59 protein-coding genes (1 of these 59 only partly in view) are annotated in these 55,323 nt (G+C 62.5%); 24 read left to right on the top strand and 35 right to left on the bottom strand.

All coding sequences use genetic code 11. The annotated features are described in order from the left end of the window. The 7 genes from AAC014_RS14905 to AAC014_RS14875 form a co-directional block, all read right to left on the bottom strand. Positions 1-992, bottom strand: the 5' portion of a protein-coding gene (locus AAC014_RS14905; RefSeq protein WP_339709939.1) for an acyl-CoA dehydrogenase family protein. It extends 163 nt beyond the left edge of the window; only the first 992 of its 1,155 coding nucleotides appear in the window; it begins with the start codon at positions 990-992; its stop codon lies beyond the left edge, outside the window. 66 nt (positions 993-1,058) lie between these two features. Further along, positions 1,059-1,859 carry a MaoC family dehydratase N-terminal domain-containing protein gene (locus AAC014_RS14900; protein WP_339709937.1) on the bottom strand — a complete coding sequence of 267 codons (801 nt, stop codon included), beginning with the start codon at positions 1,857-1,859 and terminating at the stop codon, positions 1,059-1,061. Then, complete coding sequence (locus tag AAC014_RS14895) at positions 1,856-3,064, bottom strand: CoA transferase (protein WP_339709934.1); 1,209 nt, start codon at positions 3,062-3,064, stop codon at positions 1,856-1,858. Before AAC014_RS14895 ends, AAC014_RS14900 begins: the two co-directional genes overlap by 4 nt. 15 nt (positions 3,065-3,079) lie before the next feature. Further along, positions 3,080-4,093: an NADP-dependent oxidoreductase gene (locus tag AAC014_RS14890; protein ID WP_339709932.1), complete on the bottom strand. Its 1,014-nt coding sequence runs from the start codon at positions 4,091-4,093 to the stop codon at positions 3,080-3,082. Positions 4,094-4,113: 20 nt separating this feature from the next. Next, positions 4,114-5,229 (bottom strand): acyl-CoA dehydrogenase family protein, encoded by a 1,116-nt coding sequence (locus AAC014_RS14885; protein WP_339709929.1) that lies wholly within the window; start codon positions 5,227-5,229, stop codon positions 4,114-4,116. Positions 5,230-5,264: 35 nt separating this feature from the next. Beyond that, entirely contained in the window at positions 5,265-6,449 is a 1,185-nt protein-coding gene (locus AAC014_RS14880; protein ID WP_339710048.1) for an acyl-CoA dehydrogenase family protein, read from the bottom strand. A gap of 150 nt (positions 6,450-6,599) precedes the next feature. Next, positions 6,600-7,187, bottom strand: coding sequence for a TetR family transcriptional regulator C-terminal domain-containing protein (locus AAC014_RS14875; RefSeq protein ID WP_339709926.1), 588 nt, complete (start codon positions 7,185-7,187; stop codon positions 6,600-6,602). 130 nt (positions 7,188-7,317) lie between these two features. On the opposite strand from AAC014_RS14875, the gene AAC014_RS14870 reads away from it, so the two are divergent. The 3 genes from AAC014_RS14870 to AAC014_RS14860 are packed head-to-tail and all read left to right on the top strand — an operon-like array spanning position 7,318 to position 9,075. Then, positions 7,318-8,547, top strand: a complete 1,230-nt coding sequence (locus AAC014_RS14870; RefSeq protein ID WP_339709923.1) for a cytochrome P450 — start codon at positions 7,318-7,320, stop codon at positions 8,545-8,547. A 13-nt stretch (positions 8,548-8,560) separates the two neighbouring features. Next, positions 8,561-8,755 (top strand): ferredoxin, encoded by a 195-nt coding sequence (locus AAC014_RS14865; RefSeq protein WP_339709921.1) that lies wholly within the window; start codon positions 8,561-8,563, stop codon positions 8,753-8,755. Beyond that, positions 8,755-9,075, top strand: coding sequence for a 2Fe-2S iron-sulfur cluster-binding protein (locus AAC014_RS14860; protein WP_339709919.1), 321 nt, complete (start codon positions 8,755-8,757; stop codon positions 9,073-9,075). The genes AAC014_RS14865 and AAC014_RS14860 overlap by 1 nt, the downstream gene beginning before the upstream one ends. Before the next feature lie 431 nt (positions 9,076-9,506). Here the strand turns inward: AAC014_RS14860 and AAC014_RS14855 are convergent, their stop codons facing one another. Both AAC014_RS14855 and AAC014_RS14850 read right to left on the bottom strand, forming a co-directional pair. Continuing rightward, complete coding sequence (locus AAC014_RS14855; RefSeq protein ID WP_339710046.1) at positions 9,507-9,830, bottom strand: hypothetical protein; 324 nt, start codon at positions 9,828-9,830, stop codon at positions 9,507-9,509. Between the two features lie 63 nt (positions 9,831-9,893). Further along, positions 9,894-10,067, bottom strand: a complete 174-nt coding sequence (locus tag AAC014_RS14850) for a hypothetical protein (protein ID WP_339709917.1) — start codon at positions 10,065-10,067, stop codon at positions 9,894-9,896. A 246-nt stretch (positions 10,068-10,313) separates the two neighbouring features. Here AAC014_RS14850 and AAC014_RS14845 point away from each other — a divergent pair, with 246 nt between their 5' ends. Then, complete coding sequence (locus AAC014_RS14845) at positions 10,314-11,228, top strand: LysR family transcriptional regulator (RefSeq protein WP_339709915.1); 915 nt, start codon at positions 10,314-10,316, stop codon at positions 11,226-11,228. Between the two features lie 56 nt (positions 11,229-11,284). Here the strand turns inward: AAC014_RS14845 and AAC014_RS14840 are convergent, their stop codons facing one another. After that, the gene (locus tag AAC014_RS14840) at positions 11,285-11,620 is read right to left on the bottom strand and encodes a hypothetical protein (protein WP_339709913.1); all 336 of its coding nucleotides are present in this window, start codon (positions 11,618-11,620) and stop codon (positions 11,285-11,287) included. A 278-nt stretch (positions 11,621-11,898) separates the two neighbouring features. On the opposite strand from AAC014_RS14840, the gene AAC014_RS14835 reads away from it, so the two are divergent. From AAC014_RS14835 to AAC014_RS14825, 3 genes are all read left to right on the top strand, one after another. Beyond that, positions 11,899-12,174 (top strand): HU family DNA-binding protein, encoded by a 276-nt coding sequence (locus tag AAC014_RS14835; protein WP_339709911.1) that lies wholly within the window; start codon positions 11,899-11,901, stop codon positions 12,172-12,174. A gap of 198 nt (positions 12,175-12,372) precedes the next feature. Beyond that, positions 12,373-13,299 (top strand): tyrosine-type recombinase/integrase, encoded by a 927-nt coding sequence (locus tag AAC014_RS14830; RefSeq protein WP_339709908.1) that lies wholly within the window; start codon positions 12,373-12,375, stop codon positions 13,297-13,299. Then, positions 13,296-14,297 carry a tyrosine-type recombinase/integrase gene (locus AAC014_RS14825; protein ID WP_339709906.1) on the top strand — a complete coding sequence of 334 codons (1,002 nt, stop codon included), beginning with the start codon at positions 13,296-13,298 and terminating at the stop codon, positions 14,295-14,297. Before AAC014_RS14830 ends, AAC014_RS14825 begins: the two co-directional genes overlap by 4 nt. An 18-nt stretch (positions 14,298-14,315) precedes the next feature. On the opposite strand, the gene AAC014_RS14820 is transcribed toward AAC014_RS14825, so the two are convergent. The 3 genes from AAC014_RS14820 to AAC014_RS14810 form a co-directional block, all read right to left on the bottom strand. Beyond that, the gene (locus AAC014_RS14820; RefSeq protein ID WP_339709904.1) at positions 14,316-15,236 is read right to left on the bottom strand and encodes a HEPN domain-containing protein; all 921 of its coding nucleotides are present in this window, start codon (positions 15,234-15,236) and stop codon (positions 14,316-14,318) included. 86 nt (positions 15,237-15,322) lie between these two features. Beyond that, positions 15,323-16,222, bottom strand: a complete 900-nt coding sequence (locus AAC014_RS14815; RefSeq protein ID WP_339709901.1) for a HEPN domain-containing protein — start codon at positions 16,220-16,222, stop codon at positions 15,323-15,325. Between the two features lie 16 nt (positions 16,223-16,238). Continuing rightward, entirely contained in the window at positions 16,239-16,559 is a 321-nt protein-coding gene (locus AAC014_RS14810; protein WP_339709899.1) for a sigma-70 region 4 domain-containing protein, read from the bottom strand. 357 nt (positions 16,560-16,916) lie between these two features. On the opposite strand from AAC014_RS14810, the gene AAC014_RS14805 reads away from it, so the two are divergent. The 5 genes from AAC014_RS14805 (at position 16,917) to AAC014_RS14785 (ending at position 21,721) form a co-directional block, all read left to right on the top strand. Continuing rightward, entirely contained in the window at positions 16,917-18,662 is a 1,746-nt protein-coding gene (locus AAC014_RS14805; RefSeq protein WP_339710043.1) for a ParB/RepB/Spo0J family partition protein, read from the top strand. A 215-nt stretch (positions 18,663-18,877) separates the two neighbouring features. After that, positions 18,878-19,168: a type II toxin-antitoxin system RelE/ParE family toxin gene (locus AAC014_RS14800; RefSeq protein ID WP_339709897.1), complete on the top strand. Its 291-nt coding sequence runs from the start codon at positions 18,878-18,880 to the stop codon at positions 19,166-19,168. Beyond that, positions 19,158-19,460: a HigA family addiction module antitoxin gene (locus AAC014_RS14795; RefSeq protein ID WP_339709894.1), complete on the top strand. Its 303-nt coding sequence runs from the start codon at positions 19,158-19,160 to the stop codon at positions 19,458-19,460. The genes AAC014_RS14800 and AAC014_RS14795 overlap by 11 nt, the downstream gene beginning before the upstream one ends. Before the next feature lie 427 nt (positions 19,461-19,887). Further along, the gene (locus AAC014_RS14790) at positions 19,888-20,550 is read left to right on the top strand and encodes an HPP family protein (protein WP_339709892.1); all 663 of its coding nucleotides are present in this window, start codon (positions 19,888-19,890) and stop codon (positions 20,548-20,550) included. A 172-nt stretch (positions 20,551-20,722) separates the two neighbouring features. Continuing rightward, positions 20,723-21,721 carry a rod shape-determining protein gene (locus AAC014_RS14785; RefSeq protein ID WP_339709889.1) on the top strand — a complete coding sequence of 333 codons (999 nt, stop codon included), beginning with the start codon at positions 20,723-20,725 and terminating at the stop codon, positions 21,719-21,721. Positions 21,722-21,763: 42 nt separating this feature from the next. Here AAC014_RS14785 and AAC014_RS14780 read toward each other — a convergent pair whose 3' ends face one another. Next, positions 21,764-22,210, bottom strand: coding sequence for an Lrp/AsnC family transcriptional regulator (locus tag AAC014_RS14780; RefSeq protein WP_339709886.1), 447 nt, complete (start codon positions 22,208-22,210; stop codon positions 21,764-21,766). A 117-nt stretch (positions 22,211-22,327) separates the two neighbouring features. Between AAC014_RS14780 and alr the strand changes: the two genes are divergently transcribed. The 3 genes from alr to AAC014_RS14765 are packed head-to-tail and all read left to right on the top strand — an operon-like array spanning position 22,328 to position 25,090. Continuing rightward, a complete protein-coding gene (gene alr / locus AAC014_RS14775) occupies positions 22,328-23,467 on the top strand; it encodes an alanine racemase (RefSeq protein ID WP_339709883.1) in 1,140 nt (379 codons plus the stop codon). Further along, positions 23,464-24,720, top strand: coding sequence for a D-amino acid dehydrogenase (locus AAC014_RS14770; RefSeq protein ID WP_339709880.1), 1,257 nt, complete (start codon positions 23,464-23,466; stop codon positions 24,718-24,720). Before alr ends, AAC014_RS14770 begins: the two co-directional genes overlap by 4 nt. A 25-nt stretch (positions 24,721-24,745) precedes the next feature. After that, entirely contained in the window at positions 24,746-25,090 is a 345-nt protein-coding gene (locus AAC014_RS14765; protein ID WP_339709878.1) for a RidA family protein, read from the top strand. A 153-nt stretch (positions 25,091-25,243) separates the two neighbouring features. Here AAC014_RS14765 and AAC014_RS14760 read toward each other — a convergent pair whose 3' ends face one another. Further along, positions 25,244-25,717 (bottom strand): hypothetical protein, encoded by a 474-nt coding sequence (locus AAC014_RS14760; protein ID WP_339709875.1) that lies wholly within the window; start codon positions 25,715-25,717, stop codon positions 25,244-25,246. A gap of 61 nt (positions 25,718-25,778) precedes the next feature. Between AAC014_RS14760 and AAC014_RS14755 the strand changes: the two genes are divergently transcribed. Next, positions 25,779-25,952, top strand: a complete 174-nt coding sequence (locus AAC014_RS14755) for a DUF1328 domain-containing protein (RefSeq protein ID WP_271256721.1) — start codon at positions 25,779-25,781, stop codon at positions 25,950-25,952. A gap of 62 nt (positions 25,953-26,014) precedes the next feature. Here AAC014_RS14755 and AAC014_RS14750 read toward each other — a convergent pair whose 3' ends face one another. Next, entirely contained in the window at positions 26,015-26,224 is a 210-nt protein-coding gene (locus AAC014_RS14750) for a hypothetical protein (protein WP_339709871.1), read from the bottom strand. 120 nt (positions 26,225-26,344) lie between these two features. Continuing rightward, the gene (locus tag AAC014_RS14745; RefSeq protein ID WP_339709868.1) at positions 26,345-26,527 is read right to left on the bottom strand and encodes a DUF465 domain-containing protein; all 183 of its coding nucleotides are present in this window, start codon (positions 26,525-26,527) and stop codon (positions 26,345-26,347) included. 151 nt (positions 26,528-26,678) lie between these two features. On the opposite strand from AAC014_RS14745, the gene AAC014_RS14740 reads away from it, so the two are divergent. From AAC014_RS14740 to AAC014_RS14715, 6 genes are all read left to right on the top strand, one after another. Continuing rightward, positions 26,679-26,936, top strand: a complete 258-nt coding sequence (locus AAC014_RS14740; protein ID WP_339709865.1) for a hypothetical protein — start codon at positions 26,679-26,681, stop codon at positions 26,934-26,936. 319 nt (positions 26,937-27,255) lie between these two features. Beyond that, entirely contained in the window at positions 27,256-27,789 is a 534-nt protein-coding gene (locus tag AAC014_RS14735; protein ID WP_339709862.1) for an SOS response-associated peptidase family protein, read from the top strand. A gap of 61 nt (positions 27,790-27,850) precedes the next feature. Next, the gene (locus AAC014_RS14730) at positions 27,851-28,432 is read left to right on the top strand and encodes a DUF305 domain-containing protein (protein ID WP_339709859.1); all 582 of its coding nucleotides are present in this window, start codon (positions 27,851-27,853) and stop codon (positions 28,430-28,432) included. A gap of 58 nt (positions 28,433-28,490) precedes the next feature. After that, the gene (locus AAC014_RS14725) at positions 28,491-29,135 is read left to right on the top strand and encodes an SOS response-associated peptidase family protein (RefSeq protein WP_339709856.1); all 645 of its coding nucleotides are present in this window, start codon (positions 28,491-28,493) and stop codon (positions 29,133-29,135) included. Positions 29,136-29,320: 185 nt separating this feature from the next. After that, a complete protein-coding gene (locus AAC014_RS14720; RefSeq protein ID WP_339709853.1) occupies positions 29,321-30,238 on the top strand; it encodes a tyrosine-type recombinase/integrase in 918 nt (305 codons plus the stop codon). A 28-nt stretch (positions 30,239-30,266) separates the two neighbouring features. Then, positions 30,267-31,433, top strand: a complete 1,167-nt coding sequence (locus AAC014_RS14715) for an IS91 family transposase (protein WP_339710040.1) — start codon at positions 30,267-30,269, stop codon at positions 31,431-31,433. Positions 31,434-31,982: 549 nt separating this feature from the next. Here AAC014_RS14715 and AAC014_RS14710 read toward each other — a convergent pair. Genes AAC014_RS14710 through AAC014_RS14695 form a run of 4 tightly spaced genes read right to left on the bottom strand, consistent with a single transcriptional unit; the run spans position 31,983 to position 36,111 of the window. Further along, the gene (locus AAC014_RS14710) at positions 31,983-32,621 is read right to left on the bottom strand and encodes a hypothetical protein (protein WP_339709850.1); all 639 of its coding nucleotides are present in this window, start codon (positions 32,619-32,621) and stop codon (positions 31,983-31,985) included. Continuing rightward, positions 32,618-33,319, bottom strand: coding sequence for a hypothetical protein (locus tag AAC014_RS14705; RefSeq protein ID WP_339709847.1), 702 nt, complete (start codon positions 33,317-33,319; stop codon positions 32,618-32,620). The genes AAC014_RS14710 and AAC014_RS14705 overlap by 4 nt, the downstream gene beginning before the upstream one ends. Further along, positions 33,319-33,861, bottom strand: coding sequence for a hypothetical protein (locus AAC014_RS14700; protein WP_339709844.1), 543 nt, complete (start codon positions 33,859-33,861; stop codon positions 33,319-33,321). The genes AAC014_RS14705 and AAC014_RS14700 overlap by 1 nt, the downstream gene beginning before the upstream one ends. A 9-nt stretch (positions 33,862-33,870) precedes the next feature. Then, positions 33,871-36,111 (bottom strand): TonB-dependent receptor, encoded by a 2,241-nt coding sequence (locus tag AAC014_RS14695; protein WP_339709841.1) that lies wholly within the window; start codon positions 36,109-36,111, stop codon positions 33,871-33,873. A gap of 176 nt (positions 36,112-36,287) precedes the next feature. Here AAC014_RS14695 and AAC014_RS14690 point away from each other — a divergent pair, with 176 nt between their 5' ends. Further along, positions 36,288-37,583 (top strand): LuxR C-terminal-related transcriptional regulator, encoded by a 1,296-nt coding sequence (locus AAC014_RS14690; protein ID WP_339710037.1) that lies wholly within the window; start codon positions 36,288-36,290, stop codon positions 37,581-37,583. Positions 37,584-37,771: 188 nt separating this feature from the next. Here the strand turns inward: AAC014_RS14690 and AAC014_RS14685 are convergent, their stop codons facing one another. The 11 genes from AAC014_RS14685 to AAC014_RS14635 form a co-directional block, all read right to left on the bottom strand. Next, positions 37,772-38,959: a prolyl oligopeptidase family serine peptidase gene (locus AAC014_RS14685; RefSeq protein ID WP_339709838.1), complete on the bottom strand. Its 1,188-nt coding sequence runs from the start codon at positions 38,957-38,959 to the stop codon at positions 37,772-37,774. A gap of 663 nt (positions 38,960-39,622) precedes the next feature. Further along, positions 39,623-39,841: a hypothetical protein gene (locus AAC014_RS14680; protein WP_339709836.1), complete on the bottom strand. Its 219-nt coding sequence runs from the start codon at positions 39,839-39,841 to the stop codon at positions 39,623-39,625. A gap of 311 nt (positions 39,842-40,152) precedes the next feature. Then, the gene (locus AAC014_RS14675) at positions 40,153-44,205 is read right to left on the bottom strand and encodes a hypothetical protein (RefSeq protein ID WP_339709834.1); all 4,053 of its coding nucleotides are present in this window, start codon (positions 44,203-44,205) and stop codon (positions 40,153-40,155) included. Between the two features lie 92 nt (positions 44,206-44,297). Next, positions 44,298-44,507: a hypothetical protein gene (locus tag AAC014_RS14670; protein ID WP_339709831.1), complete on the bottom strand. Its 210-nt coding sequence runs from the start codon at positions 44,505-44,507 to the stop codon at positions 44,298-44,300. A 22-nt stretch (positions 44,508-44,529) separates the two neighbouring features. Further along, complete coding sequence (locus AAC014_RS14665) at positions 44,530-46,209, bottom strand: UvrD-helicase domain-containing protein (protein WP_339709828.1); 1,680 nt, start codon at positions 46,207-46,209, stop codon at positions 44,530-44,532. Positions 46,210-46,219: 10 nt separating this feature from the next. Next, positions 46,220-48,166, bottom strand: a complete 1,947-nt coding sequence (locus tag AAC014_RS14660) for an AAA family ATPase (RefSeq protein WP_339709825.1) — start codon at positions 48,164-48,166, stop codon at positions 46,220-46,222. Between the two features lie 101 nt (positions 48,167-48,267). After that, positions 48,268-48,468, bottom strand: coding sequence for a helix-turn-helix domain-containing protein (locus AAC014_RS14655; RefSeq protein WP_339709823.1), 201 nt, complete (start codon positions 48,466-48,468; stop codon positions 48,268-48,270). Next, positions 48,465-48,863: a CopG family transcriptional regulator gene (locus tag AAC014_RS14650; protein WP_339709821.1), complete on the bottom strand. Its 399-nt coding sequence runs from the start codon at positions 48,861-48,863 to the stop codon at positions 48,465-48,467. Before AAC014_RS14650 ends, AAC014_RS14655 begins: the two co-directional genes overlap by 4 nt. A 77-nt stretch (positions 48,864-48,940) precedes the next feature. Beyond that, complete coding sequence (locus tag AAC014_RS14645; protein ID WP_339709818.1) at positions 48,941-49,114, bottom strand: DUF3363 domain-containing protein; 174 nt, start codon at positions 49,112-49,114, stop codon at positions 48,941-48,943. Next, positions 49,111-49,809 (bottom strand): nucleotidyltransferase domain-containing protein, encoded by a 699-nt coding sequence (locus AAC014_RS14640; protein ID WP_339710035.1) that lies wholly within the window; start codon positions 49,807-49,809, stop codon positions 49,111-49,113. Before AAC014_RS14640 ends, AAC014_RS14645 begins: the two co-directional genes overlap by 4 nt. A 103-nt stretch (positions 49,810-49,912) precedes the next feature. Then, entirely contained in the window at positions 49,913-50,152 is a 240-nt protein-coding gene (locus AAC014_RS14635; protein WP_339709815.1) for a sigma-70 region 4 domain-containing protein, read from the bottom strand. A gap of 470 nt (positions 50,153-50,622) precedes the next feature. Between AAC014_RS14635 and AAC014_RS14630 the strand changes: the two genes are divergently transcribed. Then, a complete protein-coding gene (locus AAC014_RS14630; RefSeq protein ID WP_339709812.1) occupies positions 50,623-51,549 on the top strand; it encodes a winged helix-turn-helix domain-containing protein in 927 nt (308 codons plus the stop codon). Here AAC014_RS14630 and AAC014_RS14625 read toward each other — a convergent pair. From AAC014_RS14625 to AAC014_RS14615, 3 genes are read right to left on the bottom strand one after another with little or no spacing between them, the layout of a single operon-like run. Further along, positions 51,546-53,420 carry a hypothetical protein gene (locus AAC014_RS14625; RefSeq protein WP_339709809.1) on the bottom strand — a complete coding sequence of 625 codons (1,875 nt, stop codon included), beginning with the start codon at positions 53,418-53,420 and terminating at the stop codon, positions 51,546-51,548. The genes AAC014_RS14630 and AAC014_RS14625 overlap by 4 nt on opposite strands. A gap of 1 nt (position 53,421) precedes the next feature. Beyond that, positions 53,422-53,970, bottom strand: a complete 549-nt coding sequence (locus AAC014_RS14620) for an AAA family ATPase (RefSeq protein WP_339709806.1) — start codon at positions 53,968-53,970, stop codon at positions 53,422-53,424. Beyond that, complete coding sequence (locus AAC014_RS14615; RefSeq protein ID WP_339709803.1) at positions 53,967-54,848, bottom strand: HD domain-containing protein; 882 nt, start codon at positions 54,846-54,848, stop codon at positions 53,967-53,969. The genes AAC014_RS14620 and AAC014_RS14615 overlap by 4 nt, the downstream gene beginning before the upstream one ends. Positions 54,849-55,323: the final 475 nt, after the last annotated feature.

Here is a 55,323-nt window from a genome sequence, read left to right as displayed (position 1 = left end):
TCGGCGATGCGGCCGACGGCTTCCGAAGCGTGGAGCTTCAGCGCCGAACATTCGAGGCTGACCGCCTCGCCCGCATCGAACTTCGCGGCGACCGACTGCATCAGGGCTTCGGTCGTCAGCATATCCACCTTCATGTCGGCGAGCATCGCCTGCACGAGCTGGAAGTTCGCGATGCGCTCGCCAAACTGCTTGCGATCCATCGCGTAGGCGAGGCTCATCTCAATGAGTCGCTCGCACATGCCGAGCGCGACGGCAGCGATATGGATGCGGCCGCGGTCCAGCACCTTCATCGCGGTCTTGAAGCCGCGCCCGGGAACGCCGCCGATGATGTTCGCGGCAGGCACGACGACATCGTCGAGGATCACGTCGGTCGTGACCGAGCCCTTCTGGCCCATCTTCTTGTCGGGCTTGCCGAGCGTGATGCCGGGCGTGTCGGCGGGCAGGATAAACGCGGAAATGCCGCCCGCGCCTTTCACGTCCGCCTCCGTGCGCGCCATCAGCGTGAAGACGTTCGCGCGCGGCGCGTTGGTGATGTAGCGTTTGGTGCCGGTGATGCGGTAGGTGTCGCCGTCGCGCACCGCGACGGTGCGCAGCGAGGCTGCGTCGGAGCCCGCTTCGGGCTCGGTGAGGCCGAAGCTGGCGATGGCCTCTCCGGTCGCGAACTTCGGCAGCCATTCCTGCTTCTGCGCCTCCGTACCGTCCATCACGATGCCCTGGCTGCCGATGCCCACGGTGGTGCCTATCACCGACCGGAACACCACGGACGCGCGCGTCAATTCCCGGATGATCGCCGCCTCTTCGGACATGGTGCAGCCGAGCCCGCCGTAAGCCTCCGGCACGGAAATGCCGAACAGGCCCATCTCGCGCATCTCGTTCACGATCGAATCGGGAACGGCGTCGGCCTCCTCGACCGCGTCTTCAGCCGGGATCAGGCGTTCATTGACGAAACGGCGGATGGTCGAACGAAACAGTCCGAACGTCTCTGCATCCATTGCGATCTCTCCTCCAGACCCAGCGTCCTTGCTGTGTTCTTGCGCCAAGTCAATTCGAATATTGCACTATAGACTATATTTTGCCTGCATCGCGATCGCGCCGTCGCAGCGCGCGGCTTCTACACCGTCCGTTGCATGGCGCAGCATGATCGGCTGGCCGCAGAACATCGGTGCCATCGCGCGAAATGAAAACGCCGAAAGCGCGCCCTTGCGGCGAGCATGACCGAAGAGCCGCGCCGCCGTGAATGGGCCATGGACCACGAGGCCCGGATAGCCTTCTTCCGCGGTGGCATAGGGCAGATCATAGTGGATGCGGTGACTGTTGGAGGTCGCGGCGGAGAAACGGAACAGGTCCACCGTGTTCGGCGTCCACATCACATCTCCCTGCTGCGCGGGATCAGATGCGATCACGGGCGGGGTCGGCGCTCCGGCATCGCGGTAGACGATGGTCTGACGCTCGACAACCTTTTCAGCCCCATCCTGCGCGATGCGATGCTCGACCAACACCAGAACGAGGTCGCCGCTCTTGCCCGACTTCAGCGCGACATCGGTGATCGCGGACGTGCGCGTCGCGCGCGCGCCGAGCGTCAACGCTCCGCTGAAGGTCATGTCGGCAGCTGCGAACATGCGGCGCGGCAGTGTGACCGGCGGCAGGAAACCGCCGCGCTTGGGGTGCCCATCCTCGCCGATGCCCTCCGTCGCCGTCACCGGCAGGAAGAACGCCCAGTGCGCGAGTGAGGGCTGCGTGCGCTCGACGTCGATGTCCTCGCCGATCGCGGCGGCGAAGCGGCTGAGGCTGCCGGGATCGAGAACCTCCGTGCGGGTTTCGGTCTTGCCGATCCAACGCTTCCAGTCGTCGATGCTCATGCGACGATCCCCTTGTCGTGGAGCGCGCCGATGGCGCCGCTGTCGAGGTTGAGCACGGCGGCAAGCACCTCGTCGGTATGTTCACCAAGGCGGGGCGCGCGGCGGAGGTCGCCCCGCGCCTCGCCTGCGAGCGTCGCTGCCGGGCCGGCCGCCGGATAAGTGAGCCCGCTCGGGTGATCGAGCGTCTGGAACTGCGGATTGCCGACGAACAGGCGCTCGTCGTGCGCGACGGCATCGGCGAGGCTCTGGTAGCCGCCCCAGGTGACGCCGCCGGCATCGAACGCGGGTTGCAGATCGGCAACCGTGCGCTTTGCGATCGCCGCCTCGAACAGCGGGAACAGGCGGGCACGGTGGCGGAAGCGGGCGCCTTCGTCTGCCGCGAAGCGCACGCCGAGTTCAGCCTCGATCGCCGCGACGGGTTCGGCGAGGCCGAGCACCTCAACCAGCCCCTTCCACTGGCGCGGGGTTATCGCCACGACGATGATGCGCTTGCCGTCCGCGCAGAGGAAATCGCGGCCGAACGCGCCGAACAGGTCGTTGCCCATACGCGGGCGATCACCGCCGGTCAGCACCTCGGCGACCTGCCCCAGATGGCCGAGGCTGGTGGCGGCAAGGTCCGACAGCGGCACGCGGATCTCCGCGCCCTCGCCGGTCGCGCGGCGGCGGAGCAGCGCCGAGACGAGCACGAAGGCGGCATAGGCGCCGCCGAGCAAGTCCCACGCGGGAAGCACGTGGTTCACGGGGCGATCGTCGTCCGCAGGCCCGGTCATCATCGGCACGCCGACGGCGGCGTTCACCGTGTAATCGACCGCGGGCGACCCGTCCGCCCAGCCCATCACGCGGCCGGTGATGATATCCGGCCTCAGCGCCTTCAGCGCCTCGTGCGAGAGGAAACCGCGCACGGGATAGTTGGTGAGGAACAGCCCCGCGTTTTCCCCCGGCGCAGCGGCGAGCGAGACCGCGAGTTCGCGACCTTCGGGCGAGGACAGGTTGATCGCGACCGATTTCTTGCCCTTGTTCAGCCCCTCCCAATAGAGGCTGGAACCGTCCGGCGCGAGCGGCCAGCGGCGGAAATCCGGGCCGCCGCCGATCTGGTCGAAGCGGATCACTTCGGCGCCCATCTGCGCCATGTGCAGGCCGCACGACGGCCCGGCAATGAACGCCGCACCTTCGACGACGCGGAACCCCTTGAGCAGCCCGTACATCCGCTTCCTTCCCGCCTAGCCCAGCTTCACCAGCATACGGCCAAGGTTCGCGCCGCTGAACAGCCCGAAAAAGGCGTCGAGCGCATGGTCGATGCCTTCATGCACGGTTTCCGTCGCGGTGAGCAGCCCCGCCTTGTGCCAGGCGATCATGTCCGCAAGGAAATGCGGCTCCATCTCCATCTGATTGAGCGCGATGAAGCCTTCCATGCGGATGCTCTTCACCATGATGAGCGTGAGGTTGCGCGGCACGGTGGGCGCTTCCGTCACGTTGTACTGCGAGATCATTCCGCAGATCGCGAAGCGCGCGAACGGATTGGCAAGCGCAAGCGCCGCCTGCAGGTGCTCGCCGCCGACGTTGTCGAAATAGACGTCGATGCCGGTCGCGCCGATCGCCTTCACTGCGCGGGCGAGCGCCTTGGTGAGATTTTCCTCGGCCTTGTAATCGATGACGGCATCGACGCCGAGCACATCTTTCAGGTAAGCGATCTTCCGCGCGCCGCCTGCCGCCGCGATCACCTTGTGCCCCTTGATCTTCGCGATCTGACAGACGATCGACCCGACCCCGCCCGCCGCGCCCGACACGAACACCACGTCGCCGGGCTTCAAGGCCGCGACTTTCAGCAGACCCGCGTACGCCGTGAGGCCCGTGACGCCCGCGAAGCCGAGCCAGGCCTGCGGCGGCAGCCCGACATCCGGCCGCAGCCGGAGCGCGCTTGCCGGCGCGTTGAACGCCTCGCGCCATCCGAGCCGCGACGACACGATGTCACCGGGCGCGAAGCCGGGATCGCGCGAGGCGACCACCGTACCGACGGCGGGCCCTTCCATCGGCGCATCGAGCGCGAACGGCGGAATATAGCTCTTGGCGTCGTTCATGCGCCCGCGCATCGCCGGGTCCACCGCCATCCACGAATTGCGGACCTGCACCTCGCCTTCGGCAAGCGCAGGCAGCGTGGTGACGACCGCCTCGAAATCCTCGGGAACCGGCATACCCACCGGACGCCGCTTCAAATATATGTCTCGCGATTGCATGCGATCCTCCTCAGGGCCGCCTAATATCCGCTGAGACGCCCCCAGCGCTCCCGGTGATAGGCGGCGTTGCCATAGGACTGATCGGCGACCCGCGCCGACTTCAGGTAGAGACCGGCGTCGTGCTCATGCGTCATGCCGATGCCGCCGTGCATCTGCACCATCTCGTTCGAGATGCGGTGGAGCGTGTCGCCCGCGAGCGCCTTCGCGAGCGAGGCGAGCTTCGGCAGGTCGGGATCATCGGCATCGATGGCGGCCAGCGCGGCCTCGACGGCCGAGCGCGTGAGTTGCAATTCGCCGAACATTTCCGATGCGCGGTGCTGCAGCGCCTGAAACGAGCCAATGATCTGGCCGAATTGTACACGTGTTTTCAGATAGTCGAGCGTCGTTTCGAACGCCTGCGTCGCCATGCCGAGCATCTCGGCGGCGACACCGGCGCGCACGCGGTCAAGGATGGCATCGAGAAGCGCCGCGCCCTCGCCTGCCGTACCCAGCACGGCGTCTTCGCCCACGACGATGTCGAACGTGATCATCGCCGGGCGGCGGGCATCGATCTGATCGAGAGCGCGCCGCGTTACGCCTTCGGCGGCGAGATCAACGGCGAACAGCATGGTGCCGCCGGCGGAGGCCGCGGCGACGATCGCGACGTCGGCGGCCATGCCGTCCGGCACCGGGCGCTTCTCGCCCTGAATGCGCCAGCCGCGGGGCACGGCTTCCGCCCTGACACCGAGCGTGGCAGGCGCATGGCGCACACCTTCATCGACGGCAAGGGCACCGATCACCGAACCGTCTGCAATGCCCCGGAGCCAGCGATCGCGCTGCGCATCCGTGCCGCCGAGACGGAGCGCGCTCGCGGCGGCGAGCGCGGAACTCACGAACGGCAAGGCGACAAGAGTCCGCCCCAGTTCCTCAATCACGAGGCCCAGGCTGAGATAACCGAAATCGAGCCCGCCCCATGCCTCGGGTACGACGATGCCCGTCCACCCCATTTCCGCCATTTCGGCATAGACGGCGGGGTCGTAACCGCGATCGAAATGACCTTCGAAGACGGCGCGACGCGCGGACACGGGCTGACGGTCGCGAACCCACGCCGCTGCCATGTCCCTCAGCATGATCTGGTCTTCGCTCAGAACGGCCATGACGCTCTCTCCCCAATCCTTTCCATCAGCATCGGTCAGCCAGGGAGGCCCAGTGTCCGCTTGGCGGTGATATTGTTCTGCACTTCGTAGCTGCCGCCGTAGATCGAGAAGCACTTGCTGTGCAGCCAGGCCCGCGTCGCTTCGAGCGCTTCGGGCGCATAGGCGTCGCCCGACCAGCCGAGCCCGCCGTGGCCGAGAATCTCGACCAGCAGTTCCGCGCGCACCTGCGCGACGCCCGAGCCCAGATTCTTGAGCGCGGACACCCCGTCGTGAACGCCGTTCCCGGCCTTTGCCTCAGCAGCGATGCGCTGAACCGTGCGCGTGTAGGCATCCGCGCGCATCGCGTTGGTGATCAGGCGCACGCGAAGATCGGAATCGGAAATTCGCCCCTCGGCATCGACACCGACATGCGTCTGCGCCAGCGGCAAAAGGCTGGGCGCTTCGCCGCGCCCTTCGGAAAGGCTGTCGCGTTCGAACTGGAGCAGCCGCTTCGCGATCGACCAGCCTTCGTTGACGGCGCCGACCAGATTTTCCTTCGGCACCTTCACATCATTGAAGAACACTTCGCAGAAATGCGTCGAACCGCTGATGAGAACGATCGGGCGCGCCTCGATCCCCGGCGTCTTCATGTCGATCAGCAGGAAACTGATGCCGCGATGCTTGTTCGACGTATCGGTCCGCACGAGGCAGAAGCACCAGTCGGCGTGATCGGCGCCCGACGTCCATATCTTCTGGCCGTTCACGAGGAAATGATCGCCCATGTCGACGCACTTGGTTTGCAGCGAAGCGAGGTCCGAGCCCGCGCCCGGCTCCGAAAAGCCCTGACACCAGCGCTCGCTGTGATCGGAAATGCCGGGCAGGTGACGTCGTTTCTGCTCCTCGGTGCCATATTCAAGAAGCGTGGGACCCAGCATCATCGTGCCGTTGCTGCGCATCGGATTGAACGCTCCGATACGCGCCATTTCCTGTGAAATAATACGCGCCTCGGCAGCGCTGAGGTCTGCACCGCCGTACATCTTCGGCCATGTCGGAACGCCCCAACCCTTTTCAGCGACGCGCTTGCGCCAAAGCTGAAATGTGTCGTCCCCGGCGGCTACACCGGCATCATTCAGGTAGATGAGCGCGTTGCAATACGCGAGCGGCTCCGGAAAATTGTCCCGCAGCCAGGAGCGCACTTCCAGCCGGAATGCCTCATCACCTTCGTACCCGGTCTCGACCATCCCCAACGCGTCCCGCTCGATATCGTCCGCAGCTTCTTCGATTGCCTGAAACGACGATCCGTTCGCAAGCACTTTTTGCACTGTAGTATATTTTTAGAGAGCGTGACAAGCGGCACGTCGAGGACACGCCCCACCCTGCTGGATGCAAGCTCAACCCGCGGTATGCGGCAAGGCCGCGATCCGGACGGCCGCACGCCGATAGGCGGCACGCTGACGTTCCGGAGACCAGTAGGCGGGATCGAACAGCGCCTGCACCGCGATGCCGAAGATCGCCTGCGCGAGATCCTCAGCCGCCCGCTCGGCGCGCTCAGCGGGCTCTCCCTCCGCAAGGAAGTGCCGGCGCAGGCGTTCCCGCGTGCCGGCAAGACCGCGCCGGTGCTCTTCCAGAAGCGTCTTGTCGAACAGGGCCGCTGTCCAGAAGCAGAGCCACACAGTCCAGATGCGCCGCTGCGTATCCGCGACCGGCAACACCTCTTCCAGCACACGAACGGGCGAGGCATTCTGCCCAGCGAGCACCTGTTCGCGGTGCATCACAGCCTCTGCAACGACATGCTGGTAAGTTGCGCGCAGCACATCGGTCTTGTCGCGGAAATAGTGGCTGATCACGGTGGTGCTGAAGCCGAGCCGAGCCGCGATATTGCGAAACGTCACCGCATTCAGCCCGCCCTCGACGATGAGTTCCGCCGCTGCGGAAACCACCGCCGTCCGCCGCTCGTCGCTATCCACCACCACGGGCATCTTGTCGTTCCATTTCCAGAGGCTGATTGCATCGCTAGTTATAAAACATATGTTGTACAACATTCGTTGTATGATATACGCGCCGATGCCGCAAGACGCATTCCGTCACCGGCATCGAGGGGAGATCATTATGGCGACCAGGGCAGCAGACACGATTGTTCCCGACCACGTGTCGCCAGCGCTCGTTCGGGATTTCAGCTATTTCCGCGGCCCGGAGATGGAGCCGACGCCCTGCGGCCGTCCACAGGCGGCGCTCAGTTTCGTGCACCGCGAGGGTCCGGCGATCTTCTATGCGCCGAACAACACCTATGACGGGCGCGGCACGTGGGTGTTCACGACGGCGGAAGACCAGCGCGCCGTTCTCAACAATACCGAGGTGTTTTCCAGCAACCGCGGCATCTTCAAGGCGGCGCTCGGCGAGGATCTGCCGATGATCCCGCTCGAGGTCGATCCGCCCAACCACATGAAGTTCCGTGCGCTGCTCAATCCCCTGCTCTCGCCAAAGCGCGTGGACGCGATGGAGGCGGGTGCGCGCGAGCGGGCGGTGCGCCTTATCGAGAGTTTCAAGGCCAAGGGCACATGCGAGGTGATGAACGATTTCGCCTTCCCCTTCGCGGTCGGCGTGTTCCTGCAGTTCCTCGGCGTTTCCGATGATCGGCGCGACGAGTTCCTGGGCTGGGCGAACGAACAGTTCCACGGCACGCTGGAGCAGCGGCTGAACGCAATGCGCACCGTCGTCGATTTCATGAAATCGCTGATCGCGCTTCGCAGGCGCGAACCCACCGACGATTTCGTGAGCTTCCTGCTCGCCGCCGAGGTCGAGGGACGCCCGCTGACGGACAAGGAGATCCTGGGAATCGCGGTGCTGCTGTTCGAAGCGGGCCTCGATACGGTTGCAGCCGCTGTAGGCTTTGATCTCTATCACCTCGCGACGCACCCGGAGGACCAGCAGCGCCTGCGCGACGACAAGGCTCTGATCAAACCCGCCGTGGAGGAACTGTTCCGCGCCTACTCGACGATCCAGATGCTGCGCACGGCCGTGCGGGATTTCGAATACAAGGGCATCGCCATCAAGGCGGGCGACCTTATTTCCTGCCCCACGATGATCGCCAATCGCGATCCGGCCGAGTTCCCGAATCCTGACACGATCGACATCGCGCGCGACAATAATCGGCACACGGCATTCGCATACGGACCGCATCGCTGCCTCGGCTCGCACCTCGCACGGCGCGAGTTGATCGTCGGGCTCGAAGAGTTCCTCGCCCGGATTCCAACGTTCCGCCTGAAGCCCGGATCGGCACCGATCACGTATGGCGGCCATGTTTTCGGGATCGAAAATCTCGATCTCTCGTGGGCCTGAGGAGGGAAGCGCCATGAAAATCAAGGTTCATCACAGCATGTGCCAGGGCCACGCACGCTGCTATTCGCTCGCGCCCGATATCTTCCAGCTCGATGATGCGGGGTACATCCTTCCCGGGGACATCACCGTGCCTGCGGGTCAGGAAGCCCTGGCGCAGCGCGGCGTTCGCGCGTGCCCGGAACGCGCGCTCGAAGTTGCGGAAGACTGATGCCTTCGGTTCGCTTCATCAGCCACCGGGGCGAAGAATCCGTCGTGGATGTTCCAGAGGGCTGGAGCCTGATGGAAGGCGCGGTCAAGAACGGTGTTTCCGGCATTCTCGCCGACTGCGGCGGGGCATGTACCTGCGCGACCTGCCACGTGTATGTCGGGGAGGATTGGCTCGCCGCCCTGCCCCCGCGCGAAGACATGGAGACGGACATGCTTGAATTCGCCATCGATGTGCGTGAGAGCAGCCGTCTGTCATGCCAAATCAAAATGACCGAGGAGCTTGATGGCCTTTTTGTAATCCTTCCAGAAAGCCAGATATAAAAATCGCACTTTGGGTTACATTCAATTTCGCGCGGGTTCACGAATTGTTGGGAACGACGAAACCCAACCTCACACCTGCCCGGGGGTTCATGACGCCCCCAGGATTTGCTTCATCGGCCAGCGTTAGCAAAGCCGATGAAGCGCCGGATATTTCGTTCTGCCCGGAGCAAGTCCGGGGTTAGCGTCCGCTCAATTCCTCACAGACAGCGTGATCCCTATCGTGCGAGGGCGGAACGTGCCGGAATGGTAGAATGTCGAATCCGGTGTCTCATGGAACAGGCTGACCTGCGGCATACTGTTGGTCACGTTATTGACGAAAAAGCGGAGGTCGAACTCATTCCCCGATGACACCTCGAACCGGCCGCCAAAGCGGAGGTCCAGCTGAGATGTGGAAGGCGGGCGCGGCAGAGTTGGATCCACCAGCGGCGAGTTCACATCGACCGGCTTTTTGATCCGGCTGCTGTAGCTGAAATCTCCTCGCCCATAGACCTCAACGCCGCCGATCTGGTGAATATATTCGCCGTTGAGCTGTACCGTCCAAGGGACAACCAGCGGGATATGATCTTCTTCTTTTCCGGTTTGCCGCGCAGATTGTTGTAGACCCAGCTCAGCTTGAGCTGGGTTTCGTTGGCATCGCTGCCCGAAGCGCCAAAGAACACGCGCGACATGGGCACCGGCGCCCTGGCCAACAGCGCTTCCGAGCATTCAGCGACAACATCGCTGCTCATCCCGTTGAAGGTGTGGAAAAACGACAGCCGCTGGGACTGCTGCGCGATGGCATCGCAGATTTCCTGGCGACCATAGCCGAGGTTGACACACTAGAGCCCCGCCACCCCGTCCAGATATTCCTTGCCGTTGACATCGCGGACCCGAACGCCCGATCCTGAGGCCATGACAGTCGGCCCGTCCGCTTTGAGATCGTTGATCGAAGTGAAAGGGTGAAATTGACTGCGCTGGTCCTGTTGCGCGACGTGCGAAAGCTGGGTGGCCATGTGGAAACTCCCTTCTCGTCATCGACCGAATCGAGACATGCATATCTTTTCGCCATACGTCGTCGCCAAAGGTCAATGAAAACACAACAGTGTAGATGATTATAAGATAATTTTTGCATATTCGCAACTATGAGGAACAAGAGCCGATCGCATCTGGAGGGTATGGCGGGGGTCATTCGCATTGACACGCCAGCGGCAGTAAAACACGGAGTACACATGGAAGACAGATCTGACCTGGGAAATGTAATGGCAATGATGTCGTTCGCCGCAGTCGTTAGCAGTGGGGGCTTTTCAAATGCCGCCAAGCTGCTCGGCTACTCCAAGGCTGCGGTCAGCCGCCAGATCGCGAAGCTGGAGCAGAGTATTGGTGTACGCCTGCTTGATCGCACGACACGCTCGGTCACGCTGACCCCCGCAGGGCGCGAAATGTATGCGCGCTGCGCCCGCATTGTCGATGACGTGAACGAAGCAAACCAGATCATCACCGGCATGATTTCCAAGCCCCGCGGCGAACTTAAGGTCAACGCCCCCGTTGTTTCCTCGCTCTTTGAACTGACCGCGATCATTCCCCGGTTTCTGAAGGCCTATCCTGACGTGCGCCTGTTCCTCAACCTGTCCGACAGCAAGGTTGATATGCTCAAAGGCCGTTTCGATGTCGCGTTCTGGATGGGCGACCCGTTCGATGCGAGCCTGGAGTCGGTGCAATTGCGTAATTATCCCATGGTCCTGGTCGCAGCGCCGGACTATCTCGCCCGCGCAGGATGGCCCTCCACGCCTCACGACCTGAAGGAACACACGTGCATTGTGGAAACGCACCTTTCCAAGGTTGGCGAATGGCGTCTGTCCGATGATGTTACCGTTGCAGTGAACCGCGGACCGCTCACCAGCAACTCGGTACGCATGGCGCGCGAAGCCACGCTTGAGGGGCTAGGCATAAGCTACCTTCCCCGCTTTCTGGTCGAGCACGATATCAACGCCAAACGGCTTGAGCCTCTGCTCGAAGACATCGTGAACGAAAGCATAGCGTTGCACATCATCTTCCCGCGAGGGAACTTCGCGCTTTCCAAGGTCCGGGCCTTTGTCGATTTCGTCCGCAACGAAATGCAACACCATGCCGGCGCGGGTCGGGAATCGAATTTGAGCCTCGCCTCGGCAATCTGAAACGGGTCCACACACAAGACTGCCGCCGCCCGAAGCCCCCGATCAGATTCCCGGCATCAAAGGTCCAGACAATCGTTCTCGAACCCGAAGGCCATGCCGCCCAGATTACGTGCATAGGGAAAAGGGTTGTTGGCCACGTGGGCGCGCGTGCAATGAATGTCCAGAGATGCCCTCTGAACGACATTGCCCAAGTAAATCGCCTTCCCGCCGGAAAACAGCATCAGCTTGTCGATCGCCTCGACACAGCGAGTAACCATCGAGGTTGTGTGATGACCCAGCTGTGCGCGCCGCTCGATCGACCAGTCTCCACTGAGTGCACGGCTCTCTAACTCGGCTAAGTCGCTGGCCAGCCGCAATTCAAGGTCGGTGAGCGTCAGCGTTACATCAGCCACAGCTTCCTGCTTGCAATCCCCCCAAAACCGGTGCCACACTCCTACCCTCGACCGCTCCCGCACCCTCATGGACGCCTGCGGACGGCACCATCAGCGCCCCGCCCGCAAGCGCCGGGTTCGGGATAACTGCTGCGCAGTATGGGTGCGGCGGGAACCCTTCAGAACGCCGATTCCATCGGGCTTTCTTGCACATCGGGCCGCGTTAAGGACGTGTTCGTTCGACAGCGATTTCGCACGGCGTCAGACGGGTTTCTCCACTTCAAAAGGACACCCCCAATATGAACAATGCCGACCTCGCCGAAGCGCTTGCCGAGACGCTCGGGACCACCAAAACCAATGCGCGCAAGGCCATTGATGCGGTGTTCGCCGCGATCGCCGATGCCGCCGCCAAAGGCGAGGAAGTGTCGCTCGGCGGGTTCGGAAAGTTCAAAGTAAAGGCCTCCCCGGCGCGCGAAGGCCGCAACCCGGCAACGGGCGTGGCGATGAAGATCGCGGCGTCGAAAAAGCTCGCGTTCAGCCCGGCGAAAGCGGTCAAGGACCGGCTCAAGGGCTGAGCACTCTCCCCTGTCCCGAATAAAGGAACGCCGCCCCGACAAGGCCGGCGTTCAGTTTATGAAAGAGGAAGGATAGCGGCAGGCTACGAAGCTGCCGTAGTCGCGGCAAGCTACCTGTCCTGACAGTTCACGCATCTACGCGAAGGTCGATCTGGCAAGTCTTCGCACCCTGAGCGTGCCGTGGCCGGGAGCTGTGCAATGAGCCCGCTAAGGGACGCGCTCGATCGCTACATCGCCATGCGCCGCGGGTTCGGATACAAGCTGCGATGCGAGGCCTATCTGCTCGCGCGGTTCGTCGCTTACATGGAGCAACACGGCGCGGCGATCATCACCACCAGCCTTGCCCTCGACTGGGCGACCAGCGAGGCAAGCCCGTCAACCTGGCCGGGGCGCCTGTCGGCCGTCCGCACCTTTGCCAGGCATTTGTCGAGCACCGAGCCGCGGCATCAGATTCCGCCGGCGGACATCCTCGCGGCAAGGCAGCGCCGAACGCCCCATATCTATAGCGACCAGGAGATCGGCAGCCTGCTCGATGCGATGCTGGCGGTTCGCTCGGCAAAGGGGCTGCATCGCTGGACCTATTACTGCATATTCGGCTTGCTGGTGGCGACCGGCTTGCGGATCGGTGAAGCCCTCAGGATAAGGCGCGAAGATGTCGATCTCGACGTCGGTCTTCTGACCATTCGCGACACCAAGTTCGGTAAGTCCCGGCTCGTTCCGATCCATTCGACGGCCGCCGCCGTGCTCACGGATTACGCCAGGCGCCGCGACGCACTCTTTTCCACGCCGATCAGCCCAGCATTCTTCGTCGGCGAACAGGGGCGCGCGCTAAATCATAGCGCGATCCATCTGATATTTCGGACCGTCGCTCGCCAGCTGGGTCTCCGCCGCCCCGGCGATGCCTATCGCGGCCCGCGCATTCACGACCTGCGCCACAGCTATGCGGTCGCCACGCTACTGCGATGGTATCGGGCCGGCGATGATGTCGAGCAGCGATTGCCCATCCTGTCGACCTATCTGGGGCACAGCCATACCAGCTGCACCTATTGGTATCTGTCGGCCTGTCCCGAGCTGATGGAGCATGCCGCGCGGCGGCTCGATGCCCGGTGGGAGCAGGTGTCATGAGTCGCTCCCCGTCCATCGCGCCGCTGATCGAGCGCTATTTCGCTGAGCGCCTCATGCATCAGCGCGGCGTCAGCCCACACACCGTCGCCTCCTACCGCGATACGTTCCGGTTGCTGCTTCGCTTTGCCCAGCGCAGGCTCGGGAAGCCACCTTCGCACCTCGATCTCGCCGATCCCAATGCCCCCTTCATCATCGCCTTCCTCGACGATCTCGAAGCGGACCGCGCGATCGGAGCCAGGACCCGCAACCTCCGGCTGACGGCGATACGCGCCTTCTTCCGCTTCCTCGCCTTCGAGGAGCCCGCGAGCAGCGGACAGATACAGCGCATTCTCGCGATACCCGGCAAGCTTACCGAGAAGCGCGAGGTCCATTTCCTGTCGCGCCCGGAGATCGACGCGATCCTCGCCGCGCCCGATCGGGCAGACTGGCTCGGCCGCCGCGATCATATGCTGCTGCTCTTCGCGATCCAGACGGGTCTGCGCCTTTCGGAGATCGCCAGCCTCGATCGCAGCGACATCACGCTGGGCACTGGCGCGCATGTCCGGTGCGTCGGCAAGGGCCGCAAGGAACGGCGCACGCCGCTCGCGGGTCAGGTCCGCGCCGCGATGCAGTGCTGGCTGAAGGAGCCGCCACGCGGCGGAGCATCGGCTCTATTCCCCACGATCCATGGCGGCCGCCTCAGCCCTGACGCGATCCAGTATCTGCTCGCCAAGCATGTCGGGACCGCGCGCGCGTATTGCCCGTCGCTGCGGCACAAGCGGGTATCGCCGCATGTCCTTCGGCACACCGCCGCGATGGAACTGCTCCAGGCGGGTGTCGATCTGTCGGTGATCGCGCTGTGGCTCGGGCATGAGTCGATCCAGACGACGCAGACCTATCTCCATGCGCATATCGCGCTCAAGACCGCCGCGCTCGCCAAGCTCCGGCCGCATAATGTGAAGCGATCCGGGCGGTTCGAACCGGAAGATCGACTGCTGGCTTTCCTCGACGCGCTGTAGCCTGCACCGCCGCAGCGCTCAGAGGTCGGCCTTCTGCCGGAGCCCATCGAGCCATTCGCGCGACACTGTCTCGACCGTGTCGCGCAGCATGGTCACAGCAGCGCGGATCGCCTGCAGATCGTCGCTGTCGATGGCGTACGCAGCCGAGTAGCGAGCCTCGACATACGCGCGTTTTGCCAGCTCGAAGCGTCGGCGATCGACCTTCGTCGCTCGCGGCCACGCCCCGACGAGCCGCGGCTCCCGGTCCTCGGCGAGCGAACGCAAGAACTTCAGATTATGCGAACGCGGGACATACTGGCTGCGCACCAGAAGGAAGCAGGTGTACGCCCGCTCCGCAGCCTGGTGGAAGGAGAACGCAGCATCTTTGCGCCAGCCAAGATCATCTGCGCCCTTCAGCTCCTGGTCTTTCGCTGTAGCCAAAGCCCGGTCGATGCTCGGCAGCCACTCTGCAAAATATTCGCTAGCCATTTCATGGGCATCGGCCGCCGTCAGTGGCATAGGGGTAGCCAGCTCGCTTCCCGGCAGATCGTACAGCACCACCCCATCGCGCGCGATGTCGACCCAAAAATATTCGCCGCGCGAGAGGCCGCGGTTTACCTCGTCGAGCGTGTGGACGATGATGTTGACGGGCCGCGAGATTGCGGCGTCGCGCAGGATCTTGTCCTCGGCCACATACCAATAATCCGCGATCTCGGTAAGGTCGGCGTGGCTCACGATGATCAGCAGATCATAATCCGACTGATAGCCGTTCTCGGGCTCGTCGACCCAGTCGCCGCGCGCATAGCTGCCGAACAGGACGATCTTGCGGACCTTGCCGTTCTTCGTCCACGGCTGCGTTGCGCGCGAGGTCGCGACGGTAAATTCATCCATCAATATCCGCGTTGCCAGCGCCAGTTCTTCCTGCTGCGCCGGTGGCAGATGATCGACATCATTCTTCATGCTGGGAGTCTCGCCATCTTCACGCACGGTAGCAAGACCTCATTGCCGCAAAGCCGCATCAAATGTCCCAGATCGGATGCTAAAAACTATGCCGAGCCGATCACCGCCAAGTTACGGGAAAGCACGGGTGTCCCGCGCCCGCTCGGCATAGTTGCGCACTCGGCATAATCGCGCTTATGCCGAACTCGGCATAACGGCGAGTAGCGCGCCTTCACATAGGCGGCGCGCAGCAGCTCGTAGCAGCGCCGCTCGAACTTGGTTGAGCCCGGCCACACCTCGCGAAGCCGGGGCTCCAGCGCCTCGGTTTGCGACCGCAGCCGGTTCAGGTTGTGCGTCTTGGGCGAGTACAAAGTGCGAACCAGAAAGAGCGTGTGGTAGTAACGCTCTGTGGCCTGATGAAGCAAGAAGGCCGCTTCTTTGAGCATACCTTTATCTATCGCATCGTGCGCCAGAGCGTCGAAGTTTGCCGCACTTTCGAACCACTCTTCGTAGTAGTCCTGCGTTTCCTTGAGCGCTTCGGCCGGGGTCAGCTTGCGCGGCGTTTCGAACGGGTGGCCCGGCTCCTCGAACAGCACGATGCCGTCCCTGACAATGTCGGTGAAGAAGTACCGCCCGAGCTTGAGCTTCTCGTTCACGTCCTCAAGGCTGTGGTAGATGACGCTGACCGGCGTTCGGACCTTGCCCTCGCCGACCTCGGCAAGCAGCCGGTCCTCGGTCTTCTGCCAGAACTCGGGAACGTCGGTCAGGTCCTCGTGGTTCACGACAACGAGGATGTCATAGTCGGAAAAGTAGCGGCCGACCGGGTCTTCGACCCAGTCGCCGCGCGCGTAGCTGCCGAACAGGATGATCTTGAGGAGCCGGCCTTCCCGGTAGCGCGGCTGCGTGCGGTGACGGATCGCCTCGGCAAAGCCCTCGCGCAGCAGCGCGGCGACGCGCTCAAGCTCGCACCTTTTGCCTTCCGGAAGATGTTCGAGTCCCGTCTTCATGCTCACAGACTCGCCTCTAAAGCGTTACTTGCCAACCCCATATAGAGAAAGCCCCGCGCGGTCCTCGATCCTCCCTGAAGCCCGCGCGGGCACCTTTCTCCTCCCAAAGCAGATGATGAAGCGCGGACCAGAGTTGCCGCAGTGCCAGCGACACGTGCCGCTCGACCTCGGCGACGCTGATGCGCAGCCGCGCGGCGATGGCGGGGTAGTCGAGGCCATCATGGCGGTGCAGCTCGAACACGGTGCGGGTCAGTTTCGGCATCCGCCGGAAGGTCTGCCGGATGGCGGCAAGCATCCGGGCATCGGGCTCGGCGTCGGGGATTTCGTTCGGGTCCATCAGCATTCTCCCTCCCGCAGCCGGACCCGGCGGAAGAGCGGGGTGGGCGGCGGAGCGCCGACAGGTCCGGCATCATGGGCCGGGCCTGCACCCGCAGGGCTGGAACGAAGTGGAAGACCCGCGTCAGCGGGTTGCAGGACCGGCCCGGCCGGACCAAAGGCAAAGCCGACCCGCACACACCGCGCGGGAGCCGGATCAGACAGGTTCAGACCGCCGAAGTCGGGCTGGCCTCATCCAAAACGCACAAAGTACGACGGCTCGCCGCCGAAATTTAATCGTCCAACTCGGCACACCGGCACCTCAAAACCTGCATTTCTGGCAATCAGAGCAACGGCTTCAAGGGACCTATTCCGCAGCATCCTCCGCATTGAGGCGCCACCGCCAGCTCGGAAAACGCGACGAGCCGATCTCAGCGTCAGCCGCGCCAACATGCGCCACGGCAAGCGCCCGCCCGATGTCGGCGACATCCTCCCCTCGGTCCGTGCGCGCGGCGTGCTCGTCCCCATCCTCGTCCGGGCGGGCGGGCCATGCGGCACCTTCGAAATCGTCGCCGGACGTCGCCGCTTCCACGCCGCGCTCGCCGTCGCCGCCGAACGTCCGGACGACGCAGGCGCCGCGATGCTACCCTGCGCGATCATCGACGACAGCGACGATGACGCCGCCGTCGAGGCCTCCCTCATCGAGAACCTCGCCCGGCTCGACCCCGACGAGGTCGCCCAGTGGGAAACCTTCGTGCGCCTTACCCGCGAAGGCCGCACGCCCGCCGACATCGCCGCGACGTTCGGGCTTGCGGACAGCGCCGTCCGCCGCATCCTCGCGCTCGGCAACCTGCTGCCGCGCCTCCGCAGCCTCTACCGGCGCGGCGACATCGACACTGCGAGCATCCGCCACCTCACCCTTGCCACCAAGCGCCAGCAGCAGGCATGGCTTGCGCGTCTCGATGACGCGGACAGCCACGCCCCCACCGGCGAGCGCCTGAGGGCAGGGCTCTTCGGCGGCGCGTCCATTCCCGCCGATCACGCGCTGTTCGATGTCGATGCGAGCGGCCTCGCGATTGCCGAAGACCTGTTCAGGGAAACGCGCTGGTTCGCCGATGCCGACGCGTTCTGGACCGCGCAGAACGCCGCCGTCGCCGCCCGCGCCGACGCGTACCGCGCGGCGGGATGGCAGGAGGTCGTCATCCTTGGCCCCGACACGCCGTTCCAAAGCTGGGAGCATGAGAAATGCGCGCGGCGCAAGGGCGGACGCGTCTACATCGACGTGCGCCGCACCGGCGAGGTCGTCTTCCACGAAGGCTATATCACCCGCCGCGAGGCGAAACGGCTTCGCGAAGGCGGCGCCGATGCCGCGCCCGCCCCGTTGCCGCGCGCCGAGATCAGCAAGTCGCTCCGCGCCTATCTCGACCTCCACCGCCATGCCGCCGTCCGCGCCGTGCTCACCGCGCATCCCGGTGCCGCGCTCCGCCTCATGCTCGCGCACGCGGTCTGCGGTTCCACCCTGTGGTCGGTCCGCCGTGAACCGCAGACGGCGCCCAGCGACGCCGTCGCCGAAAGCGTCGAAACCTCCGCCGGAGAAACCGCGTTCGACAGCAAGCGCCGCGCCGTCCTCGACGTGCTCGGACTCGACGCCGACTGCCCGAGCGTCATCGGCGCCTACGGCGTACGCGACCTTGCCGCGCTGTTCCTGCGTCTCGCCGAGCTTCCCGACGGTGTCGTTCTCGATATCCTCGCCGTCGTCATGGGCGAAACGCTCGCGGCGGGCGATCCCGTCATCGCCGCGCTCGGCGTCCATCTCGGCATCGACATGGCCGACTGGTGGCAGGCCGACGACGCCTTCCTCGGCCTCGTCCGCGACAAGGGAAACCTCTCCGCACTCGTTGCCGAGGTGGCGGGCAAGACGATCGCCGACGCCAATCACGGCGCGGCGGGCAAGGTGCTCCGGTCGATCCTCGCCGACCATCTCAGTGGCAGCAACGGCCGTCCGCGCACCGCGCGCTGGGTGCCGCGCTGGATGCGGTTCCCGGCGTCGCGTTACGCCGAAGCCGGGCCGGAGCCGGTCGCAGCGGATGCGCCAAACGCGGAAACCACGAGGCTCGCCGCCTGAAGCGCACGCGGGCGCGGGGTGCCCTCCCCTCGCGCCCGCAAGCGCACTTTGACCACCACGTCCCGCGCGGATGGCATCGACGACGCCCCCGTCGAGGGTCGGTTCGGTCCGGTTCGTTCGGTTGGGGCGCGCCGTCGCCCGATCATGCCGCGACCGATTTCGTCAAGCGACAAGTGACACTTGACAAACGATAAGCCCTGCATCAGAGTCGCGCCATGGAGATCGTGAGCATCCGCCACAAAGGCCTGCGGCGGTTCTTCGAAACCGGCAATCCCAAGGGCCTTGTCGGCGACACCGGCAGACTCCGCAAGATGCTCGCGTACATAGACGCCGCCGAAGACCTTGAGGAGCTGGCCATACCGCCGAACTTCGGGCTGCATGAGCTGACGGGCGACCGCAAGGGAAGCTGGTCGATGACGGTGACACGAAACTGGCGCCTGACGTTCCGCATCAATGACGAGGGCGCGCTGATCGATATGGATTTGGAGGACTATCATGGCGCTTAGGATGCACCCGTCTCTCGCGGTCCATGTCGGGGACTGGCTGAAGACCGAAATCGTCGAGCCCGCAGGCGTGAGCGTGACCGCGCTGGCAGAGCATTTCGGGGTGTCCCGGCAGGCTCTGAGCAACCTGCTGAACGGCAGTGCCAGCCTGTCTGCCGACATGGCGATCCGGTTCGAGAAGGCATTCGGCGTGAAGGCGGACACACTGCTGCGCATGCAGACCACCTATGACCTCGCCCAGGCCCGCGCGCACGAGCACGATATCAAGGTCAAGAAGTTCGCCAGGGCCGCGTGATCGCCGCGCCCTCGGCAGCGCCCGCCCTGTCGCATTGATATCAATCAGCCAGACGTGCCCGCGCTCAACCCGAAGGCTATTTCCATCGCGGACCGGCGGGGCGAGACAGGTCAGGATGAAAACAGCGGAAAACACGGGCTTATCCCTGCAAGACACGGCCCGGTCTTGCCCCCTCCTCCGCCGCCGGCTGCCCGACCGGCGCCCATTCCTGCGCGACGCCGTGTCGGCCTTGGTCGCTCGCTCGTGTGCCTGCTGGGCGCATTCATCATGAGTTTTTCGGCCCCGCCGACGCGCTGCTCGCGGCCTGACTCACGACGACCCGGAAGGCGTTTGTTTAGGCGCATCAAATAGGTCTTTCTGGTCACGAACGCGCGGCCGCAGCATTCGTGACCAGCGATTCATCACAGTACGAAGTGGCCTTCTCCCCGTGCGCTTTTTCCGTCCCATTCTGACAGGTGCCGATTTTCGAGATCGCGCCATTGCGAGCCTTGGCGCGGCAATTGGTATCCTGTTCACAATTCTGCTCTGTTCAGCCCTTCCCTTCACGAGATCCGACCTTCCCTTCATCGCCGCGCCGCTCGGCGCATCGGCCGTGCTCGTCTTCGCCGTACCCAGCAGTCCGATGGCGCAGCCCTGGCCGGTCATCGGCGGCAATGTCATTTCCTCGCTGGTCGGCGTCGCCGTGTTCCGGGCGATCCCCGACCTCGTGCTTGCGGCAGGGGTTGCCGTCGGTGCTGCGATCCTCGTCATGTCACTCCTCAGGTGCCTGCATCCACCCGGCGGCGCATCCGCGCTCACGGCGGTCATCGGCAGCCACGCGGTCCATGCGTCGGGCTATGAATTTGCCTTCATGCCCGTTGGCATCAATTCCATCGCGCTTGTCGGGATTGCCATGCTGTTCCACCGTTTGAGCGGCCACAGCTACCCGCATCAACCAGCGGTGCCGGTCCGCGTCCAGAACGGTGTAAAACTGCAGGATATCGATGCCGCCCTCGAGGACATGCATGATAGCTTCGATATCAGCCGCGAAGATCTCGAAGCGCTGTTCTCATACGCAGAGCACCATGCGGAAAAGCGGCACGCCAGCTGACAATCACGCTATGCCTCGACCCTTTTTTGTCGAACGTCCGGCACGGCGCCCTTGAACCCACATGTCTAACTGCGCCCTGCGGTCGGACACGCCTGGCGGAGGATAAGCGCGGAAGGTCTTCGGTGCCGCAATATGGAGAGACAGGGGCGAGGACGCCTGATAAGCGTCTTCCATGGCTTCATTTTTCTCACGGAAGCCCGATCTCGCGATCGATTTCGGGACCGCCAACCTGCGGGTGATACGGCGCGACGAAGGCGTCGTCTTCGACGAGCCCTCGCTTTGCTGCTTCAGCAAGTCCGGGGTCGCGCCGGGTCTCATCGCCGCGGGCATGAGCGCACAGGCAATGGTCGATCGCACCACGGGAAATCTCGAAATCAAACGGCCGCTCCGCCGCGGCGTGCTTCAGGATATTGATTCAGCGCGCGAACTGCTGCGATACGCCGTTCCCAAGGCACTCGGTCGCAAGCGGTCGGGTCCGGTTCGCACGGTGATCGGCGTTCCCGCCGATGCGACAATGGCCGAACGCAGCGCGCTGCTGACAGCCGCGCGCGACGCGGGTATCGGTTCTGTCCGCCTCGTCGCGGAGCCGTTTGCGGCGGCGATCGGCGCCGGACTCCCGGTTTCGGCAGCGACAGGAACGATGCTGGTGGAATGCGGCGCGGGAACCACCGAAGTCGCGGTGCTCTCGCTCGGCGGGATCTGCCTCACGCGCTCGGTGCGTATCGGCGGCGCATCGCTCGACCAGGCGATCGCGGATTCCTTGCACTTCCGCCACAAGTTCCTGATCGGCGACACGACGGCGGAGCGCGTCAAACAGGACTATGTCGCGCAGCGGCAGACCAGGCCCGGAGCAGCGGGTACAATAGCAGTGAAGGGACGCAGCCTCACCTCAGGAATGCCGACCACGATCGATATCAGCCTCAAGGAACTCGATACGGTCGTCGGAAGGCATGTTGGGGAAATCGTCGAGGTCGTTCTGGATGTCCTTGGCGGTACATCGCCAGAGCTCAGCCAGGACATCCACAATCACGGCATTGTGCTGACAGGCGGCAGCGCCGTGGTTCCGCTTATCCGGTCCATGTTGGAAGACGCAACGGGGCTCCGGGTCGTCGCGGCGGACACGCCCGCGCAGTGCGTACCGAACGGCCTGCATCAAATGCTGCTCCACTAGGCAGGGCTTTGGCAAGACTGCCCCGGGATCGCAGCCGGCGGCCTATGCGCGCCTGTGACTTCGCATCGCGAAGCTCGACGTGATGCGCGACACGCCCGGCAGGCGCGACAGCACATCCCTGTGGAACTGCCCGTAATCGTCGATGCCGGCGATCTGAATACGCAAGATATAATCGCCGGCGCCGGTCATCAGATGCCATTCCTCAATCTCCGGGTGCTTCCGCAGCGCCGCCTCGAAGCGCGACAAAAACTCTTCAGTCTGCCGCTCGAGTTCGACCTGAACGATCGCGACGGTCCCTTCCTCGGGCAACGCCCCTGTGACGATCGCCGTATAGCCGCGGATCACGCCGGATTTTTCGAGAAGGCCGACACGGCGGAGACATGCCGATGCGGAAAGCCCGACCTTCTGCGCAAGAGCGTTGTTGGGGATGCGCGCGTTGAGCCTGAGTTCGGTGAGAATCTTGCGGTCGATATCGTCGAGCGAGATCATGAATTTTATTCCAGAACATCGAATATGATTTCAATAATCTAAAATAATTGCGACTTCAAACATCACAGAAGCGAAAAATTCGAACGCAGTGCGGATACACTCCTTTCAGGAGGCGGCATGTCCGGACATTTCAAAACGGCGTTTTCCAGGCTGACTGTCGATCTCGGCGCCATTCGCGCCAATTATCGCGCAGTGGCCAGCCACGTCGCGCCCGCCGCCTGCGGTGCTGCGATCAAGGCGGATGCCTACGGCCTCGGCGCGCGGGACGTTGCCCCCGCTCTCTACAACGCGGGCTGCCGCGTCTTCTTTGTCGCGCAGTTGAGCGAAGCCCTGAACGTGATGGATACGCTCGGCAAGGACGCCGAGATCGTGATCCTGAGCGGCCTCGAACCCGGCGCTGAAGCCGCCTGCGCGGCACATGGCTTTCTGCCCGTCCTGAACGCTTTGAGCCAGGTCGCGCGCTGGCGCGGCCTTGCACGCGCGAAGGGCAGGCCGCTTCCCGCCATGCTCCAGGTGGACAGCGGCATGTCGCGCCTCGGGCTCGATGCGGCTGCCGCCGCGTCGCTGGCGGCGGACCCGGAATTCGCACGGGACGTGCCGCTTCGCCTGGTCATGACGCATCTTGCCTGCGCAGACGAACCGGGCCGCGCAGAAAACGCCGAACAGCGCGCGCGCTTTCAGGAACTGCGTTCGCTGTTTGCCGCAGTACCGGCTTCGATCGCCAATAGCGGCGGGGCCTTTCTGTCCACCACCTTTCACTGCGATCTCGTTCGGCCCGGCATCGCGCTCTACGGCGTGCAACCCCATTCACGCAGCGCACCGATGCGCCCGGTGGTCCAGCTCGACGCGCGTATCCTTCAGATACGGGATGTCGAGGCCGGTGTCGGCGTCGGCTACGGGCTCGACTATGCCGCGCCGTCACGCCGCCGTCTTGCAACGCTGGGCATCGGCTACGCCGACGGCTGGCCGCGCAGCCTGGGGGACACGGGATCGGCGTGGCACGCGGGACAGCGGCTGCCGATCGTCGGCCGCGTTTCGATGGACAGCATGACGGTCGATCTGACCGCGCTTGCGCCCGATGCACTTGCAGAAGGCGACTTCGTCGAACTGCTCGGCCCTTCCCAATCGCTCGCAGACGTCGCGCGCGATGCCGGAACCATCGCTTACGAAATTCTCACACGGCTCGGTACGCGCTCGGAACGCATCGTTATTGGGCATCAAACTGCCGCAGCGGCGACTTTGGAGATAGCAGAATGAAGGTTGCGGTCCTGGGTGCGGGCGTCGTCGGCATCACATCGGCCTATTATCTCGCGGAAGCGGGCCACGAGGTGACGGTGATCGATCGACAGCCCGGTCCGGCACTCGAAACGAGCTTCGCCAACGCAGGCGAGGTTTCGCCGGGATACGCCTCGCCGTGGGCCGCACCGGGGATTCCACTGAAGGCGATGCGCTGGCTCTTCATGCGCCATGCGCCGCTCATCCTGCGCCCGAAGCTCGATCTTGCAATGGTGCGCTGGATCGTCGCGATGCTGCGCAACTGTACCGCGGCGCGCTACGCGCTGAACAAAAGCCGGATGGTGCGCCTTGCCGAGTTCAGCCGCGACGAGCTTGCCGCACTGCGCGAACGGCTGCCGCTCGACTACGACCAGCGGACGCTCGGCACGCTGCAGCTTTTCCGGACACAGAAGCAACTCGATGCCAGCGCGGACGACATCGCCGTGCTCCAGTCCTACGGCGTATCCTACGAAGTCCTGGACCGCGACGGCTGCGTGCGCGCGGAGCCCGGTCTTGCGGCATCGCGCGACCGTTTCGTGGGCGGGCTCCGTTTGCCCGGCGACGAAACCGGCGATTGCTACAAATTCACGGCTGCACTCGCGGAATGGCTTGCATCACGGGGTGTGTGCTTCTGGTATGATACCGACATCGAAGCGGTGGAAACAGCATCAGGCCGGGTCAGCGCGGTGCGGACGACGCAGGGCAGACTCGCAGCGGATGCCGTGCTCGTGGCGCTCGGCAGTCACGCGCCGCGGCTGGTGCAACCGCTCGGCGTGCGCCTGCCGGTCTATCCCGTGAAAGGCTATTCGATAACGTTGCCGATCGCCGAACCGGAGCGGGCGCCCGTTTCGACCCTGCTCGACGAAAGCTACAAGGTCGCCCTCACGCGGCTCGGCGACCGTATCCGCGTCGGCGGCATGGCCGAGATCTCGGGGTACGACAACAGCCTGCCGGCCCGCCGCCAGGAAACGCTCCTGCACTGCGTCAACGACCTGTTCCCCGGCGCGGCCGATCTGCAGGAGACGGGATACTGGAGCGGGCTCCGTCCGATGACGCCCGACGGTCCACCGATCATCGGCGCGACACCGGTGCCGGGCCTCTTCCTCAATACCGGCCACGGCACGCTCGGCTGGACAATGGCCTGCGGTTCCGGCCGGCTGATTGCAAGCCTCATCAGCGGCACGGCGCCACCGATCGATCCGGAAGGGCTTGACATCAAACGTTATTCATCGTGACGGACACAGCGAGAAGGAGATTTTCATGAGCATCCAGCGTTTGCATTCCGGCCCCCGCATGAGCCAGGCCGTTATCCACGGCGGCATCGTCTATCTGGCCGGTCAGGTCGCGCTCGGGCCCGACGTGCCGGCGCAGACGCGTGCCGTGCTCGCACAGATCGACAGCCTGCTCGCCGAAGCAGGCACCGACCGCTCGCGGATTCTTCAGGCCACCATCTGGCTTGCGGACATGGCGGACTTCGCCGCGATGAACGTCGAGTGGGAAAAATGGATCGGCGGCGTCCACGCGCCGGCGCGCGCCACGGGCGAGGTTCGCCTCGCGACGCCCGACTACAAGGTCGAGATCATTGTTACGGCCGCTCTGCCGTGAGGTGACCGCCGGGCAATTTCGGCAAAGTCAGCCGGTCCAGAGTTCGTGCGTCCGGTGCCCGCCGCGCGGCAGGCCGCCGCATGCGCGCTCGCGAAAGGCGCTGTCCGACGGCGCGAAGGTGCACGGGACATCGACCAGCTGCGATTGCCGATTTCATCCCCCGCGCCGCGCATCGGCCCGGTCAAGGCCTCTCTCCGCGCCGCGTTCAATCACGTGAACTTCGAGGACGACGTCATCAACAGTCAGAGTGTCGTCGGCGTCCTGTTCCGCTTCTGACACGCGCGCAAACCGGGGGCGGCAGCCATGCTGCCGTCCCCGCCCTTGTGCTTGCCTGCCCTTGGCGTGAACGCCGGGCAGCGTGCGCCGCAGCGGCGGCGGAAAGTCTCTCGACATCCATTCTGTCACGCGGTGCCGTGACAACAGGCTCTGCCTCATGCGACAGACTTTGCCGTCTGTGACCATGAGAAAACGCGCCTGAATGCTGTTCATGATCCTCGCTGCTACCGTGTTCGTCGTGCCGGAGGCCGAGATCTTCGCATGCACGCCGGTGACGAGGACAAGCGATACGGACTTTGAAACGTTGGGCGGGACCAGCAGCACCGCACAACCGTGACCCATGAAGCGCACGGAACACTTCGGCGTTCGGGACATTGTTTCGGGAGAGATCACTTAACGATAGGAGCGCGCGTTGATCAAATGGGCCATTATTTTCGCCATTGCCGCATTGGTGCTCGGCGCCCTGGGTTTCGGCGGCCTCGCGGGCGCTTCGATGGGGATTGCTAAAATCTTGTTCGTCGCGGCGCTGATCATTGCCGTCATTTTTCTTGTTCTGGGACTTACCGCCGTCCGGAAGATTACGTGACCACCGGCCCCGCCTGATCAGGACAAATCGTAACGCCCGGCCCCAGTGCCGGGCGTTTTCGTTTACGAGGCGTCGTTGACCAGCCCTATAAACCAAATGACGAACGCGCAGAGCACGAGCCCGCTCAACGCGATCAGCGCAAGATCCTTGAGGCGCGTTCCAAGCCACCGGGTACGGATACTGTCGGGACCGAGCGTTCGCTCCCCAGCTTCGCCTTTGAGCATCCGCCTGCGCCCTGCCGGACCCGAGTTCAATGGGACGATGTCTGTCATACTTCGCGTTATCCCTGCCAAGCTGACTGTCAGATGAAGGACGACCACCCCAGCCGTCCGCGCGTCTCTGTCGAACTGGCCTGAAAGAAGGCGGGGCCGGCACGACCCCGCCAGTACCGGTCAGGCAGCGACCTGACGGTTTTCTTTCTCCGCCTCTGCCATCTGGTCCTTCACGGCCAGCTTCAGTTTCTTCAGCCGGGCCAGAAGCACCTGATCGGGAAGCGGCCGTGCCGCCTCCCTTGCGAGTTCACCTTCGAGGCGTGCATGTTCGCGCCGCAGATAGTTCAAGAGATGATTGGACATCGCCCACTCCATGCAAAAGTTGACTATGTTCGTGCCGACCTGAACGGCTCGGCCCGGCCTATTTTGGATCGTTCTTCGATCGCTTCAAGACCATCGCGCCTCGCCGGATCGCCTCTTGTCATAGTTCCTGTTTTGTTCTCATAATCATGGCATGAGACGAATCACCCGAGACGAGCTTGCAACGTCGATCAGCGTGAGCCTGAAAACGGCGTCGAAGGTCGATGTGCGAAAGTTCAAATCGAAGCTGCCGCACGAGTCGGACGAAGGCGCCAGCGCGCTTGCCGGGCGCATCTGCGACCTGATCGACAACAGCGGAACGATGGTCATCGCCGCCGAAATGGTGGACGCCTCACCGCATGGCAAAAGCCCCGGCAAGTTCGGCGTGACAGAGCCCGACCCGTGTCCCTGACATGCCACCCCGTGAGCTGGTCAATCCTATCCGCGACCTGTTCGACGCAGCCGTCCGCCACTACGCCGTCAAGCTCACCTGCCCCCGCTGCCGCCATCAGCGGATATTCGATCCCCATGCCCTCTGGTATCACTTCCACAAGCGCGGCCGACCTGACTGGCTCCCAGACGTCCGTGAGAAGTGTAAATGCACGTCCTGCGGGGCGCGGCGGCCGACGCTGGACCTTGTACGCGAGCCGCTGACCGATGAGACGCTGCCGATGCCGAGCGAGGCCTTATGGAAGAAGGAGCTACGGCGGCGGCGTTGAAGGAGACCCGATATGACGGCACAGGCACGACGGGTGCCGGCCGAAAGCTGGCGCGACGGCCCCGGCAAGACCGCGCAGATCGTCCTCTGGCGAAACGGCGCGGCGATGCAGCTCAAATGCAAGTGGGGCCTGAAGCCCGTCGAGATGTACGGAAACCCCGTTCACCTGCTGCGCTCGGAAGGCCGCACGATCACGAATCCCTGCCTCATCATCGCATCGGATTTCACGATCGATGCGGGCAAGGGCTCGCGCAGGAAGCGCTACACGGCGAAGCTCATCACCGACGAGCCGTTCTTCTGCTTCGCGGGTGTGTGGCGTCCGGCGGAGGATGGATGGCCCGAGGCGTTCGCCGCGCTCACCGTGGAAGCGAACCCCGACATTGCGCCCTACAAGGACCGCCACATGGCCGTCGTGCGCCCCGACGACTGGCAGGACTGGCTCACGCAGCAAAGGCCCGTGGGGGAGCTCTTGCGGCCATTTCCGAAGGGAAGTTTCGAGATCAGCGACCCCGCGAAGGGCGGCGCGGTCGTGAGCGGGCTGCTCTAGGCGCATTTCATGCCGCGCTGAACCAAGGGCCGCCTGATCCGTTGAATGGCAGGAGGTCGCCATGGATCAGCACCAAAAGATGAAAATGGGATGGGGGCGCTTCGCAGCGATGGTCGCCACGTCGACGGGCATCATGTTCGTCCTGATGTATCAGCTCGTCTATGCTTGGGATCACGCCCTGTTCAGCCTCACCCGCTTTGTCGGTGCCCTTGTTATGGGCTGCGTCATGACGGCGGTGATGCTGGTTTTCATGTGGCGCATGTACCGGCCAGACGCCGCGAAGATTGCCGTGCTTGCCTTTGCCGTCATCGGCGGCGTGGCGCTCCTAGCCGTGAACCGCAGCCAAGCCTTGATCGGCGATAGGGATTTCATGAAAGCAATGATCCCGCACCACTCGATTGCCATCAACAACGCACGCAAAGCCGACATTCGCGACCCGCGCGTGCGCTATCTTGCGGACCGGATCACGCGCGATCAGGTGAAGGAAATCGCGGAAATGAAAATGCTGATCCAGGACATCGAGAGACACGGCAGGCGCGCCGACGAGCCGCTGCCGGCCGCGCCCGCGACATTGCAGCCCGAAGGCGCGAGGGAGGCAGGCGACTTGGTGAGCGGCAGGTTGCTCGTCGAAAAGCCTCTCTGAAGCCCTTGGCGGTCTGCTCACGCATTGCGGCACGCGCGCCACGTGATACGCTCGCGGCATGTGCAACCTCTACACCATCAACGTGAGCGCCGCCGACATTGCCGACGCGTTCAAGGCCCGGATGCCGACGAGCTTCAACGCCGCGCAGGGCGACGTGTATCCCGGCGCTCCCGGCATGGTCGTGCGCGAGGCGGACGGCGGGCGCGTGGTGCAGGCGATGACGTGGGGCTTCCCGCTCCCGCAAAAGAGCAAGAAAACCGGACTGCCGATCAAGCCCAAGCCAGTGAACAACATTGCCGACCTGTCGAGCTTCATGTGGCGCCATATCGCCCCGCGTCCCGAAAACCGCTGCCTGATCCCCTTGACCGGCTTTGCCGAAGCCGAAGGCGAGCAAGGCGCCAAGACCCGGACGTGGTTCCGGGTGAAGGGCGAGCCCGTGTTTTCGTGGGCAGGTATGTGGAAAGACAGCGACGAATGGGGCGCGGTCTACTCGGGACTGATGACAAACGCCAACGCGACAGTTGAACCCGTGCATCATCGGATGCCGGTTCTCTTGCTACCCGATGAGTGGGAGCGCTGGCTTCACGGGTCGCTCGACGACGTACAGGCATTTCAGGACCGGTGCTTCCCGTCTGAACTTACCGAAATCGAGCGGACGGCGGAGCCTTGGATCAGGCAAATACGCTCAATATCTGACGTCTAGGACCAGTGCATCTGGACATTGGCCATTGGCGGGCATGCACTCCCCGATGTCGCCTCGCGCCGACCAGCACGAACCCGCTCGCGCGGGATTGTCGCGTGGGGTGGCGTAGCGTGATATTTATGGGCTTTGGGCGGACATAGGTCGTCCACCGAACATGGAGTTCCTTCAACGAAGAGGAGCCAACCATGTCTACATCTGCCACTTCACCGACCGCCATCGCCCCTGTCAGCCCGCTGCGTCAGCGCATGCAGCACGACATGATGATGCGGGGCCTCGGGCCACATACGCAGCGGGATTATATTCGCCATGTCCGGCGCCTTTCTGCTTTCCTCGGCCGTCCTCCCGATACCGCAACCGGAGAGGATTTGCGTCGCTTCCAGGTTCACCAGCATGAAGCCGGAGCGAGCGTTCCCACGATCAACGGCACCGTCTCGGCGTTGCGCTTCTTCTATGGCGTGACGCTGAAGCGGCGCGATCTGGCGCGCAGTCTGGTCGCCATGCGTCGCCCCTACAAGGCGCCCCAGGTGCTCAGCGTGGAGGAAGCGGCGCGGCTGCTCGAGGCGGCACCGGGCATCAAGTACAAGGCCGCGCTCGGTGTGGCTTATGGCGCGGGCCTGCGTGTGTCCGAGGTCGCGCATCTCAAAGTCGACGATATCGACAGCGAGCGCATGCTGCTTCGTGTCGAACAGGGCAAAGGCGCGCGGGACCGCAATGCGATGCTCTCGCCGCATCTGCTGGCGCTGCTGCGGGTGTGGTGGCGCGAGGGCAAACGGCGGGGCGTCATGTTCGCGCATGGCTGGCTGTTCCCGGGCCGCAGCTACACCGATCCGATCTCGACCCGCCAGCTGCATCGCGCGGTTCAGGAGGCGGCCGAAGCTGCCGGCATCAAGAAGCGTGTCGGTCCCCATACGTTGCGGCACAGCTTCGCGACGCACCTGCTCGAGCAGGACGTCGATATCCGCATCATCCAGGTGCTGCTGGGTCACGCCAAGCTCGATACCACAGCGATCTACACCAAGGTCTCCACCCGAACGATCCAGGCGGTGGCGAGCCCGCTCGACCGGCTCATGGCGCTGATGGAGGGCCAGACCCCGCCCGAGTGAGCCGGTGCGCGCGATCGAGGTCGCCGACATCTTCCGCGCTGCCGGTCCCGGATATCGGGCTGCCCATGCCGGGCATTTGAGCCTCATCCAGCTCAAGGTGATGACGGCGATCGAGACCTGCCGCACCGCTGCTCTTGGTGGTCATGTCGAGGCCTGCGAGGACTGCGGGCACTGGCGGATCGCTTATAACAGCTGCCGCAACCGGCACTGCCCCAGGTGCCAGGGCGCCGCCGCGCGTACCTGGCTCGCCGAACGCGAGGCGGACCTGCTACCGGTCGGCTACTTCCATGTCGTCTTCACATTGCCCGCCGAGATCGCGGACATCGCGTACCAGAACAAGGCTGTGATCTACGACCTGCTGTTCAAGGCGGCGTCGGAGACGATGCTCACCATCGCCGCCGACCCGAAGCATCTCGGGGCCCGGATCGGCATCACCGCCGTGCTCCACACCTGGGGATCAGCGATGACGCACCATCCGCACGTGCACATGATCGTGCCGGGCGGCGGCATCGCTCCCGACGGAACGCGCTGGATATCGTCGCGGCCCGCGTTCCTGTTGCCCGTGCGCGTGCTCGGCGCCTTGTTCCGCTGCCTGTTCCTCACCCGGCTGCTGACCTTGCACGATGCAGGACGTCTTTTCTTTGGCGGAAGCGTTGCGCATCTGGCTGACCGCCGGGCGTTCCTGCGTCACCTGTCGCCGGTCCGGAAGAAGCGCTGGGTGGTTTACGCCAAGCCGCCGTTCGCCGGTCCCAAGGCCGTGCTCGCCTACCTGTCGCGCTATACGCATCGCGTCGCGATCTCCAACCGGCGGCTGATCGTGTTCGACGGCAACGGCGTCACCTTCCGCTACAAGGATTATCGCCGCGACGGCCCGGAGCGTCAGCGGGTCATGACACTCGCCACCGACGCGTTCATCCAGCGGTTCCTGCTCCACGTCCTGCCGCGCGGGTTCCATCGCATCCGCCATTATGGTCTGCTTGCCGGCTCCGCCCGAAAGGCCAGCCTCGCGCTAGCCCGCAGGTTGCTCGAGGTTGCGCCCGAACCGGCCAACGACAACACCGCCGAATCTGACGATTATCGCCCGCCGTGTCCCTGTTGCGGCGGGCGTATGATCATCATTGAGACGTTCGAACGCTGGCAACAGCCACGGGCACCGCCATCGACGATGGCGACAACCGGGAAGATCCTCGCGTGACCCGGCACGACCTGATCCCGAACCGATCCGCAGCGCTTATGCATTGGCGGCCATGGAGACGTGCGCCTTATCCCGATGCTGCCTTGTCGCGTTGTCGTTCCGAAGCCCGAACCCGCCGTCAACAGCACTCGACAGACTGTTCCACCCCATCCGAAACCCCGCTTCAGCGGTCTCCGCATGGCGTGCGGTCGGCCATGAAGACCAGCCAAAATCCGAAATCCCCATAGGTCATCGCGTGCGACCCGCGGGTTCCTGCATGTGAGGCTTTCGTACGCCTGCCGGCGCCCGAAACCCTTCGACAAAGGCGCCGTTCAAAGGGCAAATCTGATCCCTCGATAGCTGCCGGTCATTCATCAGGTCTTTTGCGGCAGCTTCGCACCCCTTCTCGGTTCTTCGACAGATGATTGAGGCGACCGAAAAGCGGCCATAGCGCCGGCCGCCGTTGTGCCTCGAAGATGGAAAGCCGGGAGGGATTAAAAGCAAACTGCTATCGACACCTGAAACGAACGAGCATAGCCCCGCAAACGCCTGCGTGGCTTGGACTTAGAGTCATTTGCGCAAGAACATTCGCAATTCCACGGTGCCCGTCAACACGCCATCGACGGAATAGTGCGTGAGCCGATCGACCTCGACAAAGCTACCCGCGATATCGGCGAATTCGCCGCTTCCGCCGACGATGCGGCCCCGGCCGCCGGGTAGCGGGCCGACGGTGGTGGTGACGGTCCAGTCGCCGGACCAAGGCTTTCCGGATGCCATGGTTGGCCCGATGATGTCGGTGACGAGGCTACCGGAGCGTTCGATCTGGTGAAGGTAGATCATGCCGCGGCCCGGAATGGCTAGCGTCCAAGCTGTCGGCCAGCTCGTATCGACGGCGGACGGGTCAGCGGGAAATATCTCCAGTTCCGAGGCGAAACCGACAACCTTGCCCCCAGTGTCGGCGAGCTTGCAGATCAGTGCGAGCGTATTGTCGAGCGATGGCTCGGCGAGGGCCGCGATCCCCTCTGGTCCGCGCCGCATTTTCACGGCGCCGCCCGTTGTCAGCGCGACACCGTGATCCGGCAGTTGCGCGAAGTACGAGAGAACCGTCTCGCCGGGTAGCGACGCGGCCGGATCGGCGCGCGCGGTTTGCAATGCCCCCACAAGCAGCGCAGCCGCAAGAAGCGAGCACTTCAGACGATTGCACATCATTTCCCCTCCGTATGATCGCGCGAAACCAGCAGGTCCATCACGCCCTCGAACACCGCGTCGGGCTGAAAGCCGCGCAGCTCGGCGACCTCCACAAAATGTCCGTTCCGCCCGGCAAAAATGCCCGTCCCGGCGATCACCTCGCCATAACCCTGCGGCGACGGGCCCAGCGTATTGAGGTGGTTCCAGCGGCCACGCCAGAGCGCGCCTCTTAGCAAGCTCGGCAGCAGAAAACGGGTCACGAGCGTCCAGTTGTCTTCGGTCTGGTAGAGAAACAGCACGCCCCGGCCTGGCAGCACCACGGTCCACGTGGTGTGCGTCATCAGCCGGCCGCGCAGAAAGCTGCTGTCCTCGTGCGCAGCTTCAAGTTCAGTCGCGAAGCCGACGATGCGGTTGTCGGCGTCCCGAATGTGGGTGATGAGCGCGAGCCCCATGCTGACGTTGGGCTCGACGAGCGGCGGCGTTCCCGCCGGGCGATTGGGAAAAATCGCCGGGGTCGGCGACGTCGAAACCGACACCAGATCGCCCGAAAGTCGCAGGCGGTAGGTTTCGTGATCCGGCGCAGCGGCCAGAAACGCCGGCAGCACGCGTTCGGTCCGGTCTACGTGGCGAAACGGAAAGGCATAGAGCGCGACCAGCACCAAGACGGCACCTGCCAGCGTGCCCGCCAGTGCCGTCACCCCTCTGAGCAGAACATCCATCAGCGCTCTCCCGTGCCTGTCAGCGCCAGCACATAGCCGGCACCGCGTGCGGTTTCCTCCAGGCGTCCCCGAAACACGGCGAACGTGCCCGTTCCGCCCAGCACGCTGCCGCAGGGTGTCGCTGCGTCTGCGGGACAGGTCGTGGCGAGCGTTCCGCGTCGGGTGATGACAAGCGTCCACAGCCGGTCCGGCTGATCGGGACTGTCGGTCGTCAGCGTGTAGCGGCTGGCGACCCCGATCACCGCGCCGCGCGCGTTCCTGAGCTTCGCCGTCAACACCGAACTGCCCGCCGTCGGCCCGCCGACCGGCTCGATCCGCGCCGGAAAGGGTTGCACGCCAAGGCTTCCGTCGCTGGTATGCGCGATGATGTCGGCCGGCCGGATCTCGAACCGCTCGACGAGCTGCCCGTCGGCTCCGCGTGTACGGATCGGCGCGGCGCCCGGCGGATCGACCGGCGGAAAGGCGAGCACGGCTATCATCGCCAATGCGCCCGCCGCAGCCCCGCCCATGCCATAGCGGAGACCTGTCGCTGCACGGCCCATGCGCGTGCCCTAGAAACGCACGCGGGCGGTGAGCGACCACTCGCGCGGGCGGCCATATTGCGCGCTCGCAAAGCCGAGGCTGTCGAGCGTGCTGACGGCGGTCGACTTGTAGCGCTTGTCGGCAACGTTGGTCATCGCAAGTATCAGCGCATAGCGCCCGTCTTCGGGTTCGAGCGTTGCCTGCAGGTTGAGCAGGCCATAGCCGTTCTGCGTCACGGCCGGCAGGTTGTTGACCTCGTAATAGATGCGGCTGCGGTAGCTGTAGTCGCCGCGAAGCGTCAGCGTGCCCCAGTCTCCCAGCGGCACGCCATACTCGGCGGAAACCGACGAGGAAAACTTCGGCGTGGAGGCGAAATGCGATGCCGTGGTGATGGCGGCGCCCGCCGCGACGTCGGTGAATTCCGCGTCGATAAGGCCAGCCGAGGCGGACAGCAGCAGCCGCGGCGCGGGCGCTGCCGTCACCTCTAGCTCGGCGCCCATCACGCGCGCCTTCGCCGCGTTCTGCACGAGGACGACCTGCACGCCGTCCTCGTCGGCGGTGCTCAGCATGAACTGGATGTCGCGGTAATCGTTGTAGAAGCCCGCGAGATTGACGCGCAGCCGGTTGTCGAGCCAGTCAGACTTGAGGCCGAGCTCATAGCTCCACAGCTTCTCCGGCGCATAGGGCTGCACCTCGTTGGCGGTGGAGGAGCGGCCGTTGAACCCACCGCTCTTGAAGCCGCTCGCCGCCGATGCATAGACCATCACTTCCGGGGTCAGCCGGTAGTCGAGGCCGAAGCGCGGCGACATCGAATTCCAGTCCTGCGAACGGCGCGTCGGGTCGATCAGAAAAACATCGGAAAGCGGCAGATAGAGCGAGGTGTCATAGCGCTTCTTCTCATGCGTGTAGCGCAGGCCGAGTGTCGCGTTGAGGCCATCGGCAAGCGCGTAGCTGGCCTGACCGTAGAGCGATGTGCTGCGCGTGATCTGCTTCGCTTCGATCCGGCGCGAAATATCGAGGCCGATGGCAGGCAGGAGTTCCGGATAGATCTGGACATCGATAGTGCCCTGCGCGTTCTCGTGCAGATAATAGGCGCCCACCACCCATTTCAGACGGTCATCGAAAGTGGTGCCCGACAGTTGCAGTTCCTGAGTGAACTGGCGCTGGCGATTATCGTCCTGTTCGTCGACGATCGTGAGCGGCGAACCGTCCGGGTCCGTCTCGAACACGGATTTCAGGTGGCGATAGGCGGTGATCGATTTCAGCGTCGTGTTGCCGAAGCTCCATTCGAGCGTGCCGTTGACACCCCAGACATCGAGGTCGTTCCGGTTGCCGCCCGTGGCGTAGCTCTCATAGGGATTTTCGGTGATGTAGCTTGCATCATAAGGCGCGACGAACATGTTGTAGAGCCCGACGAGCGGCGCCTCCGAAATCTCTTCCAGATGCACCTGCGAGAAGGTCTCGCGCACGCGCGTCTTGTCGAAGGAGAGCGTCACCTCCACGTCTTCGTCGGCCATCCAGCGGAGCGACGCCTGAACCGCCGCGCTGTTTTCGTTTCCCTGCTCCTCGCCCGTCAGCAGGCGCGTTCCGAAACCCTCTGCGTCGCGCGTGCTCAGCGCGACTTTTGCGGCGAGTTTGTCGGCGATCAGCGGCACTTCGGCCTTGGCCTTCACGTCAAGTCTACTGAAGCGGCCAACGCGCCCTTCCACCATGCCCGAAGCCTCGGTGAGGCTCGGTTTCGTGGAAACGATGTTGATGGCGCCGCCGATTGTGTTCTTGCCGTAAAGCGTGCCCTGCGGGCCGCGGAGCACCTCGATGCGCTCGATATCCACCAGATCGAAAATGCTGCCCATGGAACGGGCGAGATAGACACCGTCGACATAAACGCCGATGCCAGGATCGGTGGTGAGCAGATAGTCGGACTGGCCGACGCCGCGAATGAAGGCCTGGCCGGAATTCCGGCCGCCGACGCCGCTTGCATGGAATTGCACGTTGGGCGCGTGCTGGCCGACATCGGCAAGGCTGACGATCTGGCGCCGCGCAATGTCCTCGCCGGAGAGGGCAACGATCGAAACCGGCGTGTCCTGCAGCTTTTCCTCGCGCTTGCGAGCCGTGACGGTGATCTCTTCGATACTGTATTGTTCATCGCTCGGCGCGTCCGGCGCGGTAGCCTCGGCCGGTTCTACGAGCAGCCCCGAAAGCCCTGCGGCAAGCGCCAGCAGCGAGACGTGGTGCTGCCGCATGATGAAACGTTGTGTCTGATCCTTCATGGTCTCTCTCCCCCATCTTTAATCTTGTTGTTGGGGATTGATTAGGGCCGTGCCGGACCACGCCACAAGCAGCCAGACAGCATCAATTTCATGGCAAGAATTGATCAGTTTGAGGCGCCCGGGAATCGCTGCTATCCTGGGGGTGTGCGCGCGACGGCCTTGGGGAGGATGGCGTGATGACAGCATTGCAAACAGCCGAGTACCGGCAGATCCTGAACATCGGCGCCGACGTTCTCAAGTGCCACGGCACCGACGCGCTTATAGAGACGATGATGCCGCGGCTCAGCAGCCTGCTCGCCTGCAAATCGATGTTCATCGCGATCACCCACTCCCGCCAGTTGGCCTGGCAGAACCTGCACAGCGTCGGCCTCGATCAGGAATTTCCGCTTCTGATGGAGCGGCTTAACCAGCAGGATCCCGGGCGCACGGCGCTGATGCGCAGCCAGAGCCGCCGCCGCAGCGGCGTTCTCAATTCCGATATGATCTGGCCAACCACCCGCGAGCCGCGAGATGCGTACTACACCGCACTCTACAAGCCGCGCGACATTCGCCACGCGCTCGCGCTCTCCATCCCGACGGACGACGATCTGTTCGCCACCATCGTCATGCACCGCTCGCATCGCGACGGGCATTTCAGCACGCGCGACGAGCAGGTCGCGCTCGCGCTGCTGCCGTTCCTGAAGGGCGGGATCGAGCGCATCTGCTACCGGGAGCGGGAGGCGCAGGGCGCCTGGCTTCTTGAACAGTTGCGCAGGGAGTATCGCGAACGCGATCTGCTGATCCTCAATGATCAGCTCGACCCGGTCGCCCGGTGGCCGCAGCAATCGCCGCTACTGCAACAGCTCCTCGCGGATATCCGGCGCGGTGCCCGCCAGCCGCCCCTGTTCGCGCCCGACCTTGCTGCGCTCTGCCGCCAGAGTCTTGCAGGTAGCGGCGATGACCGGCAGCAATACAGGCTGGGCCGTGGCGGTCATGAACTGAACGTCGTTCTCAGCCGGTATCGCCAGGGGCAACGGACGCTTCTGGTCATCAGCGCGCCTTCGAATGCCGCGCAGGGTTGGACCCGCGACGCGATCGCCTTTTCGCGCCTCACCCCGCGCGAGGCACTCGTCGCCCGGCAGGCCGCGTGCGGCGCACGCAACGACGACATCGCCCACGACCTCGGCATCGCATCGTCCACCGTCGCCCATCATCTCTCCGCCGTACGGCGCAAGACCGGCCAGCGGACGCGCTGGCAGTTGGGTATCACGCCGGCGCTGCTCGATCGCGTTGCCCTGCTGCCGCTGGGACGACGCCAGAAGCAGATTCTTCATGCGCGATTGCTGGGCAAGACCGTCAGGGCGATCGCCGACGATCTGAAGATCAGTGACACGACCGTCCGCAATCACCTCGGTATGACCTATCGCCGCCTCGGCGTTTCCGGCCTGCGCGGCGTTCTCGCTCGACTATCGATAGAAAACGCCGATGCCTGAATGCCAAGACCGTGGAGGGTGTCCATCAGCATTTTCAGCTTTGCTTCACGGGCGTCGGCTTATTCTGCGCTCGTCCAATATCGAACTGATCGGACACGGCCTAACTCGGTCGCTCGTCCGACCGGAGCGAAAGGTACAACAGAAATAACCGGCATATGTCCGGAAGCCGAATGGCAGGTGTGGTTGGCCTACCGATCGAGTTCGCCGTCGGTGTGGATCAGAGGCATTGCGTCGGCTTCGGATGGTTTAGCCCCGTCATCGGCTGTGCCGGTGCGATAGTGTTCGAAGAAGGTGAGCGTCCGCGCAATCATGTCCGGAGCGTTCAGCGTCATCGAGTGGGTGTCGCCCTCGTAGATGTGTAGCGCGAAGGGCGTGCCGGCCTTGTTCAGCCCCTGCGCCACATCCAGCGCGTCCTTGACCGGCACCCGCCAGTCGGCAGTGCCATGAAACAGGATAGTGGGCACCTTGATCTCATCCGCCCACAGGATGGCAGAGCGGCGGTCGAGCGCGGCCTCCGGGTCTGCGGCATAGTCCGTCATCATGCGAGCCCGCATCGGCATCAACTTCGGCCGGTTCGCGTCGCGAACACTACCGGCGCCGGCCCGGATGGCCATGGCGCGCATCGGAAACCCCTCCCGCGCCAGCATATAGGCCTGCATCCCTCCGCGGGAGCCGCCGAACACGAAGGTCTGAGACGTGTCGACATAGCCAAGCACTTGCGCCAGCGGTACCAGGTTCCGGACATCGTCCAGGTCGCCCCGACTGCCAAAGCCATCAGAGCCGTCGCTGCCCGGCCCACCGCGATACTGCGTGGCAAGCACCACATAGCCGGCCTTCAGAAAGGCGTACCATCCGTGGTACATCCATGGCTGCATCGGGCCGAACGTGTTGTTGCCGCCGCGCAACGCGATCAGCAGCGGCAGGCGCTTGCCTTCCGTCTCAATGGGCTTCCACAAGAGGCCGGCGATCCGCAAGCCGCCGCTTGCGTAGCGGATGACACGGCATTCGAAGCCGCGATAGGCCAGCCCCTCCTCGACCCGCGCCCGATCCGAGAGCGCTGCCGCCAGCTGCGCGTCGCTGATCGGCGGCATGACCAGGTTTTCCTCACGCGCCGCCTCCACCTCGCTGTCCAGATCTGCGCGGATCATTCGGACGAAGTCTTCGTGGGAGCGGTTCGGATTGGGCGGACAGGGTTCGGACGATAGTAGCGTCCCGTCCGGTGCATCGGTTTGTGCCAGCGCGGGACTTGCGGCGATGATGAGCAGGCTGAGAAGCAGAATCAGGCGCCGCCTTATGCCGGCACCCTCCAGCGCATCAACCGGCCGGCGGGCGACCGCTTGGTCCCGTTGGGAACAGGAAATGAAGACGTGGCTCATATGCACCCCCGATTGCAGTGGTGGCACAAGCAAAAGCGGGACGCCAGCGTGAGAAGCGGGGGCTGATTATGGTATGTGGCGGTCCAGAGCGGGATGGCCTGGGAGCATTATAGCAGAATAAATGGCGGAAAACAGCCACTTATGGGATGCTTTGGGATGTCTTGGGAATGCTTCGTGGTGACCCTACGGGACTCGAATTGGTATCTTAGCAATTTGATTTACTTGAAAATTTTTTGAAAAAAATCACCGATACCATGACCGATACCAAGGGACTTTTTTGTAGAATGGTTCGAGTCCAGAGAGTCTTTTGTGCGCCGATTATTAGCTGGTGATTCGCCGTTTAGTTGAGCCTCTTTGGCGACCGATGCGATCGGCGCCGGATGGCCAAGCAAATATTTGTAACCGCCCCTCTCGGTGTAAACGAGATGCTCACCAACCGTCTCAAACTGGGTCGTCTGCGGTCATGCAGCTTTCAGATGGCGCGGTGACATAACTGCCCGGCGCAGAGGTAGATGCATCTGGCGGCACCCGCCTTGATTCCGGTCGTTCCCAGACTCGTTTGGCTTTATCGGAACTTGTCGTTCGTTTAGGTCGCTCTTGAGATGGGATGCGCCATCCCAGTTAGTTTCTCCGCTTGTGTGCTAGAACGCTGTTGCGTTGAAGCTACGCGACTGTGCGGCTGTCGTCTGCCGTAGGCTGAAAATCTTCGTAATTGGGTTGCGTGAGGAAGCGCCAAAGCGGCATCCGGCCAAGGCCTTCGCTGGCCTGGAGCGCCCCAAACCACTGGGCTTGAATGGGAGCGCTGATATCGATGATCTCGCCACCCGACATTGTCTGCTGCGCGTAATGACGAGCGAACATGCGGCTGAGGCTGCCGGCCATCCCGAAACCTTGATAGCTTAGCTCAGGGGGGGTGCTCTCTAACTCGATCGCAAGAAGGCGCTTTCCGTCAACGAACGACCGTGCGTCTGGAGTTTCCCCAGTCGCTATAATTCATGACCGTCCATGCGATTTGCTGGTCACGCGGGTGGAGGAGCTCCTTGCCCTCGCAGAATAGCTGCGCTTTGGCGATCGTAACCGGCACCATCCCGTAGTTGTCGATCTCCCCAGTGCGGGCATGTCCGGATCGTTCAGCGAGAGCCCGTGGCTCAGCCCGAAGCGGGCCACCTCTCGCAGCAAATCGAACGGCTTCTTCACGCCTTCGCCTCTTTCGGGTTAACCCAGCGCAGCACCTCTTGGCAGGTAGCAGGGTCACCCAGGTCCTTGACCAGGTCATCGACCGCAATCGATGCTGGCCCGGTCCGGAGCCAGGCGATCGCCGGATGTTCCGTCGGCAGCAGCCCCTCCAGAGCCTCAGCGAGCCTAGGTCGCTGTTCCCGCGTCATCCAGATCGCGAGAAGGACGAGCACACGGCGTTTCGGACGCGCCGCGAGCAGCTGCGCGAATTCGAAGACGAATTCGTCCCCTCCCCGGTGTGCTGCGGCGAGCACCAGAGAAGCCGCCACGCTCGGCATCCGCGTGGTTACCGTCTCCGCATCGATTGCTGCAACCACAGCCGCATCGAGGCTCTCCATTTTGAAGACCAAAGCGTGTGCGGCCGCTCGCCTCACCGAGGCACGGCCGGGCGTCACGGCGCGATCGAGAAGCCGTTCCTGCATCAGCCTGCCGCCATGCGTCACCAGCAATTGAAAGATGTTGTAACGCAGGTTCGGATCTGTGGTTTCGATGCCCAAGGCGTCGAGAGGCTCGAGGACGTCCATCGGAAGGTCGCCAAGCGCACCAAGCGCGGCGATCGCCTGATGTGCTATCGGGAAATGGTCATCTTCTTCATACCGCCGGTAGGACGACGACCATTGGTCATGAGCGAGCGTCATCAGCGTCGGCACATGGTCTGGATGCGGTTTTGACAACAGGAGCGCGACAAGCGCCTTCCTGATAGTACTTCCTTCCGCCTTGGCAAATTCGAGGAGGCCCTGAGGAAGGGGGGCCAGCAAAGGTCCACCGATGGCCGTAAGCGCGGGCGCGACGACATCGGCAAACATATGGTCGAGAGCGCTCTCGATGATCTCGGTCAGGTTGAGCGCTATAGCAGCCGCAATCGCCTCGGCGCAAGGATGCGTGTCCTCCCAGCTCACGCGCGCTTCAGCCAGCGTGGCCTCGATGTCGGGTCGGACCGCTGCTCCCAACGTCGCATGATGCTTGATGCGCAGCCGCCGAACTTCGGGGCGGGTCGCCGGCGTCGCGGCCAGCAACGCCGTTACAGGTAGAGGAAGCGGAACCACGGGGTCATCGTTGCTGCGCAAGACACGGGCCGCATGCGCGATTGCCGCATAGTCCACGGGCAGTAAATCCTTGGCCGCGGTCGCTTCCGCTTCCTCGGGGCTTGGCCCGCTTTCTTCCATGGTGGGAAAGTGCGTGATCGGGGCCCGCTGAGCAAGGATGTAGCCTAGGTCGATGGCCAGTTCGACTGCACGCTCGCGATCGCCGGCGGCGATCAGGCTGTCCAGTATCTGCGGGAGCATATTCCGATGGTGGGCGATCAAGCAGGCGAGCGCCGCCGTCCTGACATCCCGATCATCGCTCCCATTCCGGATCCGTTCCGTTAGGTGATCACGATAGGAATCGTCCCAGTGATGGCGAAGCACTTGCCAAATTGCGTCTTCGTTCTCCCCGTCTCGGACGATCGAATAGGCACCCCCCACCTCCCCAGAGCTGGGCGGTGTTCCCTTTCGGACGCCCCCCATAAGGGAGCGCATCCAGTCGGCCTGGAGTGCCTCGGCGTGCGGGTGCTGAGCCAAGCTTTGCCAACCTTTGACCTCGCGCACCTTGTCGACATAGGCGCGCAGAAGCTGCTGAGCGGTATGGCCATCGCCCTTATCGGACATATGCTCCATGTATTCGTCGGAGTAGACGCTGTTGATATAGGCGAGCCGTTCCTTGCGGTCGGCCTCAGGGTTGCCTGGTGTGGGCATGAGTTCCGCGACAGCAGCATCGACGATAGACTCGAATCCGGCCAGATCGCGCAAGGCGCCTTCTGCAAGGGTTTCTACAACTGGATCGAAGCCGTTGCGAACGATCCCCGCGGTCGCCTCCAGATATACTGGCGTCAGGTCGGGAGCCAGCCGCTCTAGGTCAGCCACTAACGCTCGACCATAGCCGGTTCGATCATTGGGTAGCATCTCGCGGACAAAGCGGGCCGCGATCGTCTTCATCTGCGGGGCTGTGGCCATGCGATCATACCAGTCCTGGCCGTGTCCTGGCGAGCTCCAGTGCATCAGGCGTGCGAAGGTCTTGTCTGGTCGATGGTTGATGTATCGTCCGAACTCTGCGCCGATGGACGCGCCCGATCCAACCGCGGCCGCAGTCCGCAGATGCTCGGGAATGCGCGTGGCAGGATCGGTGAATTGCTGATCGATCCAGGCATCGATCGCCCTTTGTGCCGCCGGCTTTGCCGACACCTCCAGCTCAGGAACTAGGCGAACTGCCTCAAGAATGCGCGCTGCGATGCCTGAACCCCAACCGGGACTAGGACCATCGGGGTCTGTCAGGACGTCGATGAGCGCACGCAGCGCAACAGCTGCGGGAACCGGCGCCATCTTCAGCGCTGACTGGACGCCCGCCTCCACGCGCGGATGGTAATAGGTCGCATCGCCCTCGCCGACGCGCAGGTTACGCGCAGCGACGAAGAAATCGATGAGGGGTTGCACACCCTTTTCGAATCGGGCGTTGCGCTCGGCCAAATCGATCTCCAGCGACCTGACGGTCCGGATCGACAATTTGTTGCTGGCCTTCAAAAGCCCCCAAATGACGGCTGCTGCCGCGAAGTCATCCCGCTCTCGTATTTGCTCAACGACGGTCAGCTCGATCGACGCCTCGTGCGCCCGGTCCATCGCAGCCCTGATGAAGCCCAGCGGGTTTTTTGGGTCAGGGCGGCCAGAAGTGCGTAGGGAGTCGAAGAATTTCTCGATTTCGAGGGGGGACGCAAGCTCGTCTAGTACCTGCTTCTCGGCACCCGAGGCGAGCAGCTGCACATCGCGGGGCAGAGTAACGATCCTGCTCCGGTAGAGTTTGCTGCGCTCTTGAGGGCCGTAGTGCTCGACCTCGAGCGGCACCAGCCAAGGGTCGACCGTCTTGAGCGCTTTGGACGAGACGCCCACGTCGCGTCGCGTCGTGACGACGATCCGACGGTTATGCGTCGCCTTCGCCAGAAAACCCGCGAGCTGATCGTTCCAAGGGCGGCTCGCTGGATCGAAGTCGAAGCGACCCCACGGATCCTCGATGTCGTAAAGGACAGGTGGCTCGGTCGTGTCGTCGCGAAGCTGCTGCGGTCCGTGCCGGATCGGAACCCGGATCATGCCAGGGCTCTCTTCGCGCAGCTCTTGGTAGAGTTTACTCGTCGCTAGTGTCTTGCCGGTTCCCGATTGTCCAATGATGACGGCGGCATAGCGCGGGGAGGCCATCGCCTCTCGCAGCGCTGCCCAGTTCTTGGGAAACACGTAATTTTCGAGCTGCGGTGATGCCGCTAGATGCCCGTCATGCTCCCGAATGATGTGGGCGACTTCGTCGCGCTGCCACCGCCCCCCGCCGACGCGCCGGATGCGCAGTCGCGCTTCTTCGCGCAGCTTGTGAAGGCATTCGATCCAGCGGGAGTAGGGAACGCCGAAACGCTCGATCAGGAGACGCTTGATCTCGCCGACGAGCTTATCCTCGTCAAGACTGGCAATGACGCCCACGCGCCCCGCCGCTTTGGCTGGAAGGCTGGAGACCGTTGTTTTCGCCATACCGCTCGGCTTCGGCCAGCTTCCTGGGCGGCCAACTCGCAGGCCACGCGTCTCGCCGTTGAGACCGGCGCTGGTGATCAAGAGATATCGAACATCCGTGTCCGCGAGACGCCGCGCGGCCGACAAGCGCCTCACGCCGCCATGTTTCAGCAAGGCGTTGATGCCTTTGACAGTCCACGCATCGCCGCGGCGGAGCTTCGCCTGTACCACGAGTTTGTACCCATCTGCAGTGACATTCGTCGCGAGTCGGCAAGGCTCCGTCTCGGTGAGATCCGCTTCGATATCCTCCTCTGAGGCGGGCTCGAGCTCGATCAATTGCGCGATCTTGTTGGCGAGCATCAAGTCGAGAGCAAGCCAGACCGACACATCAACCTGATAGTCATAGCCGGCGAGCGAATGCGCGCCTGAACCAGCGCCAGCATCCTCCTCTTCGAGCGAAATTGAGCCAGCCTTACCGTCAGACACGTGTGCTTCCTTTTCCGCTCCAGGTCCGCGACTTCGATAAGACTTGGGTGTATCCTCCCAACCGCTTCATAGCCGAAGCCATGGTAACAAGACTACAGATCGACAAACGACCAGCCTCTTGTGTCCGAGAGCGTTGTCCGGTCCAGCTGCGAGATGCGATCGCGGTGCATCGCGATGCAGACCAGTTGTCGCGCCCTGGTGGTCGCCACATACATCTTTTTCATAAAGGAGGCCCGGATTGATGCGTGGGTGGTGGCATGAGCTGGGTCGAATACCGGTCGCTCCAACGCCGGATTGATCAAGAAGGGCAGCATTTCCTTTACGTCAAAGAGAGTCCCGAACTTGGTTTCGAGGACGAGGGTAGCGTCGTGGGTTTCCCCTTTGACGCCGTGGATAGTGGAAACCTCTATGGGGATGCCCCCCCGGGCTCAGATACACATTGCCAGGCAACACTACCTCATCGAGCAACTCCGGCGCGTGGTCCGCATAGGCAAGATACTCGGCAATAGCAGCGTTGCCACTATCGACATCGAAAATGTCGCAGAGCCTTTGCGTAATGCCTGCCCATTCGTCCGCCGTGAGTACGGAGCGAAGCATCAGATCGGCCATCAGCGCATTAATATGAGGCATCTTCCCGGAGACATCAAAGTACCGCCTTACGTTTGCAAGCGTGATTGGCACTGCGGCTCCAGATCGTCCAATGGCCGTCTTGCCGCCCAGGCGCAGAAGCTCGACCAGCCCCTGCCTCAGATGCTGGTAGTGAGTGTGAACCGGCCCTTCTTTCAATTCTACCGCTGACCGAACGCATTCACAGAATTTATCGGCATTCCCTATCTTGTTCGCCTGGTTCCGGTCGAATGCCTGCCAGTAAGATTGTATGCTAAGTGCTTCGCCTTCGGCGCGCCCGCCAATTGCCTTTACGACCTTGCGATCAGCTTCTGGAAGACCGGCGACTATAGCGCCAAACTGATCCAGTACAGATCCGATCGTATCATTGCTATAGAGAATGAATGTACAGGAAGGGGAATTCGCGGCGGTAGGGCGAGAGCCCGTCAAAGCAATACGCCGTGTGCTGAGCCCGCAGAATTTGTCAGCAATGTTCGCTGTAAACCGACCACTGTCCGGGATGGGTGCGAGGTCTATCGCCGCATTGAACGTTTCGTTTGGCGGCTCGCCTGACATACCGTCGAAGATCGCCTGATCGGGATCGCCAACCTTCTGCAGGGTGCAGCCTGCAGCATCACCAAACAGATGATTGATCAGCTCGTCCTGGAATCTCAGCGTATCCTGCGTCTCGTCGATCAGTACGAGCGGGAAGCGCTGTCGCAGGGCATCGATGACAGATGGATTGGTTGAAATCAGCTCCCTTGCGAACGCGTACATCTCGGAGAAGAAAAAATAGCCATTCTCCAGAGTCTGATTCTTTACGACGATCATGTTCTGATAGGAGGCGGTAAGGGTGCCTGGCGCTCCCGGTACGTTGACGGATAGCTGGTCTTGAGCCCACTCGAGACGCAATCTGGAAGTGCTGGCGTTCTTGTTGTCCAGATACGTGCGCGTGCTGGGGGCTAGGCGGCGACGCATGTAGGCCGCCGTAGTGGAGTCATCAATGTGGCGGATCGGGTATCCTTTGGAGCGGCAGGCCGGCAGCGCGAGAAAGGTTTGTACGAAATCCTGGATCGTCCCAATGAAGTGCGGGTAGCTGATCAGAGATGTCGCCGCAGCGTCGGTGCGGACACGTTTTAGAATCTCGTCCTTTGCCACATTCGTATGGGTCAGAACGCATAATCCACAATGGCGGTAGCGCCATTTGCGGGCAAGGAGGACCAGCTTCAAGCCGATGAGCGTCGTCTTGCCGGCACCGGGGCAAGCATGGACATGGCGGTGCTCCCGAATAGCCGCGCGCCTTGCCTCGTCAAGAGACAGCGCTTCGTTCACAGACGTGGCATTGACCTCCTCGAGCAGCGTATCAATGTCGGCATCGTCTATAGCAGGTATCGGCATCGAGCAGGCCCTATACCGCTGCCGCAGGGGCTTCATGCCCCGTCACATAATCTATAGCCCGCACGATATATGCCGGCAGCGCTGCCCGAAACTCGGCTCTGCGTGCTGTGGTTTGCGCGAGGTCAGCTTGTCGTCTCGCGTCGGCCTGCTCGGGCGTTTCATTCTCGGAAGCAGGCGTGATGATCGGACCGAACTTTTCAGCCAGCACGCTTGATAGCGTGTAGGCCAGCTTCGTCTTCGCGCCGGATTGCGTGGCGACATCCCTGTAGATGGCGACTGCCCGCAATTCCGGATCAGCCGGCAACTCGTCATAGCCGTCGAGCGTGCCTTTTAGCGCCTGATATACTTCTGCTGCCAAACCGGCCCGCACAAGCGCGTACTCGAAGGTCCAATGGTCCGCTACCTCGACCCGCACATTCTGTCCGGCAAGAAATTTGCGGTTTGCGATCCAATTCAATCGGCCTTGAGCGTTTTCCGCGTAGTGGCTTTCCCAGTATTGTTGGTTGCCGGGTTTTGCTTCCTGAAAGCCGTAAATATTGCCTTCCGCGATGCGAGCGGGTTCGGGCCACAGATCGAGATCGCGCAGGCAAACTACGCGCATACCAAGCCATTCGGCGCTATTCGCAGGATCGTCCATTCCCGCCCTTTGGAAGATACGAGCGTAGGGCGCAAAGGCGATGCTGCCGACGTTGACGACAGATACGCCGAAATCCTCGAATGGCGTCCCGAGAAGGTCGGCAAAGGTCGAAAGGAGGAGGTTCTCACCATCGCCCTCGACGATCATGACGCCCTTGGCGAAGAAGAGGTTGGATTTTGTTACATCCAAAAATTTCTCCAGATGCACGTAGTTCTGCGCATCCAGCTGTGTTTCATCCTTGCGAAGGGAAAAAGCCTTGCCCTCCGTCATGATGATCACGTTTTCAAGCGGAGCTTTCGACGCCAGGTTCGGGCTGTGAGTGGTAAGGATGCTCTGCAACGAGGAATTCTGGCCGCCAAAACCCTCTCTGAGCGCCCGCAGAAATTTCATTTGAAGCTGCGGATGGAGATGCGCTTCCGGTTCCTCGATCAGCAGAAGCGGAAAATCATGCTGTTCCTGCTCAAGAAGCAGGAGCTCCGTCGCCATGAACAGCAGATTGCTGTATCCAAGGCCCTGATAGCGTTCCTGTGAATCGATGAGCAGCTGCAAGCGTTCCAGAATTGTGCGGAACATCTGTTTGCGCTCGGTCGCATCGAGTTGTTCGAGATCGGTTCCGCCCATGATGCTGATCAGCGGGCTTAAGGGTTTCGTGCGAAAATCCAGCCTGCGAAGCTGCTCTTCAATGCGTTTGCGGGTTGCGCTCACTCCGTCATTCTCGATGATCGCCGCGTTGGCTGCCACGATCGTCGTCAGCAGATTTTCGATGACGGCAGCTTCTCCGAACCTTTCAGAGGAGCCAAGAATCTGCGGCAGGCGTGATCCGCGACCGCCCATCAGTTCGGCATCCGCATCGCGCAAGGGGCGGAGATAGGTGGTCGCGAGAAAATCTCTCACCTCTCGTTCCACTGATGGGCCTTCTGCATTCGCGCCGGACCGCAGTTCAGTCCGGATTTGCCGGGCGCCGCGTATGAGATGTGTTGTCTGTTCTGCCTGATAGTTGAGATAGAGGGCCGAGCGCCGACTGTCGGTGCCTGGGATCTTTTCGTGCGTCAGATGCTCAACGAACGCTGCCGCCTGCCGGGCGGTGATATCCTCGAACTTCAACTGGATGGAGAACGACGTGGCCCCGCGACTGAAATCGCGGTCTTGAACCCGTATCCATTCCCCGGAGTTCACGGAAAGCGCATAACGCAGAGCATCAACAAGCGCTGTTTTTCCGCTATTGTTCTCGCCGACGATCAAGTTGATCCCGGGATTCAGACGCAGTTCGAAAGCCGTAAGGACGCGAAAATTTTTTATTGAAACTTCCGAAAGATACATCTTCGATTCCCCCTTGCCCAATAGTAGTTCGAGAGAGTGTGGCCTACAATGGCAGGCTTCGTTTCGAGCTTGGGAAACAACCGCCGAACGACGATGAGGTGCTAATCTACCGTTTCTTGCCCGCATCGTTCCAGAAATCCTTCCAGCCCCCTGACCGGCACAAGCGTCATGCTGCCCACCTTGATCGTGGGGATGTCGCCGGCCTTGATGAGCTCATAGAGCTTGGACCTGCCGATGCCGGTCATCCGGCAGGCCTCGGGGATGCGCACGGTAATGGCCCGCGGCGCCGCATCGATGCTCATGCCTCCTCCTCCCCGGCAAGCCGCTGCCGGGCGCCCTTGCCGAGGATGCGGCGTTCGACGAGCTCAAGGAACGCCTCGGTTCGCTCCAGCCCGAGCCTGCGGGCGCCCTCATCGAACGGCGGCTGATGGGCGACGAGCGTGAGCTGATGCTGCACGAACAGAGCCAGCATCTCGGTGAGCGCGTCGATCCCGCGCTGCGTCTTGCCGGCGCTGCGCAGCAGCCGGTCGATCTTCGGCCCGAACCGGTCGTCGAGCCCCTGCGTACTCTTCCGGTCGATCCACATTCGCAGCGCGTCGGTGAGGATCTTCGTTTTGGACCCGCCGGGTTTGCCGGCAAGGCTGTCCAGCTGCTCCGACAGGTCATCGGGAAGATAGAACTGATGGCGCGTTTTCATGGGGGCGAGTGTGCCTCCAGGCGGGGCGCGGCCGAAGTACAGTATTGAAGCCGTTCAGTGCATATTGACGCAAAATCTCACATACCGATCTCAAGGCCGCGCTGCCGCCCGATCGTCCAGCTGATGCCCTCATCCCGCGCTATGCCGGAGACATGTTTGCCGAGCCCCCGCTCTAGCACCGGCCGCCACGGCACCAGACTGAACTCGCGGCTCATCGCGATGAGCCCGTAGCGCCGGTCGCCGACAGTCACGCTGCGCACGAGCCTTGCGACCGCAGCCGGTTCAGGTTGTGCGTCTTGGGCGAGTACAAAGTGCGAACCAGAAAGAGCGTGTGGTAGTAACGCTCTGTGGCCTGATGAAGCAAGAAGGCCGCTTCTTTGAGCATACCTTTATCTATCGCATCGTGCGCCAGAGCGTCGAAGTTTGCCGCACTTTCGAACCACTCTTCGTAGTAGTCCTGCGTTTCCTTGAGCGCTTCGGCCGGGGTCAGCTTGCGCGGCGTTTCGAACGGGTGGCCCGGCTCCTCGAACAGCACGATGCCGTCCCTGACAATGTCGGTGAAGAAGTACCGCCCGAGCTTGAGCTTCTCGTTCACGTCCTCAAGGCTGTGGTAGATGACGCTGACCGGGGTCCGCACTTTGCCCTCGCCAACCTCGGCAAGCAGCCGATCCTCGGTCTTCTGCCAGAACTCGGGAACGTCCGTCAGGTCCTCGTGGTTCACGACAACGAGGATGTCATAGTCGGAGAAGTAGCGGCCGACGGGGTCCTCGACCCAGTCGCCGCGCGCGTAGCTGCCGAACAGGATGATCTTCAGAAGCCGGCCTTCGCGGTAGCGCGGCTGTGTGCGGTGGCGGATGGCGTCGGCGAACCCCTCGCGCAGTAGTGCGACGACGCGCTCGAGCTCGCGCCTTTTGCATTCCGGAAGATGTTCGAGACCCGTCTTCATGCTCACAGACTCGCCTTTAAAGCGCTCCTTGCCAACCCCATATCGAGAATGCCCCGCGCGGTCCTCGATCCCCCCTGAAGTCCGTGCGGGCACCTTTCTCCCCCTAAAGCAGATGGTGAAGCGCACGCCACAGCTGCTGCAGCGCCAGCGATACATGGCGCTCGACCTCGGCGACGCTGATGCCCAGCCGGGCGGCGATTGCGGGGTAGTCGAGGCCGTCATGGCGGTGCAACTCGAACACGGTCCGGGTCAGCTTTGGCATCCGCTGGAAGGTCTGCCGGACGGCGGCAAGCATCCGGGCATCGGGCTCGCCGGCGGGGGTTTCGTTCGGGTCCATCAGCATTCTCCCTCTCCAGCAGCCGCACCCGGCGGAAGAGCGGGGTGGGCGGCGGAGCGCCGACAGGTCCGGCCCCAAGGGCCGGGCCCGCACCCGAAGGGCTGCAACGCATGTGGAAGACCCGCGTCAGCGGGTTGCAGGGCCGGCCCGGCCGGACCAAAGGCAAAGCGACCCGCACACACCGCGCGGGAGCCGGATCAGACAGGTTCAGACCGCCGGGAGGCGGGATGGCGGAAAAGTTATGACCGTGGTGCGCCCGATCTCGGCCCTTCCGACTGCGTCCGATGGCCGCAAAATAGCTGACATTTCGGGCTTGTCACAACGCGGTGAGTGAATCAAATCCCCAATGCTCTCGCGACGATCTACCGGCCATAGGTAATGGCCGGTCGGATTGTATCATGTCCGACCTAGGCTTGCAGGGAAAACGGTGTCGGCGTAGGTCTATCCATTCCCCGCGCGGAAATAGGCAATGCTTAGTGGATAGCTATCTCGAAATGGCGCGTAGCGTGCTCCAAAGCGCGCGGCAACCGCTCAGCGCCCGCCAAATCCTCCGAACCGCCATGCAGATGCAACTTGTTCCGCGCGATCTGTACGGCCGCACCCAGCATAAAACTCTGCAGGCTCGTCTCGCGACTGACATCCTAAAGCACCGCTCTAAGAGCGAATTCTTTCGCACCGGTCCAGGGCGCTTTTTTTTGCGGGCGCTTCAGTCAGATGATAGGCTGCCCGAGCGCTATCGCCAAGAGTACCACGCGCCACTTCGGGCAGCACAGCTCGGCCGCTTCGATGTAGTCGCCTTTCCCCGCATTGACCTTGCGAAACTCGCGGCAAAGCTCATCTCACCATTTGCTGTCGCCAAGCTGCACGAGCTGCCTTGGCGCTTTGCGCGGCTTTATAGTCTCCGCCGTGACCCAAAGCTCGTTCCGTTTCGTTTCCTACTACTGCTCGTCGCTGAAGATCGTATATTCCTCGACAATCAGCGTCCGACGACCGAAGAGGGCGATCTTCACATCCGTTCGGTAATGGGCATCGAGGGCGTCGTGAAGCGCGACGATCTTTTGCTCTTTTCGCCAGACAGTTTCGGACTGATGGACGCAGCCGCGCGCACATTACTAGAACATTTCGAGCTTCCGCACCATGTCCGCGCATTAATCGAAGATGATACCCGATGGTCCGATCCGCTCGCTGTCATCGACGAGGAAAGTGAAGGTCGCCGCGCCGATCTTGCTGTATATATGCGATTTCAGTGCAGCGGCATCGCAGAGATTACTGAGGCTGTCGAAGCGCGCGCGAGCACTGGCTGGCTCGAGCTTCCGATTACGCTCAACAACCTCGAGCGCTTCGACAAATGGTCACTGCGGTTGATCGCGGATAGCAACCTACGTTCCGCTATGCTCGGCTAATCGAAGTTTTTTAGAACTTCGCCGAGAGAGATCGCAGCTAATAGACTGGAGAGCGTCTTCATGCCGACCTTGCGCCAATTATCGTCCGCTTTCGAGGGGTCGGCCTGATCCGAGACGACGCGCAGCATACTGACGGGAATATTTCTTTGGCGTGCCGCCGCAGCACACACTCCCCCGGCTTCCATCTCCACCCCTAGCAGCTTGGGATTGCCTCCCTTACCTTGGAGGATTTTCTTGCGCCAATCATCGCTGGCCACGACTTCGTCGGCACTGGCCAGTGGTCCGTAGTGAAGCGAAGGGCGCCGGCCTTCTGGCCAATCGAGGTCGCACGCCTCAAAGGTCCAACCCTTCTTGTCGAATGCGTCAGAGTGAATCTGTCGCAGAACCCGGTCGTCCATCGCATAGTCTTCGCTCCGGAAATTCGGCGTCGCGCCGTCCGCGTCGTCGACCACTTTCCGAAGCGCGAGGTCGACGACTTTCGTAACGACAATAATGTGACCGGGCTCGGTTCTATTCTCGGCGAAGCCGCCCGCGAGGCCGACGATCAGGATAAGCTTTGGGGGGCGGTTTCTTTTTGTTAGGTAGGAGGTCATCGCCACTGCCGCCGCAACGCGACCCATGGTCCGCGGACAGATCACTGCGACCTGGACCCCGTCAATGGTGCCGTGCGCTTCGGGCGTCGTATTTGTCTTTGTCAAATTGAGGCTTTTGGCGAGGGCTTCCAGTTCTTCCTCAAGCGCAACGAACAGGACGAGTTCGGGCTCTTTCACCATGATCGATCTCGTTTCTTTCTTCTGGTTTTGGTTCTTGTTTTCAGGCGTACTGCGGGTCGCAAGCCCATGCTCCGTCGTCAGCCGACTTGCAAACTCGTCGAGCACGCTTGCAAGTTCACTCACCTCGACAGGGCTGACCTCATAGAAGCTGAAACGCCTTTCTTGCAACGAAGCCCAGCTGTAATTGAGCGTGTTCCTAATGCGACCGGCGTAAAATACCATGTTGGTGTCGCCCGGCATTCGCTGTGCAAGCATCGCATAGGCATCACAAAAGGCGATGAAACCGGGCTGTTTCTTCAGCGAGACGATCAGGTCCGCCGGGGCTTCGAATAACAATTCACGCAGCTCGAAGAGGTCAAGAAACAGCCCTAGTCGTTTAAAATTGTGCGCGCTCTCTTCGACCGGCACGCGGAAATCATGGATCACGTGGGGAATTCCCGACAGCGCACAGAGGTTAAATTCCTGACAATATTGCCGGAAATAAACATGCTGCAGCGTGCCGCGAAGTACGCCAAACGCCACCTTGACTTCGTCGGGGAGTTCCGGAGCGATAGCAGACCAAGTTAGCGCAACCCCGCGCTCGTCGAGCATTAAAGGGATTTTCGCGACAAGATCAACCTGCGGTGGAGTCAATATCGTCTTGGCTGGCTTCCAGAAGCTTCGGCCCGCCTCCGGGCCACTCGTCCAATCCTTCAATATCCCGGCGGTGATATGCGTCTTGCGTTGGATGATCCCGCGCGCCGTGTCGCCAAGAAAGCCAATGCGCGTGTCATTATAAAGTCCGGAATAGCGATCACGCATCGGTTCATACCCGATCCGCTTCTTCTCTGCGAATTCGGCGAGATTGTCCTCGCGCATTGGGAGTTGGATAAGGCTTTCGCTAAGATAAGCTCGCTGGTTCTCGGCAAGTCCAAAGGCGATTTCGTCTTCGACAATAAACCCGGGAGGCGCGACGCATCGATCCTCACAGATAATCGCGGCAGCATTTAGCGCGCGTCGCATGAGAGCCGCATGCTTCTCGGGAGTCAGCGCACGGTAAAGGTCGAAAACTTCACGCGTGTCGCGGTTGAGAAAATGAAGAAAAATGTTGCGGCGCAATTCAGTTCGGCGCCTCTATCGCCCTCAAGGCAGCCCGCAAACTGTCAAGATCGTTGTCGTTGACAATCTCGTAATCCACAGCCGCCGCGTCGAGTTCATACTCGGAGCGGTGACGCCCATCGGTCATGAGGTCGAACACCTGATTGCGCTCGGCTAGCCGCGAGACGCGTATGTCGTCGGGCGCTGATATCCGGATGATACGGCAGCCATGCGATTTTGCGAGCGTCAGGTCGCTCTCGAAGCGCAGGGCATCGATAATGAAGCCCTGTCTGCTTTCAGATAGTTCGGCATTCTCTGCTCCAGCCTCGCGAAGCGCAGCGCGAAGAAAAATACTTGGATCGATCTGGGTCAGGGCATCATCGAGGCGATGGGTCGAACTCTTATCCTCGTTGCCAAACAGTAGAAGCGCGATCTCGCGGCAAATCTTGCCTGTCCTAATGTGAGGAACCTCGAAGCGCTCAGCGAGTAGCCTCCCGGCACTTGATTTACCAGAGCCGCTCTTCCCCATGAGAGCGAAACGGAATGGCGCCGAGCCAAAGGTGAGAGTCATTGCTCGTCGGGGGTCGCGAGCGCGCGCAATGCAGGGGGGATTGCCTCAAGTACCTCCTCGACGCGGACGTGCCGCACATTGGCAATTCCCGTTACAAGCCGCGAACAAAGCACTGCGTGGTGAACACGAAGTTGCGGAAAGTAGTCGACTGCTTTAGCGCTATAGCGGAGGCTGAACGCCAGATGTTCGTCGGTCATCTGACCAGCTTTTTTTACAAGAACGAAGCTCAAAGCCTGGAGCTTATCTACTGCCTTCACGAATAACGCTTCCGCCGAACTCGCACGGATGGTTTCAAGAATGAGTGATCGCTGGAGGTCGCGTGCTGGCCCACGCAATTGCGCAACATAGCGCTCGAGCGCTGCGAGCTCGAGAGCGGTCTTATGAGTTTGAGCACGGCCATTAAATGCGTGCGAATAGGTGCCTTGACCATCCGAGCCGACAGGATCGAAATCACCCGTAAAGAGCTCGAGCTTGTCATGAACGATCGCGAGCTCGAGCGCTCGCTGCGGATTAATCTCGGGAAAAGTGGGAGCGAGCAGCATTGTTGCGTCCGCAACCTGCCAGCTATGCGCGGCCACATTCTCCAGTTTCAGGCCGGGCTCTGCCTCGTCTGCCGCGAGCGCGCTTTGCGACTCTTTTTCCCAGTGATGCTGGCCGAGATAACGCCGGATTGACTGAAGCCCTAGGGAGGTCAACATCACTTCGATGTCCCGCGCAGCATCTTCCCAGCTAGGTAAATCTGGCGATCCGTAGGGAAAGGCCGACATCATTTCTCGGTGACAATCTCTAGACGACGAGGCAGCATCCCCAAGCATCTCACAATTGCTACCAAATGTCAGCGCCGAACTCGCAGTGCGGCATGCTCCGAAATCATCCATGGGCCGCCTCCCCCCAAGTGCAAAAAGCAGATAACATGCAGTTAAGCAAACCAAAAATAAATTCACTTTGAGAAAAGTTATGGCTCGATGATGCTGGCGGTTCGACCGCAAGATCGAATTCCTAAGTCAGTCACCTTCGCTCATTCGTGCCCGCGCTAACGCGACAGTCCAAAAATGGGATCGGTGACTGCTGCACTACACGAAATATTTGAACGGCTGCTTTTCCTCACCTTTCACTGAATCAATAGTCAGCACGTCACCAACCCTGCGGACGAAGCGCACCGTGACCGGAAAGCCGTTCGCGAAGCCGGTCTGGATACCTTTCGCATTCGCCCTTGGGTGGCTTGGTGGTACCCGGCATTCGATAATGCGACCGTGTCAGCTTCCGATAAATCAAATCTAAAAGCGGAAGGTCCGCAACCGTTTAGAGTTTCGGACGCCGTGAGGCGTCGGAAAGTCGGCGGTGCCCGAACCC

The sequence above is a fragment of the uncultured Sphingosinicella sp. genome, from assembly GCF_963974575.1.
Lineage (GTDB): Bacteria > Pseudomonadota > Alphaproteobacteria > Sphingomonadales > Sphingomonadaceae > Sphingosinicella.
Note: the sequence above shows the minus strand (reverse complement) of the source record. Positions and strands in the feature narration are given on the sequence as shown.

What these genes read in the sequence shown, in the direction of transcription:
- AAC014_RS14900 (WP_339709937.1), bottom strand. Translation starts at nt 1,859, where the DNA reads ATGAGCATCGACGACTGGAAGCGTTGGATCGGCAAGACCGAAACCCGC.
- AAC014_RS14895 (WP_339709934.1), bottom strand. Translation starts at nt 3,064, where the DNA reads ATGTACGGGCTGCTCAAGGGGTTCCGCGTCGTCGAAGGTGCGGCGTTC.
- AAC014_RS14890 (WP_339709932.1), bottom strand. Translation starts at nt 4,093, where the DNA reads ATGCAATCGCGAGACATATATTTGAAGCGGCGTCCGGTGGGTATGCCG.
- AAC014_RS14885 (WP_339709929.1), bottom strand. Translation starts at nt 5,229, where the DNA reads ATGGCCGTTCTGAGCGAAGACCAGATCATGCTGAGGGACATGGCAGCG.
- AAC014_RS14880 (WP_339710048.1), bottom strand. Translation starts at nt 6,449, where the DNA reads ATGGTCGAGACCGGGTACGAAGGTGATGAGGCATTCCGGCTGGAAGTG.
- AAC014_RS14875 (WP_339709926.1), bottom strand. Translation starts at nt 7,187, where the DNA reads ATGCCCGTGGTGGTGGATAGCGACGAGCGGCGGACGGCGGTGGTTTCC.
- AAC014_RS14870 (WP_339709923.1), top strand. Translation starts at nt 7,318, where the DNA reads ATGGCGACCAGGGCAGCAGACACGATTGTTCCCGACCACGTGTCGCCA.
- AAC014_RS14865 (WP_339709921.1), top strand. Translation starts at nt 8,561, where the DNA reads ATGAAAATCAAGGTTCATCACAGCATGTGCCAGGGCCACGCACGCTGC.
- AAC014_RS14860 (WP_339709919.1), top strand. Translation starts at nt 8,755, where the DNA reads ATGCCTTCGGTTCGCTTCATCAGCCACCGGGGCGAAGAATCCGTCGTG.
- AAC014_RS14850 (WP_339709917.1), bottom strand. Translation starts at nt 10,067, where the DNA reads ATGGCCACCCAGCTTTCGCACGTCGCGCAACAGGACCAGCGCAGTCAA.
- AAC014_RS14845 (WP_339709915.1), top strand. Translation starts at nt 10,314, where the DNA reads ATGGCAATGATGTCGTTCGCCGCAGTCGTTAGCAGTGGGGGCTTTTCA.
- AAC014_RS14835 (WP_339709911.1), top strand. Translation starts at nt 11,899, where the DNA reads ATGAACAATGCCGACCTCGCCGAAGCGCTTGCCGAGACGCTCGGGACC.
- AAC014_RS14830 (WP_339709908.1), top strand. Translation starts at nt 12,373, where the DNA reads ATGAGCCCGCTAAGGGACGCGCTCGATCGCTACATCGCCATGCGCCGC.
- AAC014_RS14825 (WP_339709906.1), top strand. Translation starts at nt 13,296, where the DNA reads ATGAGTCGCTCCCCGTCCATCGCGCCGCTGATCGAGCGCTATTTCGCT.
- AAC014_RS14820 (WP_339709904.1), bottom strand. Translation starts at nt 15,236, where the DNA reads ATGAAGAATGATGTCGATCATCTGCCACCGGCGCAGCAGGAAGAACTG.
- AAC014_RS14815 (WP_339709901.1), bottom strand. Translation starts at nt 16,222, where the DNA reads ATGAAGACGGGACTCGAACATCTTCCGGAAGGCAAAAGGTGCGAGCTT.
- AAC014_RS14810 (WP_339709899.1), bottom strand. Translation starts at nt 16,559, where the DNA reads ATGGACCCGAACGAAATCCCCGACGCCGAGCCCGATGCCCGGATGCTT.
- AAC014_RS14800 (WP_339709897.1), top strand. Translation starts at nt 18,878, where the DNA reads ATGGAGATCGTGAGCATCCGCCACAAAGGCCTGCGGCGGTTCTTCGAA.
- AAC014_RS14795 (WP_339709894.1), top strand. Translation starts at nt 19,158, where the DNA reads ATGGCGCTTAGGATGCACCCGTCTCTCGCGGTCCATGTCGGGGACTGG.
- AAC014_RS14785 (WP_339709889.1), top strand. Translation starts at nt 20,723, where the DNA reads ATGGCTTCATTTTTCTCACGGAAGCCCGATCTCGCGATCGATTTCGGG.
- AAC014_RS14780 (WP_339709886.1), bottom strand. Translation starts at nt 22,210, where the DNA reads ATGATCTCGCTCGACGATATCGACCGCAAGATTCTCACCGAACTCAGG.
- alr (WP_339709883.1), top strand. Translation starts at nt 22,328, where the DNA reads ATGTCCGGACATTTCAAAACGGCGTTTTCCAGGCTGACTGTCGATCTC.
- AAC014_RS14770 (WP_339709880.1), top strand. Translation starts at nt 23,464, where the DNA reads ATGAAGGTTGCGGTCCTGGGTGCGGGCGTCGTCGGCATCACATCGGCC.
- AAC014_RS14765 (WP_339709878.1), top strand. Translation starts at nt 24,746, where the DNA reads ATGAGCATCCAGCGTTTGCATTCCGGCCCCCGCATGAGCCAGGCCGTT.
- AAC014_RS14750 (WP_339709871.1), bottom strand. Translation starts at nt 26,224, where the DNA reads ATGACAGACATCGTCCCATTGAACTCGGGTCCGGCAGGGCGCAGGCGG.
- AAC014_RS14745 (WP_339709868.1), bottom strand. Translation starts at nt 26,527, where the DNA reads ATGTCCAATCATCTCTTGAACTATCTGCGGCGCGAACATGCACGCCTC.
- AAC014_RS14740 (WP_339709865.1), top strand. Translation starts at nt 26,679, where the DNA reads ATGAGACGAATCACCCGAGACGAGCTTGCAACGTCGATCAGCGTGAGC.
- AAC014_RS14735 (WP_339709862.1), top strand. Translation starts at nt 27,256, where the DNA reads ATGACGGCACAGGCACGACGGGTGCCGGCCGAAAGCTGGCGCGACGGC.
- AAC014_RS14730 (WP_339709859.1), top strand. Translation starts at nt 27,851, where the DNA reads ATGGATCAGCACCAAAAGATGAAAATGGGATGGGGGCGCTTCGCAGCG.
- AAC014_RS14725 (WP_339709856.1), top strand. Translation starts at nt 28,491, where the DNA reads ATGTGCAACCTCTACACCATCAACGTGAGCGCCGCCGACATTGCCGAC.
- AAC014_RS14720 (WP_339709853.1), top strand. Translation starts at nt 29,321, where the DNA reads ATGTCTACATCTGCCACTTCACCGACCGCCATCGCCCCTGTCAGCCCG.
- AAC014_RS14710 (WP_339709850.1), bottom strand. Translation starts at nt 32,621, where the DNA reads ATGATGTGCAATCGTCTGAAGTGCTCGCTTCTTGCGGCTGCGCTGCTT.
- AAC014_RS14705 (WP_339709847.1), bottom strand. Translation starts at nt 33,319, where the DNA reads ATGGATGTTCTGCTCAGAGGGGTGACGGCACTGGCGGGCACGCTGGCA.
- AAC014_RS14700 (WP_339709844.1), bottom strand. Translation starts at nt 33,861, where the DNA reads ATGGGCCGTGCAGCGACAGGTCTCCGCTATGGCATGGGCGGGGCTGCG.
- AAC014_RS14695 (WP_339709841.1), bottom strand. Translation starts at nt 36,111, where the DNA reads ATGAAGGATCAGACACAACGTTTCATCATGCGGCAGCACCACGTCTCG.
- AAC014_RS14690 (WP_339710037.1), top strand. Translation starts at nt 36,288, where the DNA reads ATGACAGCATTGCAAACAGCCGAGTACCGGCAGATCCTGAACATCGGC.
- AAC014_RS14685 (WP_339709838.1), bottom strand. Translation starts at nt 38,959, where the DNA reads ATGAGCCACGTCTTCATTTCCTGTTCCCAACGGGACCAAGCGGTCGCC.
- AAC014_RS14680 (WP_339709836.1), bottom strand. Translation starts at nt 39,841, where the DNA reads ATGGCCGGCAGCCTCAGCCGCATGTTCGCTCGTCATTACGCGCAGCAG.
- AAC014_RS14665 (WP_339709828.1), bottom strand. Translation starts at nt 46,209, where the DNA reads ATGCCGATACCTGCTATAGACGATGCCGACATTGATACGCTGCTCGAG.
- AAC014_RS14660 (WP_339709825.1), bottom strand. Translation starts at nt 48,166, where the DNA reads ATGTATCTTTCGGAAGTTTCAATAAAAAATTTTCGCGTCCTTACGGCT.
- AAC014_RS14655 (WP_339709823.1), bottom strand. Translation starts at nt 48,468, where the DNA reads ATGAGCATCGATGCGGCGCCGCGGGCCATTACCGTGCGCATCCCCGAG.
- AAC014_RS14650 (WP_339709821.1), bottom strand. Translation starts at nt 48,863, where the DNA reads ATGAAAACGCGCCATCAGTTCTATCTTCCCGATGACCTGTCGGAGCAG.
- AAC014_RS14640 (WP_339710035.1), bottom strand. Translation starts at nt 49,809, where the DNA reads ATGAAGACGGGTCTCGAACATCTTCCGGAATGCAAAAGGCGCGAGCTC.
- AAC014_RS14635 (WP_339709815.1), bottom strand. Translation starts at nt 50,152, where the DNA reads ATGCTGATGGACCCGAACGAAACCCCCGCCGGCGAGCCCGATGCCCGG.
- AAC014_RS14620 (WP_339709806.1), bottom strand. Translation starts at nt 53,970, where the DNA reads ATGACTCTCACCTTTGGCTCGGCGCCATTCCGTTTCGCTCTCATGGGG.
- AAC014_RS14615 (WP_339709803.1), bottom strand. Translation starts at nt 54,848, where the DNA reads ATGGATGATTTCGGAGCATGCCGCACTGCGAGTTCGGCGCTGACATTT.